We start from the raw sequence: 54,330 nt of genomic DNA on the forward strand, positions 1-54,330 counted from the left end.
GGGCCTCTCCAGAGGCCTCGGGAAAGTCGACTCGGGGGGTGGCAACCCGTTCCAGTTTTATCCCCGTGCGGTCACTGCGCGGGAATGATGGAGATCTTCCCGTTGCGCTCGACGATGGCGTAGCGGATCTGTTCCAGCCGCTCCAGGCCGTGCTTCTCGCGGGCGGCTTCGAGGATGTCCGCCTCGCGCAGGCGCGCCGCGTCCAACCGGCTCTTCAGGACCGCGCCGTGCTCCACCACGATCACCGGCGAGCCCTCCAGCCAGAGGTCGAGGCGCGGCCAGCGCCACTGCAGGCGGGTAAGCACCAGGTCGATGCTGATCAGCGTGACGATCACCAGCACCGCATTGGTGACCGAGAAATCGTCCCCCAGCAGCGCCTGCTGGGTGGCCTCGCCGATGATCAGCAGCAGCACGAAGTCGAAGATCGTGATCTCCGACAGGGAACGGCGGCCGGAGAACTTGAAGATCACCAGCAGGGCGAAGTAGATGGCGGCAGCGCGGAATACGGCATCCATGGCGGGCTCCTCAGGGGTAGATGAACTGGCTGACCGGCACCTGCCGGTCACCCACGCGGACCTGGCTGCGGAACAGCCCCACGCCGTCGGCGCGCAGGGACAGGAACAGCCGCACCCGCCCCTGCTCGTCCGCCGTCACGTCCAGGGCCAGGCCGTTGCCCCCGGCGGTGCGGCTTGCCGCCGGCTGCGGCTGCTGGCCTTCCAGGGTGGAGCCCTCCAGCAGCTCGCCGAGCAGTTCCACCCGGGCCTTGGGGCCCACTCCATGCACGTCCACCACCAGGGTGGAGGTGGCCCCGTTGCGCAGGAAACGTTGCCAGGTCACCTGCAAGCGCCCGTCCTCGGAGGCCGCCTCGGCATGGCTCAGCGGGCCCTTGGCGAACAGCCCGGCCACCGTGAGCGCCACCAGCGCCCCCAGTATCCAGATGCCCACCCGCTCCAGCGCCCACTGGCGCCGCTGCACGTGGAGGTTCTCCTGCACCGGGTAGTGGCGCTCCTGTTCATCGGACGGATCGAGGCGGGGCAGCATGACGGCGCTCCTGGGTGATGGGCCTTGCTTCACAGACCCCGTGCCGTGCCGCCCGGTTCGAGTGATCGACGGCACCGCCCGGTCAGGAAACCGGAACCTCCGCCGCCGGCCCCTGCCAACCGCAGACACCCAGGCAACCGGAGACCACCATGCATATCCATCACCTCGACTGCGGCTGCATGTGCCCCCTGGGCGGGGCCCTCTACGACGGGTTCAGCACCGGCCTGCGTGCGCACCTGGTGTGCCACTGCCTGCTGCTGGAGACCGCCCACGACGGCCTGGTACTGGTGGACACCGGCTTCGGCCTGCGCGACATGCGCCAGCGCGGCGCCCGGCTCAGCGCGTTCTTCCGCCGGCTCAACAACATCCGCTACGACACCAGCCTCACCGCCGTGGCCCAGGTCCGCCGGCTCGGCTACCAGCCCGACGACGTGCGCCACATCGTCCTCACCCACCTGGACTTCGACCACGCCGGCGGCCTGGAGGACTTCCCCCGGGCCACCGTGCACCTGATGGAGCGCGAGCTGAAGAGCGCCGAGGCCAGCACCGGTTTCTTCGGCCGCCGGCGCTTCGTGCCCGAACAGTGGAAGCGCGTGAAGCGCTGGCAGATCTACCGCGAGCAGGGCGAGCAGTGGAACGGCTTCAATGCCGTGCGGACCCTGCGCGGGCTGGAAAGCGAGCCCCTGTGCCTGCTGCCGCTGGCCGGGCACACCCTGGGCCATGCCGGGGTTGCGGTGCAGGGGCCCAACGGCTGGCTGCTGCACGCCGGCGACGCCTACTTCCACCGCGCCGAGGTGCGCCACGCCCAGCGGCATTGCCCGCCAGGCCTGCGCTTCTACCAGTGGATGATGGACACCGACGGCAGCGCCCGGCGGCGCAACCAGCAGCGCCTGCGCCACCTCTCCCTCAGCCGCCCGGACATCGAGCTGTTCTGCAGCCACGACGCCCTGGAGCTGAAGCGCCTGAAGCAACCGGCCTGACCCTCGGGCCAGGCCGGCACGGCACTACTTGCTGTGCTCCGGGGACGACGGGCCGCGGCCCAGGCCCCGGGGCCCGGCGATGCCCCAGTAGACCAGCCCGAGCACCGGGAACAACGAGATGCCCAGCGCCCACAGCGCCTTGGTTTCAACCGACTTGCTGCTGCGGAAGACGCTGATGATCGCCCACAGGTCGAGCAGGACCAGGATGCCGGCGACGGCGATCCAGAAGTACGTGACGGGATCGGACATGGGATGACCCTCCTCTGCTGAGTCCTGGTGTTTCGGGTCGCACGGGGCGGCCCGGGTTCAGACTTTCCGCCCCGGCGGCCTAGCCGTTGACCACCGTCCCGCCGTTCACGTGCAGCACCTGGCCGCTGACGTAGGAGGCATCCTCGCTGGCCAGATACACGTAGGCCGGCGCCACCTCGGCCGGCTGCCCGGGGCGTCCCATGGGGGTGTCGGCGCCGAAGCGCGCCACCTGCTCGGCGGTGAAGGTGGAGGGGATCAGCGGCGTCCAGATCGGCCCCGGCGCCACCCCGTTCACGCGGATGCCCCGGCTCGCCAGGTTCAGCGCCAGGGAGCGGGTGAAGGCGGTGATCGCCCCCTTGGTGGAGGAGTAGTCCAGCAGCGACGGGTTGCCCTTGTAGGCCGTGATGGAGGTGGTGTTGATGATGCTCGCCCCCTGCCCCATGTGCGGCAGCGCCGCCTTGGTGAGCTGGAACATGCCGAGGATGTTGGTGCGGAAGGTGCGCTCCCAGGTGGCTTCCTCCAGGGCCTCCAGGCCCTCGCAGGGATGCTGCTCGCCGGCGTTGTTCACCAGCACGTCGAGGCGCCCCCAGGTGTCCAGCACGTCCGCCACCACCTGCCGGCAGAACTCGCCATCGGCCACGTCGCCGGCCCGGGTGATGACCTGGCCGCCCTGGCGCGCCACCGCCTCGGCAGTCTCGCGGGCGTCGTCCTCCTCGTCGAGGTAGACCAGCGCCACCTGGGCGCCCTCGGCAGCGAAATGCACCGCCACGGCGCGGCCGATGCCGCTGTCGCCACCGGTTATCAGTGCCACCTTGCCGGCCAGCTTGCCGGCGGCCTTGTAGCGTTCGGAGAAGTACTCCGGCAGCGGGTGCATGGCGCCCTCGCGGCCGGGCTGTTTGTCCTGGTGCTGGGGGGGAAGGGTCTGCTCGCTCATGGGGTTCTCCCTGTGGCCTGTGGTTGCTTCCGGCGGTCGCCGGGCGTTCACAGGGTGGGAAACCCCTCCCCGGCTTAGGTTCGACCTGTCTGGACGAACCGCCCGGGACATTCCCTTGAACTTGTCCGCGCCTGCCCGCTTCTACCGACCGTCATCACCCACCACGGAGACACCGCCATGACCCATCCCCTGAGACACCTGATGTTCGCCCTGCTCGCTGCCTTCGTCGCCTTCGGCGGCACCGCCCGCGCCGCCAACACCGTCGACCCGCAGGACTTCGTCGACCGCGCCTCCGAGTCCGGCATCGCCGAGGTGGAGGCCGGCAAGCTCGCCGAGAAGAAGGCCCAGCACCCGGAGGTCAAGGCCTTCGCCGAGATGATGGTCAAGGACCACACCGCCGCGAATGCCGAACTCAAGCAACTGGCCGCCACGCTGAAGCTGAAGACCGCCGATGACGCCAGCCTGATGGAGCAGGCCAAGGCCAAGCTGCTGGAGATGCGTGACGACTCCTTCGACAAGGCCTACGCCGAGAACCAGGTCAAGGCCCACCAGGAAGCCGTCGAGCTGTACCGCCAGGCCGCCCAGTCCGACCAGGCCCAGCTGCGCGACTTCGCCCAGAAGATCCTGCCCAAGCTGCAGGCCCACCTTGAGAAGGCCGAGAGCCTGGCCAAGGAGCTGGACGCCAAGCGCTGATTGCAGACCCCGGGCGCCCGTGCGGTTGCGACGGGCGCCACTCGCGCAAGAGGACCCCGCCATGAACGACCCCTACCGCTTCCAGACCTGCATCTCCGCCTGCAACGCCTGCGCCGCCGCCTGTGAAACCTGCGCCTCGGCCTGCCTCAGCGAGGAACATGCCCAGCAGATGACCCGCTGCATCCAGCTCTGCCGGGACTGCGCCGACCTCTGCCACCTGTGCGCCACGCTGATGATCCGTGGCAGCGAGTTCGCCCCTGGCCTGTGCCAGGTGTGCCACGCCGCCTGCACCGCCTGCGCCGAGGAGTGCCAGCAGCACAACAGCCAGCACTGCCAGGAGTGCGCCCAGGCCTGCCAGCGCTGCGCCGACGAGTGCGAACGCATGGCCGCCTGAAGCCCACCTGCAAGGAGTTCCCCATGAGTGCCCAGCAACCGCATGCCCCGAGCACCGAAGAACCGATCCTCGACGACCCCGGCAACGAAGACCCGGGCTCCCAGCTCGACCGTGGCGACCCGCCGGTCAAACCGACGCCGCGCCAGGCCCCGCCCGAGGACGCGCCGCGTTGAGCCGCGCCCTCAGGCCTTGCGCCGGCGCGGCCGGATGGCGTCGTCCTTCGCCGCCTTGGCCGGGGCACGCTTGCGCGGTGCCTTGGCCGGCGCGGCCTTCTCGGTCTTTTCCGGCTTCGCCCCCTTGCCGCCCAGGCTGCGTCGCAGCAGCTCGGTGAGGTCGATGATGTCCGCGCCCTGGGGCGCCTCCTCGTCCGGCCGCTCGACCCGCTCCACGTGGCCCTCCTGGGCCTTCTGTTCCACCAGGTCCATCACCTTCTCGGTGAAGGTGTCGCGGTAGTCGTCCGGCTGCCAGTCCTGGGTCATGTCCTCGATCAGCCGCTTGGCCATCGCCAGCTCGCCCTTGGCCAGGGTCGGCTCGGTCACCTCGCTGCCCAGGTCGAGGATGCCCAGGCCCTTCACATCCGCCGGCCAGCGCAGCGTCACCAATACCAGCGCCGACTCCTGGGGCATCACCGCCGCCAGGTACTGGCGGGTGCGCAACACCACCTCCGCCAGGGCCACCTTGCCGCTGGCCACCAGGGACTCGCGCAGCAGCGCATAGACCTTGCCACTGCGCCGGTCGGGGCTCAGGTAGTAGGGCGTGTCGATGTTCTGCAACGGGATCTGCCCGGCATCCACGAAGGCGAAGATGTCGATGGTCCGCGTCGCACGCGGGTGCGCCTGCTGGATCTCCTCCTCGCTCAGCACCACGTACTCGCCGGGGGCGTGCTCCACCCCCTTGACGATGTGCTCGCGGGGCACCTCCTTGCCGGTGACCTTGTTCACCCGGCGGTAGCCCACCGGCTCCATGGAGCGGTCGTCCAGCCAGTCGAAATCCACCCCGCCGGAGCTGCTGGCGGACACCAGGTCCACCGGGATGTGCACCAGCCCGAAGCTGATCGCCCCTTTCCAGATCGCGCGTGCCATGGGCTTCTCCTTCGTCATGCCGTCTTTCGATGACCGGCCCGCACGGCAGAAAGTTTCCCCTGGCGCAGGCGCCCGTGCCGCCCATCAAACACCCTGAACTCCCGGCGCGTACCGCTGCTCACAACCCAGGTACGGACGCCAAGGAGACACCGCCATGCGCCGCCTTCCCCTGCTCCTGCTGCTCGGCTGCCTGCCCGCCGGGCTCGCCCTCGCCGAGGGCTGCCACGTCAACAGCCGCACCTCCAGCGCAGCGGTCACCGGCATCGAGACCGAGAGCTGCTACGAATTCGTCGGCATGCCGGCAGAGGCGCTGGACTGGTCCTGCAGCAACGAGAGCAAGGACATGACCAGCACCCGCAAGCAGCGGGTCGCCCAGTGCCCCGGCGGCGAGCAGGCCCGCTGCGACGCCCCGCTGGACCAGGAGAGCCTGGCCAACCCACGTGCCAGTGCCCGTAGGCCGGACACGGCACGCCCGGCGGTGCCGAACGATGCCCGCGTGCTCACCCGCTACTACCAGATGACCGACCTCGGCCAGGTGCGCACCGATTGCGAGAAGAGCGGCGGCCGCTGGCAGGAGCAATGACATGGCCTGCCCTGCCGACGTGCGCCTGCTGCGCAGTGGTACCCCCCTGGCCGAGCACGAAGCCTGCGTGCACCGTCTGCTCGGCGGACGCCTGGCGCGCCTGCTGGGCTGCCCCTTCGACCCCGCGCCCATCACCCAGGTCGAGGAGCCCGGGCGGCACTACCTGCTGCCCGACGACACCCTGGTGGGCCCGACCCAGCGTCACGGTCTGAGCCACATCGGGCAGCTCTTCGGCGGCTGGGTCGCCGAGCCCTTCATGGCTACCAAGGCCATCGGCCATCCCCTCGCGGGCCCTGGCGCTCAGGCGCCACGGGGCTGGTCCGACGCCTTCGCCGAACAGGCCGGGGATGCCGTGCTGGAGGGCTTCAGCGTGTTCAGCCCGGAGGACGCCCGGCGCGCCGGGCAGCGCCTGCTGGAACGCGGCCCGCTGCGGGCCAAACCGGTGCGCGCCAAGGCCGGTCGCGGCCAGCAGGTGATCCGCCAGCTGGCGGAACTGGACGCCCTGGTGGCGCAGCTGCCGACCGATGAACTGGCCACCTGGGGCCTGGTGCTGGAAGAGCAACTGGAGGACGTGGCGACCTACAGCGTCGGTCAGGTGGAGGTGAACGGCCTGCTGGCCAGCTACCACGGCGTGCAGCACCTGACCCGTGACGGCGCCGGCGAGCCGGTCTACGGCGGCTCCGACCTGTACCTGGTGCGCGGCGGCTACGACGCGCTGCTGGCCGAGCCGCTGCCGGCCTCGATACGCCTGGCGGTGCAACAGGCCCGGCGCTACGAAGAGGCCGCCCTGCACAGCTACCCCGACCTGCTCGCCTCGCGCCGCAACTATGACGTGGCGCGCGGGCGCAATGCCACCGGCCAGTGGCGCTCCGGGGTGCTGGAGCAATCCTGGCGGGTGGGCGGAGCCAGTGCGGCGGAGGTCTTCGCCCTGGAACTGTTCGACGCGGAGCCGGCGTGCCGGCGGGTCCACGCCCGCACCCGGGAAACCTATGGCGAGCCCCGAGTGCCGGCCGACGCCTGGGTGCTTTCCGACGGCGAGGTGCCCGGGCTGGGGCGCCTGTGCAAATACGTGGAGGTAATCGCTGATGACCGCCCATAGCCAGGCCCTGGAAATCATCGTCGAGGGCCAGCCCCTGTGCGGCACCCTGCTCTCCCCCGAAGCCCGTGTGCCGGGCATCCTCTTCGTCCACGGCTGGGGCGGCAGCCAGCAACGCGACCTGGCGCGGGCCAAGGGCATCGCCGGGCTCGGCTGCGTGTGCCTGACCTTCGACCTGCGCGGCCACGAGCGCACCGCCGAGGCCAAGGCCAGCGTCACCCGTGAACAGAACCTGGCCGACATCCTCGCGGCCTATGACCGGCTGGCGGCACACCCGGCGGTCAACCCCGAGGCCATCGCGGTGATCGGCAGCAGCTACGGCGGCTACCTCGCCACCTTCCTCACCACCCGGCGCCCGGTGAAGTGGCTGGCCCTGCGGGTGCCGGCCCTGTACTGGGACGAGGAATGGGACCGCCCCAAGCAGTCCCTCGACGTGGCCCGCCTGGCGCGCTACCGGCGCCAGCCCTGGAACCCCGATGAAAACCTCGCGCTGAAGGCCTGCGCCGCCTTCACCGGCGACGTGCTGCTGGTGGAGTCGGAGCACGACAGCTACGTCCCGCACATGACGCTGATGAGCTACCGCGCTGCCTTCGAGCAGGCCCACTCCCTCACCCATCGCATCCTCGATGGCGCCGACCACGCCCTCAGCGAGGACCATCACCAGCAGGCCTACACGCGCATCCTCACCAACTGGATCAGCGAGATGGTCATCGGCGCCCGGGTCGGCGCCTACCCCCATCACTCTTCCCGCTACTCCTGAGCATGGTCGGCACCGCCTGCGTCTCACGAAAGCCACGATCCGCCCTTGCGGAGACTCCAGGGTGAGCTTCCAGCAGTGGCTGCTGGTCCTGGGCGGCCTGCTGCTGATCCTCGGGCTGGCCTCTGCCTACGTGCGCCTGCTGCCGATCACCACCTCGGCCCTGTACCTGGGCTTCGGGCTGCTGATCGGTCCCCTGGGACTCGGCCTCTGGCAGCAGGACCTGCCCCAGGTTCGCACCTGGCTCGGGCACCTGGTGGAGGTGGCCGTGCTGGTGTCGCTGTTCCTCGCCGGGTTGCGCCTGCGCCTGCCGTTGAATGCCCGCCAGTGGCGCCCGGCCTGGCTGCTGGCCGGGCCGGTGCTGGTGGCCACCGTACTGGTGTTCGCAACGCTGTTGCAGGCGCTGCTGGGCCTGGACTTCGGCTTCTGCCTGCTGCTGGCGGCGATCCTCTCGCCCACTGACCCGGTGCTGGCCAACCTGATCCAGGTGAACCACGCCAGCGACACCGATCCGATGCGCTTCGCCCTCACCGGCGAGGCCGGGCTGAACGACGGCATCGCCTTCCCCTTCGTGATGCTGGGCCTGTTGTTCCTCCAGGGCTCCGGCCTGCCCGGGCAGGCCACCTGGCTGCACTGGCTGGCCAACGACGTGCTCTGGGCGGTGCCGGTGGGGCTGCTGGTGGGGTTCGGCTTCGGCCGCGCGGTGGGGCGCGGAGTGATCCGCCTGCGCGCCCGCCACACCGAGACCGCCGTGTCGCCGAACGATTTCATCGCCCTGGCGGTGATCGCCCTGTCCTACGTGCTGGCCGAGGCGTTGGGCGGCTGGGGCTTTCTCAGCACCTTCGCCGCCGGGCTCGGCATGCGCCACGCCGAGGCCCGCGCCAGCGGCCCGGTGCCGGCCGAGGAGTCGGCGCGCCAGGGCGAGCTGCGCGAGGACAGCCACACCCAGGCGCTGATCGAGTTCGGCGAGGACCCGGCGCGCCACCCGCAGATCGCCGCCAGCGCGTTGATGGTGGACATCCAGGCCTTCGGCAACCTGCTCGAACGCATCCTCGAAGTGCTGCTGGTGACGGTGCTCGGTGCCCTGCTCGCCCAGCACTGGCGCTGGGAAGCGGTGCCGGTGGCGTTGCTGCTGTTCGTCGGCGTGCGCCCGCTGATGGTGGCGCTGCTGCTGGGTCGCCACGGCATTCCCCGGTCCCAGCGGTACCTGGTGGGCTGGTTCGGCATACGCGGCATCGGCAGCCTGTACTACCTGTGCTTCGCCCTGGCCCATGCGCCCCGGGCGCTGGACCAGGACCGCCTCGGCGACCTGGTGCTGAGCGTGGTGGCGCTGAGCATCCTGCTCCACGGGTTGTCGATCCAGCCGCTGCTCAAGCGCTTCCACCCCGATCCCTGACCGCTCGCGAAGCGACCTGAACCTTCCGCCCCGCCGGCCACTCCCCTGCACAGGAGGACCTGCCATGAGCGACGCCCTGAACGACTACGCCCGCAAGCGCGATTTCGACGCCACCCCCGAGCCCGGCACCTCCGCGCGCCGGCGCGGCAAGAAGGCGGCCGGGCACGCCCTGCGCTACTGCATCCAGAAGCACGATGCGACGCGCCTGCACTACGACTTCCGCCTGGAGCTGGAGGGCACCCTGAAGAGCTGGGCGGTGCCCAAGGGCCCGAGCCTGGACCCGGCCGCCCGGCGCCTGGCCATCCACGTGGAGGATCACCCGCTGGACTACGCCGACTTCGAAGGCCACATCCCCGAGGGTCACTACGGCGCGGGCGATGTGATCGTCTGGGACCGGGGCGTGTGGATTCCCCAGGGCGACCCGGTGGCCGGCTACCGTGCCGGGCGCCTGCGCTTCGAGCTGCAGGGCGAGAAGCTCGCCGGCCAGTGGAACCTGGTGCGCACCCAGCTGCCGGGCAAGCAGGAGCAATGGTTCCTGATCAAGCACCGGGACGCGGCGGCCCACCCCGAGAGCGAGCTGAGCATCACCGAATCACGCCCGGACAGCGTGCTCAGCGAGCGCCGCCTGGTGCCCCGCGAGGCCAGGACCCAGGCCCCGCGCACCCGGCGCAAGGCGGCCAAGCCCAAGGCCGCCGCCCTGCCCGCGCAGCTCAAGCCGCAGCTGGCCACCCTGGTGGACCGTCCACCGGCCGGGGACTGGCACTACGAGGTGAAGTTCGACGGCTACCGCCTGCTGGCCCGCCTCGATCACGGCCAGGTGCAGCTGTTCACCCGCAACGGCCATGACTGGACCGCCCGCCTGCCGGCCCAGGCCCGGGCCCTGTCACGCCTGCCGGTGGACGAGGCCTGGCTGGACGGCGAAGTGGTGGTGATGGATGAGGACGGCCAGCCCGACTTCCAGGCCCTGCAGAACGCCTTCGAGGTGGGCCGCAGCGAGGCGGCGCTGTACTACCTCTTCGACCTGCTGCACCTCAACGGCAGGGACCTGCGCGAGACCCCGCTGGAGCAGCGCCGGGAAGCCCTGGCGCAGCTGCTGGAACCGCTCGACGACGACGGACTGCTGCGCTATTCCCAGTCCTTCACGGAACCTGCCGAGGCGGTGCTCGACAGCGCCTGCCGGCTGGGCCTGGAGGGCCTGATCGGCAAGCGCGCCGGCAGCCTCTACGCGGGCCGACGCAGCAGCGACTGGATCAAGCTCAAGTGCAAGCGGCGGCAGGAATTCGTCATCGTCGGCTACACCGAGCCCAAGGGCAGCCGCTCGCATTTCGGCGCCCTGCTGCTGGCGCTGCACGATGCCCACGGCGAACTGCGCTACGCCGGCAAGGTGGGCACCGGCTTCGACCAGGCCGTGCTCGCCCGCGTGCATGCCCGGCTCAAGACCCTGGAGACGCGCCAGCCGGCCTGCACCCAGCCGCCGCGCGGGGCCGAGGCGCGCGGCGTGCACTGGCTGCGTCCGGAGGCGCTGGCGGAAGTGGCCTTCGCCGAGATGACCCGTGAAGGCATCGTGCGCCAGGCGGTGTTCAAGGGCCTGCGGGAGGACAAGCCGGCCCGCGCCATCACCCGCGACGAGCCCGTCGCCGCCCAGCGCCTGCAGGGCGAGGAGACGGCCAATTCGGCGGCCGTGCGCATCACCCATCCGCAGCGGGTGATCGACCCGGCCAGCGGCCTGACCAAGGGCGATGTGGCCCGGTACTACGAAACCATCGCCCCCTGGCTGCTGCCGCACCTGGCCCAGCGCCCGGTGGCGCTGCTGCGGGTGCCGGAAGGCATCGAGGGCGAGCAGTTCTTCCAGAAGAACCCGGGCAGCCTGGGCACGCAGGCCATCGGCGTGCTGGACAAGGCCCGCGCCGGCCAGCCGGGCCTGCTGCTGGACAGCCCCGAGGCGCTGCTCGGTGCCGTGCAGATGGGCACCCTGGAGCTGCACACCTGGAATGCCACCACCGCCGACCTGGCGCACCCCGACCGCTTCGTGCTGGACCTCGACCCGGACCCGGCCTTGCCCTGGAAGACCATGCTGGAGGCCACCGAGCTGACCCTGGCGGTGCTCGACGAACTGGGCCTGCGGGCCTTCCTCAAGACCAGCGGCGGCAAGGGCGTGCACCTGATCGTGCCCCTGGCTCCGAAGCACGACTGGGACACGGTGAAAGCCTTCAGCCAGGGCATCACCCAGCACATGGCGCGCAACCTGCCCCAGCGCTTCGCGGCCAAGTCCGGCCCGCGCAACCGGGTCGGGCGCATCTTCATCGACTACCTGCGCAATGGCGCCGGCGCCACCACCGTCTGCGCCTACTCCCTGCGGGCGCGGGAGGGGCTGCCGGTCTCGGTGCCGGTGAGCTTCGAGGAGCTGGCGACGCTCAGGAATGCCCAGGCCTGGTCCCTGCGCACCCTGCACAAGCGCCTGGACGACCTGGGCGAAGACCCCTGGCAGGACCTGCCCGGTACCCGCCAGCGCCTGACCGTGGCGATGCGCCGCAAGCTGGGCCTGGCGTAGCCGGGCTCAGCTGTGCACGCACCAGTTGACCGCCTCGGTGGGCATGCCGAGGCAGTCCACCTCGTGGATCAGCCCGGCGGCCAGGGCCTCGTCGACGTTGAAGATCTTCGGCGCGGCGGTCAGGCAGGCCAGCACGTCGATGGGCACCCGGGCGCCGTCGGTACGTGCCTGGACGATGGCGTCGTACAGGTGCAGGTCGTAGTCCAGGCTCATGGCGTACTCGGACATGCGCGCATGGTCCACCGCGCCGTTGAGGGTCCAGTGGAAGGGATGGAACAGGAACTTGCTGTACGGGCAGGCCGTGCGCCGCTCGCCGGCCAGGAAGATGATGTTGCCCATGGATTCCACCGTGCCCAGGTTGTGGGTCTTCACCGGCACCGGCAGCGAGACAAGGAAGTTGTACAGGGAGAACCCGTAGCTGCATTCCCCACCCATGGTGGCGATCTTGATGATCAGTTCGTCCGCCCCCTGCTGGATCGCCTGGGAGCATTTGTCGATCAGCTGGCCGCACGTGTGCGAGTTGATCGGCGCCGTGAAGTGCACCACATGGCTTCTCATCCCGTCCTCCTCCGCAGTCGCCCCGCATCCACGCGGGTTCGCTGCCGTCCCGGCCCGGACCGCGCGTCCGGGCCCCTTCTGGATGGAGTGACGCGGGTCGCCCAGGGTTCCCCCCAATTGGCCGCCGGGCCGGGGCAACGTGCGCAGGTGGCTGGCGGAAGCGGCGCGATGCACGCAAAATGCATAGCGCTATTAACTAATTCTGCCGAGTGAGACCCCATGGCCCGACGTGCCGCCACCCCCGCCGACGCTGCAATCGAAACCGCAGAGCCCGCCGTGCTCGACACTTCCCTGGATGAACTGATTGGCTACGCCATGCGCCGCGCCCAGTTGAAGGTCTTCCAGCACCTGGTGAACAAGCTGGCGGTGCATGACCTGCGCCCGGCGCAATTCTCGGCGATGGCGATCATCGACCAGAACCCGGGGCTGATGCAGGCGGACCTGGCCCGCGCCCTGGCCATCGAGCCGCCGCAACTGGTGCCCTTGCTGAACAAGCTGGAGGCCCGTGCGCTGGCGGTGCGGGTGCGCTGCAAGCCGGACAAGCGCTCCTACGGGATCTTCCTCAGCAAGACCGGCGAGCAACTGCTGAAGGACCTCAAGCAGGTCGCGGCGGAAAGCGACATCGAGTCCACCAGCGCCCTGAGCGACGCCGAGCGGGACACCCTCCTGCAGCTGCTGCGCAAGGTCTATCGCGGCAGCTGATGCAGCGCCGGCCTCAGGCGCTGAGGCGCTCCCGCAGCCGGCCGAGCATGCCCAGCAGGCTCCCTACACGTTCCTTCTCCCGCGCCTCGCGCGGCAGTTCGGCCTGCCGCGCCGGCACCTGGGCCGGCTGCTCGCGCCAGTTGCGCGCCTGCTCGGCAGCCGCCTTCAGGCCCTTCTCGAACAGCCCCCGGCGAATCGGCTTGGGCAGGTAGCGGAAGATCTGCGCCTCGTTCACCAGTTGCAGCAGCGCCTGGGTGTCGCGGAACGGCGTCACCACCAGGCTGAGCAGGCGCGGGTGGGCCTGGGCCAGCGACTTGAGCAGCGGCGCGGTGTCTTCGCCGCCGCAACGCAGGTCGCTCACCAGCAGGTCGGCGCCCTCCTCGTTCAGCAGGCCGATGGCCTCGGTGAGGCTGCGGGCCCGCAGCAGGCGGTGGCCGCCGGCCATGCAGAAGTCGGCCACGCTGGCCAGGGTCTCCGGGTCTTCGTCCAGCAGCAGCACGCTCAGGCCACGGGGTTCGGCGTTGGGCGCACCGGCCGAGGCGGCCTGCGGGCGGGCGGCGATCTCCGCCGCCTGGCGCAGGGTGAAGGCCATTTCCTGCGGGTCCCAGGGTTTGGTCAGGTAGCGGAAGATGCCGCCGCTGTTCAGCGCCTCCACCGCCGCATCCAGGTCGGAGTAGCCGGTGAGCAGGATGCGCAGGCAGTCCGGGGCGATCTCGCGGGCCTGGGTCAGCAGCTCGGCGCCGTTCATCTGCGGCATGCGCTGGTCGCTGACCACGATGTGGAAGGTCTCCCGCGCCAGGCGCTCCAGGGCACGCAGCGGGTCGCTCTCGGTGACCACCTGGTAGTCCCGGCGGAACTGCATGGCCAGGCTGCGCAGGATGCGCTCCTCGTCGTCGACGAACAGGATGCGGATGGCGGATGTCATGGCTCAGGCACTCCGTTTCAGGGCGCGGGCCTGCGCAGTCGGCAGGCGGATGAGGAAGCGCGTGCCGCGCCCCAGTTCAGAGGCCACGCGGATGCTGCCGCCGTGGTCCTGGATGATCTTGTAGCTGATGGACAGGCCCAGGCCGGTGCCCTCGCCCACCGGCTTGGTGGTGAAGAACGGGTCGAAGATGCGCCGGGCCACTTCGGGTGCCATGCCGCAGCCGCTGTCTTGCACCGAGACGCACACCCAGTCGCCTTCGGCCCAGCTGCGGATCTGGATGCGGCCGTGGCCGACCATGGCCTGGGCGGCGTTGGTCAGCAGGTTGAGCAGCACCTGGTTGATCTGCGAGGGCGCGGCGCTGACGGCGGGCAGTTCGCCCAGGCCCAGCACCACCTCGGCCTTGTCCTTGATGTGGTTGCGGGCGATCAGCAAGGCGCTGCGCACGCAGTCGTTGAGGTCCACGGCCTCGTCCATGGCGCGGTCGAGCCGGGCGAAGTCCTTCAGCCCCACCACCAGCTCGCCGATCTGGCCGAGGCCGTAGAGGGTGTCGTCGAGCAGTTGCCGCAGGTCGTCCGCCAGTTGCTCGGGAGCGGCCTGCTCGCGCATGGCGGCGGCAGCCTCGAAGGCCTGGGCCAGGCGTGCTTCGTCACAGGCCGGGTCGGCCAGGCAATCGGCCAGCGCGGCCTGGCTGCGGGCCAGCTCCACCAGCGGGGCGCTGAGCTGGTCGAGCAGCTGCACGTTGTTGCGCACGTAGCCCAGCGGGGTGTTCAGCTCATGGGCGACGCCGGCGACCATCTGCCCGAGGGAAGCCATCTTCTCCGACTGCACCAACTGCGCCTGGGACTCCTTGAGGTCCACCAGGGCCTGGCGCAGCACCCGGTTGCGCTGGGCGATGCGCAGCTCCATGGCCTTGAGCAGGTCGAGCACGGTGCCGAGGCCGCGGTACAGGCCGTCGCCGTCCACCAGGATGAAGTCCTCGGTGATGGGGTACTGCAGGCCGGCGGTGACCTGCTTGGCGGCCTGCTCCAGGTTGCTGTCCAGGCTCAGCACCAGGGGCTCGGCGTTCATCACGTCGGCCACCGGGCGGCGGCCCCAGAGGTCGCGGCCGAAGCGCTGCATGAAGATGTCCTGCAGGGTGTAGCGGCTCACCAGGCCGATGGGCCGGCCGCCTTCCACCACCGGGAGGGACAGGAAGCGGCGGTGCTCGGGAGCCAGCAGCTGGTCCGCCACGTCGCTGATGCTCAGGCTCGGCGGCAGCGCCGCCACCGGTCTGAGCAGGCGTTCCAGCGCGTTTTCGGCTGCCATTGGCGACTCCCCCGAGCCCGTTGAATGGCGGCCATTGAAGCAATATCAGGTTGCCATCCTGTGACAGCTGTCTCATTCGCGTTACAGGCCGCTGCGCGGCACGCGCCAACAGGCTGGCCAGTCGACAGGCATTGACCTGCGCGACCAGGCAGTCAGAATGGCGCCCCTTCATTTTCCGAGGACTGCCCCGTGCGTACCCTGACCACCCTCGGCCTTGCCCTGCTGCTGGCCCAACCCGCCGTGGCCGCCCAGGCCGTCCTGCCGCAACTGCAGCCCTACACCGCCCCGGCCGCCTGGCTGACCCCGGTGGCACCGCTGCGCATCGCCGACAACACCTGGCACATCGGCACCGCCAGCATCACCGCGCTGCTGGTGAAGACGCCGGAAGGCGCCGTGCTGCTGGACGGCGGCATGCCCCAGGTGGCCGACCACCTGCTGGCCAACATGCGCGAGCTGGGTGTGGCGCCGGGCGACCTCAAGCTGATCCTGCACAGCCACGCCCACATCGATCACGTGGGCCCGCTGGCCGCCATCAAGAAGGCCACCGGCGCGCAACTGGTGAGCAACGCCGAATCGGCCGTGCTGCTGCAGCGCGGCGACAGCCAGGACATCCACTTCGGCGACGACATGGTCTTCGCCCCGGTGCAGGTGGACCGCCTGGTGCAGGACGGCGAAACCGTGGAGCTAGGTGGTATGACCTTCACTGCCCACTTCACCCCCGGGCACACCCCCGGCAGCCTGAGCTGGACCTGGACCGACCGCCGCGACGGCAAGCCCCTGCGTATCGCCTACAGCGACAGCCTGAGCGCCCCCGGCTACAGCCTGTGGATGAACCCGCGCTTCCCGAAGATCGCCGAGGCCTTCCGCAGCGGCTTCGCCGCCGTCCGCGCCCTGCCCTGCGACCTGCTGATCACCCCCCACGCCGAGGCCAGCGGCTGGGACTACACCAACGCCGAACACCCCAACCCGTCGCCCATGAGCTGCAAGGCCTACGCCGACAAGGCCGAGGCCGCCTTCGACGCGCAACTGAAGAAGCAGCGCGGCGGCTGAGCCACATCGGCTCGCCGACGGTGACCGGGCCTTTCTTCAGTCCATCGACCGCACCTGCCGTGCCGCGCCGGGTGAATGGCCGAACCAGCGGCGGAAGGCCCGGTGGAAGGTGCTCACGTCCTTGAACCCCAGCGCCTCGCTGATCGCCTGCACGGGAACGCCCTCGCGGGCCTGCTGCAAAGCGACACGGCTGCGCTCCTCCTCCAGCAGCTCGGCGAAGCCGGTGCCCTGCTCCCGCAGGCGCCGGTAGAGCGTCGGCCGGCTGAGGTGCAAGCGGGCACAGAGCGCGTCCACGCCCGGACCGCTGGCCAGGTCGGCCCGGATCAGCAGGCGGACCCGCTCGACCAGGTCGGTTTCCGCCCGGAGCTGCTCCTGAGCCTCCTGGACGCGGGCCTCCAGCAACGCCTTGAGGTAGGGGTTGGCGCTGCGGATCGGGCTGGCCACCTGCCCGGCGGAGAGGTACACGCGGTTGGCGGCGCACCCGAACTGCGGGGCAATGCCGAACGCATCGGCGAAGCGCTCCGCATAGGCCGGGCGCGGGCAGGCGAACTCCACCCGATCCGGTACGAAGCCGTCCCCCGCCAGTTCGCGCCCCCAGCGCACCAGTGCCACCAGGCTGCGCTCCACCGCGGCCTGGGGATAGCCGCGCCCGGCGGCGAACGCCAGCTCCAGGCACAAGCCGTCGCCAGTGTCATGGGCCCGCCATTGCTCGGAGGGGTTCATCAGCGCGCCATGGCGCAGGAAGGTCGACAGCGCCTCGCCCACCGATGCGCACTGGAACAGCAGGCTGGCCAGCAGGCCGCGCCGCTCCGGGTTGAACGCCAGCCCCACCAGCAGCCCGACGTGGGGCAGCGCCGAATGGCTCGCGGCCTGTTGCCACAGGCCCAGCAGCAGCGACTCGTCCAGGCGCTGCTCCGGCAGGGGCCGTAGCGGGTCGCAGCCCGCCAGCAGCCCCTCGCGGGAGAGGCCGGCGGCTTGCAGCTGGGCGGCGTCGACCGCGCCCAGTTGCAGCAGCAGGTCATGCAGATCGAGTACCGCGAGGGCGGAAACGCGGGTTGGGCTCATGGCAGGCAGTCCTTTTTCCTGGGCGGACAGTAACGCCCCGCAGCGACCTCCGCCAGGGATCGCTCCTTCAGGTCGGCGCATGAATGCAACCGAACGCCATGTGGATTGAAACCCGCTGCCATGCCCCTGCCGGCAGGCTGCTCCTAGCATCGGGACACCCGTTCACGAGGAGTCGCCCCATGCCCCGCCACCGCATCGAATCCCTCGGCGCCCTGCGCACGCTGATCGCCGAACCGCCCGCCCTGATGAAGAAGCGCCTGCAACCGGCGATCGACGACCACTGCCTGACCGTCATCCGCAACGCCAGCGTCTGCGTCGTCGGCCTGGCCGGCAGCGACAGCCCCATCGCCTTCCTCGACCTGTGCGCCACACCGGTGATCCACGCCGAGGGCACCCGCATCCGCATGGCCTGGCCGGCCCTGCTGCCAGCGGTGGCCAGCCAGGCACCCAGGGCGTGCAGCCTGCTCTTCATCATGCCGGGCATCGGCTTTGCCCTGCGTGCCAACGGGCGCTGCCACACCCAGCAGGAAGACGCCGGCCTGCTGCTGGAGTTCTGCGCCGACGCGCTGTTCCTGCACTGCTCGCGGGCCATGGTGCGGGCCGACTTCTGGACCCCACGGGAGAGTCGGTCGGCGTGGCCGATGGGCCGGGGCGAAGGGGTGCTCTCGGAGGCGGCACAGGCCTTCATCGCCCGCTCGCCGTACCTGCTGATGCTGACCCGCAACGCCGAGGGCGCCACCGAGCTGTCCCCACGCGGCGATCCCGACGGTTTCGTTGGTGTGCTGGACGGGCACCGGTTGCTGATCCCGGAGCGGCCGGGCAACAAGGTGGCGGTGTCACTGAGCAACATCCTCAGCTGCGGCGAGGTGAAACTGGCCTTCCTGCTACCGGGTGCGTCCACCGTGCTCAGTGTCACCGGGCGCGCCCAGGTGAGCGCCGACCCGGGGTTGCTAGGCCCGCTGTCGGTGAACGGCAAGGCGCCGGTGCTGGGCATCTTGCTGGAGGTGGAGCGCTTCGCCTTCGTCGAGGCTCCGGAGCTGGTGGCCGCCGGGCTGTGGCGCACGGAAACCCACCTGTCGCCTGCGGCCATCCCGTCCTTCCCGAAGATGCTGGCCGAGCACATGAACGGCACCGGTCTCCTGGGCAAGGCCACCACCCTGGTGGTGGACGCCGTGGTCCGCCACGACCTCAAGCACCTCTATTGAGGACGCCTCAGGCCCGTACCCAGCGCTGGCGCATGCGGTCGCTGAGGGCGTCCACCAGCAGCACCAGGGCCAGCATGGCGAGGATCACGGTGCTGGCCTGGCGTTCCTGGAACAGGCTGAGGGTGGTGTAGAGCATCTGCCCCAGCCCGCCGGCGCCGACGAAGCCGAGCACGCTGGCCATGCGGATGTTGTTCTCCCAGCGGTACAGCATGTAGGCCAGCAACTGTGGCCAGAGGTTGGGCAGCGTGCCGTAGCAGAAGGCCGCCAGGTGGCTGCCGCCCTCCAGGCGTATCGCGTCGGCAGGCTCCGGCGGGGCGTTCTCCAGGGCCTCGGCGAACAGCCGGCCGAGCACCCCGGCGGTGTGCGCCGCCAGGGCCAGGGCCCCGGCGTTGGGGCCGAGGCCGGCCGCCAGCACCATCAGCGCCGCCCACACCAGCTCCGGAATGGCCCGCAGGGCATTGAGTAGCAGTCGCGCCAGGGCCTTGCCCGGCCAGCCGAAGCGCCCGGCGGCGGGCAGTGCCAGGAGCAGGCCGAGCAGCGCGGCCAGGAGCGTGCCCAGGCCGGACATGGCCAGGGTTTCCAGCGCCCCCCGGCCTACCGCCTGGAGGTGCTCCAGGCCCAGGTCCGGCCGCAGGAAGCGCAGGGCATAGTCGGCCATCTGCCCGCCCACGCCCTCCCCCAGCAAGACCTTGAGGTCGAGCCCGAGGTAGCGGAACGACCCCACCACGGCCGCCAGCAGGGCGAGGACGATGGCCAGGTCGATCACCCGCTTCATGCCAGCCTCCCGCGCAGCAGGCGGCTCAACTGGTCCGCCAGCCACACCAGCAGCAGGAAGGTCAGCAGCATGCTGGCCACCTCGGCACCGGCGAACATGCGCATCGACAGGTCGATCTGCTGGCCGAGCCCGCCGGCACCGACGAAGCCCATCACCACCGAGGCACGCACGGCGCACTCCCATCGGTACACGGTGTAGGACACCAGCTCGCCGGCGGCGCTGGGCAGGATGCCGTAGAAGAACGCCGACAGGCGCCCGGCACCGGCCTGCATCAGCGCATGGGCAGGCCGCTGGCCGACCGATTCGAAGATTTCCGCGTAGACCTTGCCGAGCATGCCGCTGTAGGTGATGGCGATGGCCAGTACCCCGGCGGTCGGCCCCAGGCCCACGGCGCGGACGAACAGCAGCGCCCAGACGATCTCCGGCACGCTGCGCAGGAACACCAGCAAGGCCCGCACCGGCCAGCGCAGCACCAGCCCGAGGGTGCTGGGTCGACCGCTGCGGGAGGCGGCCGACAGCGACAGCGCGCGGCTGGCCAGCAGGCTCATGGGCACCGCCAGCAGCAGCGCCAGTGCCATGCCGGCGGTGGCCACGGCGAGGGTCTGCAGGGTGGCGTCCAGCAGCAGCTCAAGGAACTCGGCGCCATGGGCCGGCGGCCAGAACCCGGCCAGGAAGCCGCCCATGGCCTGGCGGCTGTCGGCCTGGAACAGCACGCGCGGGTCCAGTTCGGCCAGGCGGATGCCCGGCCACAGCACCAGTACCGCCAGCAACCCCAGCAGCAGGCGCGGCAGGAAGGCCGGATCGCGGGTGTCGCGGCTCAGCATCGGGGGATCTGCACCGGGGCGGGCGCGGCGCCGGCGGCCTGTGGCGAGGCGATGCCGGCGTTGGCGTAGAGCGCGTCCAGGCGTTCAGGGGTGACCTGGGCGGCCGGCAGGTCGAAGGCCAGGCGGCCGTCGCGCACGCCGATCACCCGGGGGAAGTGCGCCAGGGCCAGCTCCACGGCGTGCAGGCTGGCCACCAGGGTGACGCCACGCTCGCCGGCATGGCGGCAGAGGGTCTCCAGGGTGTGGTCGGCCAGCACCGGGTCCATGGCCGAGACCGGCTCGTCCGCCAGCAGCAGTTCGGGTTGCTGGTACAGCACGCGGGCGATGCCGACGCGCTGCAACTGGCCACCGGACAGCTGGCCACACTGGGCGAAGAGCTTGTCCGCCAGGCCGAGGGTGGCCAGGGCCGCACGGGCACCGGGTACATCCCGTGGGTGCAACAGGCTGGCCAGCCCGCGCAGGGTGCCCCAGCGCCCCAGGCGCCCGGCGAGCACGGTGGTGACCACGCGCTGGCGCGAGGGAAGCGGCGGCGCCTGGTGGATCAGCCCGATGCGCGTGCGCAGGCGCTGGCGGGCGCGGCCCGAGAGGCGCCAGGGCGCCTCGCCGAGCAGCTCCACCGTGCCGCTGTCGGGCTGCAGAGCGGTGGCCAGGAGATTGAGCAGGCTGGACTTGCCGGCCCCGGAGGGGCCGATGACCGCCACCCGCTCTCCGGCCTCGATGTGCAGGTCGATGCCGTCCAGGGCGCGGACCTGGCCGAGGCGCAGGCCCACGCCGGTGAGGCGGACGGTCATTTCAGCAGTTCGGCGGCCCGGGCGGCCTCCTCGATGCCCTTGTAGTTCTCGGGCTGGGTCTCGATGAAGCGGCTGGCGGCCTGCAGGTCGAGGATCGCCTTGTGCTCCGGGTTGGCCGGATCGAGGGCGAGGAAGGCGGCCTTGATCTTCTCGGCCAGCGCCGGGTCGAGGGTGCCGCGCACGGTCCAGTTGTAGTCGTAGTAGGTCGGCGTGGTGGAGAGCACGCGCACCTTGGTGGTGTCCACCTTGCCGGCGGCCACCAGCTTCTCCCAGACGCTGGCGTTGAGCACGCCGCCATCCACCTTGCCGGCCTGGACCCAGGCCACGGTGGCGTCATGGGCGCCGGAATAGGCCACGCGGCTGAAGTAGGTCTCGGGCTTGATGCCGTCTTTGAGCATGAAGAAGCGCGGCATCAGGCTGCCGGAGGTGGAGGACACCGAACCGAAGGCGAAGCTCTTGCCCTTGAGGTCGGCCAGGCTCTTCACCTCCGGGTTGGCGGTGATGAACTTGCTGGTGAACTGGGCGTCCTGCTCGCGCTGGACCAGGGGGATGGCATTGCCGGTCTTCAGGCGCACCTGGACGAAGGTGAAGCCGCCGAGCCAGGCCAGGTCTAGGCGGTCGGTGGCCAGCGCCTCGACCACCGCCGGGTAGTCGGCCACCGGCACGAACTGCACCTTCATGCCCAGTTGCTGCTCCAGGTAGGCGCCGAGCGGCTTGAACTTGCGCAGCAGCTCGGTGGGCGCTTCATCGGGGATGGCACTGACCCGCAGGGTTTCGGTGGCCTGCACTGCCAGGGCGGAACAGGACAGGGCAAGGCCGGCAACGAGGGCCAGGGTGCGCTTGAGCATGCTGATTCTCCGGTTCAATAGCGGAAGGATCGGGGGAGATGGGCGGCCACTGCGGGCGCCGCGGCGGAATTATAGGAATCGCGGGCGCAAAGGCCAGTGTTGCAGGGGCTTTCTATCTCGACTTTCAAAGCCCTTGGAGCCCCTTCCCGCCTCTCTTTCCGAAAGGAAGAAGACACGGGCGTACGCTGGACTTCTGCTTGGAGAGGAAGGTGAGGCAGGGAAAATGCCCCTTCAGGAGGCCGAGCGCAGTCGTTGCGCAGGGGGACGAGCGGCATGGATGCCGCGAGAGGCGCGCCAGGCCATGGATGGCCCATCGCGCCGGCCCCCGGAGCAACGATGGAGCGAGGGAAGTCCCGCGAAGCGGGACCCGGATGCAGGGGCGAGCCCTTTTGGTTACTTTCTCTGGGCGATTGAGAAAAGTGACTCGCCTGGGAAGGCGAAACAGGTGACATCAACAGAACTGGTTAAGCAGCATGAGCACACGGCTCGTTACAGGGACCTAACCCAATGGACATCCAGAGGATGTCTATTGCCGCAGCGGCAACCCGGTGAGTTTCCCAGCGGCCTGATAGAATCCGCCGCCACGATTTCAGTGAGGTGCGACATGAGCGAACCCATCCGCCTGACCCAGTACAGCCACGGCGCCGGCTGCGGCTGCAAGATCTCCCCCAAGGTGCTGGAAGTGATCCTCGCCGGCAGCGGCGCGCAGAACCTGGACCCGCGCCTGTGGGTGGGCAACGCCTCCCGCGACGACGCGGCGGTCTACGCCCTGGACGAGGAACGCGGGGTGGTCTCCACCACCGACTTCTTCATGCCCATCGTCGACGATCCCTTCGACTTCGGCCGCATCGCCGCGACCAACGCCATCAGCGACATCTACGCCATGGGCGGCGACCCGCTGATGGCCATCGCCATCCTCGGCTGGCCGGTCAACGTGCTGCCGCCGGAGGTCGCCCGCGAGGTCATCCGTGGCGGCCGCGCGGTGTGCGACGAGGCCGGCATCCCCCTGGCCGGTGGCCATTCCATCGACGCCCCCGAGCCGATCTTCGGCCTGGCCGTCACCGGCGTGGTGGACAAGCGCCACATGAAGCGCAACGACACCGCCACCGCCGGCTGCCGCCTGTACCTGACCAAGCCGCTGGGCATCGGCATCCTCACCACGGCGGAGAAGAAGTCCAGGCTGCGCGAGCAGGACCGCCACCTGGCCCGCGACTGGATGTGCACCCTGAACCGCCCGGGCAGCCGCTTCGGCAAGCTGGCCGGCGTCCACGCCATGACCGACGTCACCGGCTTCGGCCTGCTCGGCCACCTGGTGGAAATGGCCGACGGCAGCGGCTTGACCGCGCGCATCCGCTACGACGCGGTGCCGCGCCTGCCCGGCGTGGAGCATTACCTGGCCGAGGGCTGCATCCCCGGCGGCACCCTGCGCAACTTCGACAGCTACGGCGAGCGCATCGCCCCGCTGGACGAGGCCCGTCGCCACCTGCTCTGCGACCCGCAGACCAGCGGCGGCCTGCTGGTGGCAGTGGCGCCGGAGGGCGAGGCGGAGTTCCTCGCCGTGGCCCGCGAACTGGGCCTGGACCTGGCGCCCATCGGCGAACTGGCCGAGCGACAGAGCCACGCGGTAGAGGTGGAGTGATGCGCGAAAACACCACCGACTACCGCCGCCTGTTCCTCGAGGGCGTGCCGATGATGGACGCCCGTGCACCGGTGGAATTCGCCAAGGGCGCGTTCCCCGGTGTGGTCAACCTGCCGCTGATGACCGACATCGAGCGGCAGAAGGTCGGCACCTGCTACAAGCAGCAGGGCCAGCAAGCCGCCATCGCCCTCGGCCACCAGCTGGTCAGCGGCGCCACCAAGGCGGCCCGTATCGAAGCCTGGGCCGCCTTCGCCCAGGCCCACCCCGATGGCTTCCTCTATTGCTTCCGTGGCGGGCTGCGCTCGCAGATCGTCCAGCAGTGGCTGAAGGACGAGGCCGGCATCCAGTACCCGCGCGTCACCGGTGGCTACAAGGCGATGCGGACCTTCCTCATCGAGACCCTCCAGGCCGCCGTGCACGAGTGCGACTTCGTGCTGGTGGGCGGCCTCACCGGCACCGGCAAGACCGACGTCATCCAGGCCCTCGGCAACGCCCTGGACCTGGAAGGCCACGCCAACCACCGGGGCTCCAGCTTCGGTCGCCGCGCTACCGCCCAGCCGGCGCAGATCGATTTCGAGAACGGCCTGGCCATCGACCTGCTGCGCAAGCGCGACAGCGGCATCGGTCAGTTCGTGCTGGAGGACGAGGGCCGCGTGGTGGGCAGCTGCAACCTGCCCCTGGAGCTGTACCAGGGCATGCAGCAGTACCCGCTGGTGTGGCTGGACGACAGTTTCGAGAACCGCGTGGAGCGCATCCTGCGGGACTACGTGATCGGCCTGTGCGCCGAGTTCGTCGCCCTGCACGGCGAGGAAGCCGGTTTCGAGCAGTTCGCCGCGCGCCTGCGCCAGGGCATGGCCAACATCCTCAAGCGCCTGGGTGGCGAGCGCCACAAGCGCATGACGGCGATCCTCGACGAGGCGCTGCAACGCCAGCAGGCCAGCGGCGAGGTGGACCTGCACCGGGGCTGGATCGATGGCCTGCTGCGGGAATACTACGACCCGATGTACGCCTTCCAGCGCGAAGGCAAGGCCGCGCGCATCGAGTTCGCCGGCGACCAGGCCGCCGTGCTCGACTACCTCCGCCAGCGCCCGTCCCGGCGCTGACCCCCTGCCCCGCGCCCGGCAACTTCGGGCGCGAGGCTCACTTCAGGCGAACGCGGTAGACGCAGCGATTGGCATCGCTCAGCAGGTGCTGCTCGCGCTCCACCTCGGCGTCGGCGCCGATCACCTCGCGGAACAGCTGCAGCTCCGAGCGGCAGAACCCCTGGCAGACCGTGGCCGCTGCGCAGATCGGACAGTGGTCCTCGATCAGCAGCCAGTCCGCGCCATCGGCTTCCACCCGCGCCATGTAGCCCTCGCGGGAGCGCACCTCGGCGAGCTGCTGCAGACGCCCGACCACGCTGTCGGCCTGGCAGGCCTGGCGGTAGAGCGCACGGGTCTCGCACTCGCGCTGTCCGATCAGGCGGTCCATGCCCTCCTCCCCGAACAGCTGCCGCACCGAGGCGATCAACTGCACGGTGAGCTGCGCGTGGGCATCGGGGAAGCGCCGGTGGCCGGCCTCGGTGAGCGCCCAGCGCCGGCGCGGACGCCCGGCCCCGCTGATGGGCGCCTGCTGGCCCTCCAGCAAGCCGCCCTGGGCCAGCTTCTGTACCTGCTGGCGGGCAGCCTCGGGGGTCAGCTCCAGTTCCTCGGCCAGTTCGGCGGTGGCCAGCGGGCCCCGGGTCTTCACCAGCATCAGGATGCGGTCGGCCGTGGAGGTGGCGGAGTCGTCGGTCATCGGCGGGGCTTTAGGCAAGAAGGGGCTTGCATATTAGAAGGGCATTCCGGCCAGTGTCGAGCGCATTCCCCGTGTCGGCGAACGGCCTTTCCGCAGATTTCCTGACCGTTCGTCCAGCTTCACGGCCACGGACGCTTTTCGGCCCTTTCAACGAATCCGCTCTGGAACGCAGGTTTCACGCGCTCCTACGCCAAAGCGCCGACTGGCCGGTCGCAAATCGCACACAGGGTGCTGAATTTTATGTATACAACCATCTGGAAACATTGAGACAAAAAGCACTACAGTGCGCGCACAACGACAAGAAGTGAGTGCACCTCCATGAAAAACACCGCTACGACCGCGCCCGCAGCACAACGGCCGGAAGATGAAAAACTCAGCGTCGGCGCCAACCTTGCGTACGGCATGCAGCACGTCCTGACCATGTACGGCGGCATCGTTGCCGTACCGCTGATCCTCGGTCAGGCCGCCGGCCTCTCCCCCGCCGAGATCGGCCTGCTGATCGCCGCCTCGCTCTTCGCCGGTGGCCTCGCCACCCTCCTCCAGACCCTCGGTGTTCCCTTCTTCGGCAGCCAGATGCCCCTGGTCCAGGGCGTGTCCTTTGCCGGCGTGGCGACCATGATCGCCATCCTCCAGAGCGGCGAAGGCGGCGGCATCCAGTCGGTGCTCGGCGCGGTGATGGCAGCCTCGCTCATCGGCCTGCTGATCACCCCGGTGTTTTCCCGCATCACCAAGTTCTTCCCCCCGCTGGTCACCGGCGTGGTCATCACCACCATCGGCCTGACGCTGATGCCGGTGGCCGCGCGCTGGGCCATGGGCGGCAACAGCCAGTCGCCGGAGTTCGGCAGCATGGCCAACATCGGCCTCGCCGGGCTCACTCTCGCGGTGGTCCTGTTGCTGAGCAAGGTGGGCAGCGCCACCATCTCGCGCCTGTCGATCCTGCTGGCCATGGTGATCGGCACCCTGGTGGCCATGTCCCTGGGCATGGCGGACTTCTCCAAGGTGTCCGAAGGCCCGCTGGTGGCCTTCCCCTCGATCTTCCACTTCGGCATGCCGACCTTCCATGTGGCCGCCATCATCTCCATGTGCATCGTCATCATGGTGACACTGGTGGAAACCTCCGCCGACATCCTTGCCGTGGGCGAGATCATCGGCACCAAGGTGGACTCCCGCCGCCTGGGCGACGGCCTGCGTGCCGACATGCTGTCCAGCATCCTGGCGCCGGTGTTCGGCTCCTTCACCCAGAGCGCCTTCGCCCAGAACGTCGGCCTGGTGGCCGTCACCGGGGTGAAGAGCCGCTACGTGGTGGCCACCGGCGGCCTGATCCTGGTGACCCTCGGCCTGCTGCCGGTGATGGGGCGCATCATCGCGGCGGTGCCCACCTCCGTGCTGGGCGGCGCCGGCATCGTGCTGTTCGGCACCGTGGCCGCCAGCGGCATCCGCACCCTGGCCAAGGTGGAATACCGCAACAACATGAACCTGATCATCGTCGCCACCTCCATCGGCTTCGGCATGATCCCCATCGCCGCGCCGACCTTCTACCACCAGTTCCCCGGCTGGTTCGAAACCATCTTCCACTCCGGCATCAGCTCCGCCGCGATCATGGCCATCGTGCTCAACCTGGTGTTCAACCACTTCACCGCCGGCACGCCCGACCAGCCTTCGGTGATCGCTGCCGGCCGCGAGCGCCAGTTGCGCTACACCGACATCGCCTGCCTGAACGAGGGTGACTACTTCCAGAACGGCAAGCTGTACGACGCCGCCGGCAATGAAGTGCCCCTGTGCGAGGACGACGACCACCACCCCGCGCCACGCAGTGCCGGGCGCAGCAGCAAGGCGGCGGAACCCAGTAGTGCGTGACGGCTTGCCTGCTCTGAAGAACCCCGTCCTTTGACGGGGTTTTTCATTGGGCGGCAGGGCCCAGCGGGTTACCGGGCCTGCTGGAAACGCCTGTTCATTTCCGTTCGCTGACCGCCCACTGCCCACCCCGCCTGATTGGTCAGACCCCGGGTGCCTCCATAGAATATGGAACCTCGTTCCACATTCAGGAATATCCCATGCCCATACCCGCTTCCCCTCCCCTCGAATGCGACCTGCTGGTCATCGGTTCCGGTGCTGCCGGGCTGGCGGCGGCGGTTACGGCGGCTCACCACGGCAAGCGGGTGGTGCTGGTGGAGAAGGACCCGGTACTGGGCGGGGCGACGGCCTGGTCGGGGGGCTGGATGTGGGTGCCGCGCAACCCGCTGGCGCGCCGGGCCGGGATCGACGAGGCGCCCGGGCAGGCCCGCACCTACCTGCGTCACGTGCTGGGTGAGCACTACCGCGCCGAGCTGGTGGATGCCTTCCTCGACCACGGCCCCGAGATGGTGGCCTTCTTCGAGCAGCACACCGCCCTGCAGTTCGCCGATGGCAACGGCATTCCCGACATGCATGGCGACGCCCCCGGTGCGGCCACCGGCGGACACCAGCTGATCGCCGCGCCCTACGACGGCCACGCGGTGCTGGACCTGCTGCCCCACCTGCGCACGACGATGCGGGAAACCTCGTTCCTCGGCATGCCGATCATGGCCGGCACCGACCTCGCCGCCTTCCTCAACCTCACCCGCTCGTCCCGTGCCTTCCTCCACGTGGCATGGCGTGTGAGCCGCCACCTGTGGCACCTGGCCCGTCATGGTCGTGCCCTGCAGCTGGTCAACGGTGTGGCGCTGGTGGCGCGCCTGGCCCGTTCCGCCGAAGACCTGGGGGTCACCCTGCTGACCCAGGCCCCGGCCCGGCGCCTGCTGCTGCAGGCAGACCGCGTCAGCGGCGCGGTGATCGAGCAGGACGGCGTCGAACACAGCATCCGCGCCCGTGCCGTGCTGCTGGCCACCGGCGGCTTCGCCCATGACGCCGAGCGACGGCGCGAGCTGGTGCCGCACGAGCGCAACGGCCAGGCCACCCTGGCCCTGCCGCCGCCCGGTTGCAGCGGCGACGGCCTGCGCCTGGGCGAGTCCGCCGGGGGCGTGGTGGCCCGCGACCTGCGCGCACCGCTGGCCTGGGCGCCGGTGTCCGAGGTGCCGCACGGGGACGGCAGCACCGGGCACTTCCCGCACATCATCGAGCGCGGCAAGCCCGGGGTGATCGCCGTGCTGCCCAGCGGCCAGCGCTTCGTCAACGAAGCCCACGGCTACTACGACTACGTCGACGCCCTGCTGCGCGCCACGCCGGAAGGCGAACCGGTGGTGTCCTGGCTGGTGTGCGACCACCGTTTCCTCCGCCGCTACGGCCTGGGCCACGTACGCCCGGCACCGCTGCCGATCGGCGCGCACCTGCGCAGCGGCTACCTGAAGCGCGGGGCCACGCCCGAGGCGCTGGCCGCCGCCTGCGGCATCGACCCCGCCGGCCTGGCCGCCACCCTCACCGCCTACAACCGCCACGCACGCGACGGCCAGGACCCGGCCTTCGGACGCGGCAGCACCGCCTTCAACCGCCGCAGCGGCGACGCCAACCATCCCGGCCCCAACCCCTGCGTGGCCCCCATCGAGCACGGTCCGTTCTATGCGGTGAAGGTACTGCCCGGCTGCTTCGGCAGCTTCGCCGGGCTGCGCACCGACGGCCACGCACGGGTGCTGGATGCCCAGGGCCAGCCCATCGCCGGGCTCTACGCCGCCGGCACCGACATGGCCAGCGTGATGGGCGGGCACTACCCCTCCGGCGGCATCAACCTCGGCCCGGCCATGACCTTCGGCTACATCGCCGGGCGCCACGCTGCCGGGCTCGATGCCCCGGCCCGCAGCCCGCGCGCGGTCACTGAACCAACTGGTTGATCTCGATGATGGGCAGCAGCACGGCCATCACGATGGTCAGCACCACGCCACCCATCACCACGATCATCAGCGGCTCCAGCAGCGCCGTCATGCCCAGGGCGCGCCGCTCGATGTCCCGCGACAGGGTCTGGGCCGCGCGCTCCAGCATCGGCGGCAACGCGCCGGTCTTCTCCCCGCTGGCGATCAGGTGGATGAGGATCGGCGGGAACACCCGCCCCGCCTTCAGCGCCACTGCCAGCCCCACACCCTCGCGCACCGCCAGGGAAGCCTGGGCCACGCAGGCCGCCAGGCGCGCGTTGGAAAGCGTCTCCCGCGCCGCATCCAGCGCCCGCAGCAACGGCACCCCGGCGCCACCGAGGATGGCCAGGGTCGAGGCGAAGCGGGCCGTGTCCACCCCCAGCACGAAGCGCCCCACCAGCGGCAGGCGCAGCACCCGCGTGTGCCAGGCCAGGCGTGCCGCCGGGTTCTGCAGGTAGCGCCGCCAGCCCCAGCCGGCGGCCACCAGGGCCGCCGCGCAGGCCAGCCCCCAGGCACGCACGAAATCGCTGGCCTGGAGCATGGCGCGGGTCAGGCCCGGCAGGTCCTGGCGCGCCTGGGAGAAGGCGCTGACCACCTGGGGCACCACGAAGCCGAGCAGGAAGACCACGATGCCGATGGACACCACCCCCACCACCGCCGGGTAGATGAACGCCGTCAGCACCTTGCCGCGCAGGGCGTTGCGCTCCTCCACGTAGTCCGCCAGGCGCTCCATCACCTGGGCCAGGTCGCCGGACTCCTCGCCCGCCGCCACCAGCGCGCGGTAGATGGCGGGAAAGTCCCGTGGCCGCGCGCCCAGGGCATCGGCCAGGCGCACGCCGCTGCGCACATCCCCCCGCACCGCCTCCAGGGCCTCCGCCACGTGGCGCCGCTCGGCCTGTTCCAGCGCCGCGCTGAGCGCCGCCTCCAGGGGCATGCCGGCGCCCAGCAGGCTGGCCAGCTGGCGGGTGGTGCCGGCCAGTTCGGTTTCCGACAGACGCGGCGCCAGCCAGCCCGCCGAAGCGGCCGGCGCCGCCGGGGCCACCTCCAGCGGCACCAGGCCACGCCCGCGCAGGGCCGCCAGGGCCCCGCGCTCGCTGTCGGCCTCCAGCACGCCGGTCTCGATGCGCCCGCCGGCGTCGGCGGCCTCGTAGCGGTAGCGCTGCACGTCCATGTTCAGGTGTCCCGGGTCACGCGCAGGATCTCCTCCCGCGTGGTGGTGCCGTCGAGCACCCAGCGCTCGCCGTCGTCGCGCATGCTGGCCATCCCCGCTGCCCGCACGGCCTGGCGCAGCACCTGCTCGGCGGCACCCTCGTGGACCAGCGCCCGGGCGCCGTCGTCCATCACGAACAGCTCGTGGATGCCGGTGCGCCCGCTGTAGCCGGTGTGGTTGCAGGCCGTGCAGCCCACCGCGCGCCAGCCGCCGGGTTGCAGCGGGTCGGGCGCCTTGCACTGCGGGCAGAGCCGCCGCACCAGGCGCTGGGCCAGCACCCCCAGCAGGCTGGAGGCCAGCAGGAAGGGCTCCACGCCCATGTCCACCAGGCGGGTCACGGCGGAAACCGCGTCGTTGGTGTGCAGCGTGGCCAGCACCAAATGCCCGGTGAGGGACGCCTGCACGGCGATCTGCGCCGTCTCCAGGTCGCGGATCTCGCCGATCATGATGATGTCCGGGTCCTGCCGCAGCAGCGCCCGCAGGGCCAGGGCGAAGGTCATGTCGATGCGCGCGTTGACCTGGACCTGGCCGATCCCCGGCAGGTCGTACTCCACCGGGTCCTCCACGGTGAGGATGTTGTGCACGCTGGCATCCAGCCGGGCCAGGGCGGCGTACAGCGTGGTGGTCTTGCCCGAGCCGGTGGGCCCGGTGACCAGCACGATGCCGTGGGGCTGGCGGATCAGCCCGTCCAGCCGCGCCAGCAGCCCCGGCGCCATGCCCAGGCGCTCCAGGCTGAGGCGCCCGGCCTGCTTGTCCAGCAGGCGCATCACCACCCGCTCGCCGTGGCCGGTGGGCACCGTGGAGACGCGCACGTCGATGGGCCGGCCAGCCACCCGCAGGGCGATGCGGCCGTCCTGGGGCAGGCGTTTCTCGGCGATGTCCAGCTGCGCCATGATCTTGATCCGCGACACCAGCGCCGGGTGCAGCGCCTTGCGCGGCGCCACCACGTCGCGCAGGGTGCCGTCCACCCGGTAGCGCACCACGGCGTGGCTCTCGAAGGGCTCGATGTGGATGTCGCTGGCGCCGTCCCGCGCGGCCTGGGTCAGCAGCGCGTTGATCATGCGGATCACCGGCGCACCGTCTTCCGCCTCCAGCAGGTCGGTCACCTCGGGGATGTCCTGCAGCAGGCGGTCCAGGTCCACCTCGCTCTCCACCGCGCCCACCACCGCCGCCGCACTGCCGGTGTCGGCGTAGGCCCGTGCCAGGGCCTGTTCCAGCTCGGCATCGCTGACCGGCTGCAGCCGCGCCCCGGCGAACCGCCGCAGCGCCTCGCCGATGGCCCAGCCGGGGGTGGCCTCGCTGATCAGCAGCACCGGCTCGTCCGTGCCGCCCTCCAGCAGCACCCGCTGGGCCCGCGCCCAGGCATAGGGCAGGCCGCTCACGGCTGCTCCCCCGGGGCCAGCGGCACGGCACGCATCGGCCTGGGCTGTGCCGATGGCATGGCCTGGGCGGCCGGTGGCAGCTGCGGCGCCTGCATGTCGTCGAGGGACCAGCGCCGCACCGGTTGCAGCGCGCCCTGGGCGCGGCGGATGTAGTCGTAGCGGTTGAGGGTGATGCCCTGGCCGGTGGCGGCATCGCGGACGATGTAGGGCCGCAGGAACACCATCAGGTTGGTCTTGCTGCGGGTACGCCGGTCACTGCGGAACAGCGCCCCCACGCCCGGCAGAGCCGAGAGCCCGGGGATGGCGTTGCTGGTCTCGGTGTAGCCGTCCTGCAGCAGGCCGCCGAGCACCATGATCTGGCCGTCGTCGAGGAGGATGCTGGTGTCGATGGCGCGCTTCTGGGTCACCGTGCCGGCGTCGCTGGTGGCGCGCTCGTCCACGCTGCTGACCTCCTGGTAGATGTCCAGCTTCACCGTGCCGCCCTCGGATATCTGCGGGCGCACGTTCAGCCGCAGCCCCACCTCCTCGCGCTCGATGGTCTGGAACGGATTGTTGCTGTTGCCGCCGCCGTTGGTGACGTAGTTGCCGGTGACGAAGGGGATGGTCTGGCCGACGAAGATGCTCGCCACCTCGTTGTCCAGGGTCAGCAGGTTCGGCGTCGACAGCACGTTGGTGCCGCCCTTGGCCTTCAGCGCCCGGGCCAGCACCTTGAGGTCCAGCACCCGGCCGACACCGGGGATGTCCACCCCGCCGGAGGCCTTGCCGATGTTCAGCCCGCCGGGCAGCACGTCCAGGCTGTTGCGCGCGGTGGTGGTGAGGCCGGAGCCGCCCAGCCTGGCGCCGCCGAACCAGCCGTTGGCGAGGTCGCCGGCCTGCCACTGGATGCCGAACTCGCTGGCGTCGTCCTCGCTGACCTCGACGATCAGGCTCTCGATCACCACCTGGGCGCGGCGCTGGTCCAGCAGGTCGATCACCTCCCGCAGGCTTCGGTAAAGCGGCTCGGGCGCGGAGATCAGCAGGGTGTTGGTGGTGGTGTCGGCCTGCACCGTGGCGCCCCCGGCGGAAAACGCCACCGGCGCTTCCACCCCATGGGCCTGGCCGCTGGCGGTCGGGGTGGTGGCGGTTGCCGCCTGGCTGCCGCTGCGGGACGGGGTGCCCGTGCCGGCGGTCTGCCGGGTGCTGCCGGCCTGGCCCTGGCCGCCCAGTTCGCCGCCGTTGAGCCGCTCGCGGGTGCCGTCGCCCTGCCCGCCGCCGGCCTCCGCCTCGCCGGTGAGCAGCCCGCGCAGGGCCTGGGCCAGCTTGTTGGCCTGGGCGTTGCGCAAGTACACCACGTGGAGGTTGCTGGGGTTGCCCTGGGCGCTGTCCAGGCGGTCGATCAGCTGCCGCGCCAGGGCCGTGCGCTCCGGGCTGCCGGTGCGCAGGATGACGCTGTTGGAGCGCGGGTCGCCCACCGCCCAGACCTTCTGCCCGGCATCGCCGCCGGGGGTGTCCATCAGTTCGCCGAGCATCGCGGCGATGTCGGTGGCGATGCCGTTGCGCACCGGCACCACGTCGGTGTCCACCGAGCCCGGCACGTCAATGTTGGCGATGATCGCCGCCACCCGGTCGAGGTTCTCCGCGTAGTCGGTGACCACCACGGTGTTGTTGCCGGGGTAGGCGTTGATCGGGTTGTTCGGCGAGACGATGGGCCGCAGCACCGGGATCAGGTTCACCGCGTTCTCGTACTGCAGGCGGTAGGTGCGGGTGATCATGCCGTTGCCCGCCGCGCGGTCGCCGTCGCCCACCGGCCCGCCCAGCAGCTTGGCGTCCGCCTCGGGCACCACCTGGCTGACCTCGCCCGCCTCCACCACCGAGTAGCCCTGCATGCGCAGCGCCGCCAGCAGCATCCCGTAGGCGGTCCGCGCCGGCACCGGCCCTTCCGAGACCAGGGTCAGCTGGCCCTTGACCCGGGGATCGGCGAGGAACTGCCGGCCGGTGGCGCGGGACAGCGCCCGCAACACCGCCGGGATGTCCGCCTCGACGAAGTTCAGCTGCACCGGCTGCTCCCCCAGGCCGGACGCCCCGCTGCCCGTTGCCGGGTGCGGCGCCGATGGCCCCGGTGCGTGGACCTGGCGCGCCCGTGCCTCGCGTTGCTGCTGTTCCAGCTGGGCCTGGCGCCGCTGGCGCTCGGCCAGGGTGTCCACCGCCGGCCCCGCCGCCACCAGCGGGCGCCCCAGTTCGCTGGGGGCCGGCAGCACCGGCGGCACCTGTGCACCGCCCTGGCTGCAGGCGGCCAGGGCCGCCAGCAGGCCGAGCAGCGCCGGGCCCTGCCAGCCGCGCCCATTACGTTTCGTCATGATCCTTCCCCTGTGCCTGGCGCCCTGTCCAATTCGATGACACCCGTGAGCCGGCCTTCCGCCGCCTCTCCATCGCGTTCGCCATCCCGCCGCAGGCGGACTTCGCGCACCCGCACCGGCACGCTGGGCAAGCCGCCCAGCAGCCACTCCATCAGGGCCGGCGCCGGGGCGCCGTCCAGTTGCACCTGCCAACGCCCCGGTTCGCCGCCGAGGCGCACGTGTTCCGTCAGCCCGCCCCGCTCCAGGGTCTCGCGCAGGCGGGCGTCGGCCTCTCCGGGGGGCAGCGCCTGACCCACGCCCGCCTCCGCCAGCACGGTTTCCAGGGTCTGCGCCTGGGCCCGCAGGCGTGGCAGCTCCGCCTGCCAGTGGTCGATGCGCTGCAACGCCGGGTCCACCAGGGCGAACCACAGCAGCAACGGCGGCAGCACCAAGGCCGCCAGGCGCAGCACGCGGCGCTCGCGGGGGGCCAGCCGCTGCCAGGCCTGGCGCGCCTCGTCGTAGCGCTGCTGCAGGGCTTCACGGTTCATCGCGGCGGGCCTCCGGGGCCGGTGCACGACGCAGGGTCCAGCCATCGGCCACGGCCTCGCCCTCCAGGCCGACGGGGGCCAGGGTCGCCTGCCAGTCGGCCGGCAAGGGGCTGGCGCTGCGCACCGGGCGGATCAGGTGCAAGGCGCCATCGGCGTAGTCCAGCCCCTCCAGGCTGCCGGCCGGCAGCGCCAGGGCCAGGCCGGCCTGGCGCAGCAGGCTGTCGAAGCCGTCCGCCCCCGGCGCCTGCCCGGCCAGGCGGGCGTCGCGCTGCTGGCGAGCCTGCTGCAACGGGTTGAGCACCACAGGCAGTTGCGGGAAGGCCTGGCGCACGCGCTCGTTCATCTGCCGGCGCAGGGTCTGGCCCTGCTCGGCGAGCTGCGCCGCGTAGAGGTTCAGGCCCAGGGTCCAGACCAGCGCCGCCAGGGCGCAGCAGCCCAGGGCCCGCCCCCAACGCGCCGTGCCTTCGTGGCGCGGGGCGGCACCGGCTGCCAGGTCGAGGGTGCCGGCCGGCCCCTGCCAGGCAGCTTCGACGGGCAGCGCGGCGACACCCTCGGGGCCGCCTGGCCCCAGCCAGTGCCAGCGGGTGGGGTCGGGCTGCTCGGCCAGGGCCAGCGCCGGCAGCGGGTGCACCCAGCCGTGGTCCGGCCCGCTGCGCGCCACCAGGTGGCCGTCCAGGCACTGGGCGCTGACCTGGCCGGGCGGCGGCAGCGGCAGGAAGAACGGCGCCGGCACCAGGCGGAAGCGAACCCCTGCCAGCAGGCGTTGCAGCCGTGCCAGGGCCGGGCGTGTCAGCCAGGCCAGTTGCACCTGCCCGTCGGCCTCGCGCGGGCCATGGGCCAGGTGCAGGGCATCGCGCCCTTCCAGGGCCAGGCCGTCCAGGGCACAGGCGGCCGCAGCGGCCAGGCGCGGGGCCGGCAAGGGCGGCAGCGCCACCCGCGCCAGCAGGCTGTCTTCGGGGTGCAGGCGCAGTTCCAGGGGCGCGCCGCGCAACGTGGCGGCCAGCGCCGGGAGCGCCACCGAGCAGGGCAAGGCCTGCCCGCGTGCCTCCAGCCAGAGGCCCTCCAGCACGCTGCCCGGCTCCAGCAGGCGCAGGGGCGGCAGGGCCAGGCGCAGGCGGCGCTTCATGCGCCCACCCGCGACCAGACCACCCGCGCCGCGCCGTCCTCGGGGCGGAACAGCAAGGCCTCCAGCGGCCACTGGCGGCTGCCGACGCGAACCTGGCCCTGCAGGCGGAACCATTCGCTGGTGATGCCCAGGCGCACCTGCTCGGTGTCCAGCTGTGGCAGGCGCAGGCGATTGAGCAGGTCACCGCTGTTGATGAAGCCCTGGCCTCGGTCGCGCTCTGCCACAAGGGCGCGTGCCCGCTCCAGGCCGAGTCCGGGCACCCGCGCGGCGATCACTTCGGCCGGCGCGGTGTTGCCGTTCACCMAGCCAGGCAGTGGCAGCACGGTGACGAAGGGCGCCAGCCGCGCCAGGGCGCGGGGCTCCACCCCCGGCGCGCCGGCCAGGTCCTCCAGGCTGCGCGGGCGCGGCAGGCGGGCCTCGCCGTAGGCAGCCAGCAAACGCTGCTCCAGGGCGGCGAGGGTCGCCGGGGCGACGCCGAGGCTGGCCCCCAGGCGCTGGAAGGCAGCCTGCTCCAGCGGGTCGAGCTGGCCCTCGTGCACCAGGCTGGCGAGGTTGAACAGGCCCTGCTCGTCCAGCAGGCGCCCATCGAAGGCGGCGCTGTCGGTCACCGGCAGCTGCCAGCCACGGGCCCAGCCCTGGTCCAGGCGCGTGGCCGGGTCCTGCTGCCAGGCCTGGCGCAAGCGCTGCAGGCCGAAGGCCGTGGCGCTGCGGGCCACCCACTGGGCTGCCTGGCGCTCGCCCTCACCTTCCGCCAGGCGCACCAGCCGCGCCTGGCGGGCCAGCAGGCCGGCGGCGATCACCGCCACCAGCGCCGCCACCAGCAGCGCGCTGATCACCGCCATGCCCCGTTGCCGGTCCACGTTCAGAGCTGCCAGGAGCCGATGTCGGCGTTCACGCCCTCGCCTTCGGGCTGGCCGTCGGCGCCCAGGGAGAACACGTCCACTTCGCCGTTGGCGCCCGGGTTGAGGTACTGGTAGGGCCGGCCCCAGGGGTCGTTGGGCAGGCGTTCGAGGTAGGCGCGCCAATTGCTGGTGGCGTCGGCAGGCTTTTCCACCAGCACCTTCAGGCCCTGGGCCTGGCTGGGGTAGCGGCCCTGGTCGAGGCGGTAGAGCTTGAGGGCCTGCATCAGCCCGGCGATGTCCTGGCGGGCGGCGGTGGCACGGGCCTGGTCCGGCCGGTCGAGCACCTTGGGCACCACCATCGCGGCAAGGATCCCGAGGATCACCACCACCACCATGATCTCGATGAGGGTGAAGCCTCGCTGGGAGGCCAGGCGCACGCCATCCATATCCGTTACTCCTCGCTGCAGTCCTTGCCGGGTGGGCTCTTGCCCGATCAGATGCAGCGGATTGTTCCAAGCGGATATGTCAGACCGATTGAAAATCCTCGGGAGCTTGGCGGCCCCGGCGGCCCTGGGATACGGCTCCCGGGGCTGTGCCTGGCGCCCGGGAGCGGCCTCCTCCTGAGCATTGGTCGCCGTTTCGTCAGCTGCCCCGGCTAGGGTCGCGGGCACAGCCTGGAGAACGCGCGATGACCCGATTCCCCCGCCGCCACGCGGCCGGCTTCACCCTGGTGGAAGTGCTGGTGGCCCTGGCCATCGTCGCCGTGGCCATGTCGGCGGCGGTGCGCGCCGCCGGGGTGGCGACCCAGGGCAGCGGCCTGCTGCGGGATCGTTCGCTGGCGCTGCTGGCGGCCCGCAGTGAACTGGCCGAGGCGCAGTTGCAGGGCCGCCTGCGCGGCGGCCGCGAGGTGCGCGACTGCGACCAGGGCCGGCTGCGCCTGGCGTGCGTGCGCGAGGTGACGCGGGACGGCGAGCTGTTCAACCTGCGCCTGGAGGTCCACCCCCGGGACGCGGACGGGCCGCCGTTGGCCCGCCTGAACGCCCGCCTGCCGGCGCAGGACGCCGGGGCGATGCGCCCATGAGGCGCTCAGCGCAGGTCCGGCAGCTCCGGCCCCTGGGCCAGGCGCGGAATGGCCAGGCGCTCGCGGCGCTCGCCCCGGCGGACGACCACGGCATCGGGCTCGATGGCCTCCAGCCACACCCCCTCGGCCAGCGGCTCGCCGACCAGGAACGGCTGCGGGCTGCTGCCGTCCACGGCGAGGATCGCCACTCGCCCGCGCGGGCCGGCGAACAGCCCGGTCACCTGCAGGGTGACGCTGTCGCTGCGCCGGGCGAACCAGCGGGCCGGCTGTTCCGGCACCACCACCTGCACGGCCGTGGCGCTGCTGGCGCGGGCCTCCAGTGGCGGCGGGTCGCTCAGCAGCAGGTACCAGGTGGCCAGCCCTGCGAGGGTGGCGAGGATGGCGGCGCCCTGCACCAGGGCGGCGGGGTCGGGTCGGCGGGTCCAGTGCATGGGGCGGTCCTCCCTGAGGTCAGGCAGCCGACCCTAGCAGGCGATCTTCACGGTTTTGTGTCACGGGCTCGGGGTTTCACCCTGGTGGAGTTGATGGTGGTGCTGGTGGTGATCGGCATCGCCAGTGCTGCCGTGGGGTTGAGCATCCGCCCCGACCCGGCGCGCCTGCTGCGGGACGAGGCGCGGCGCCTGGTGCTGTTGCTGCAGGTGGCCCAGGACGAGGCCCGCAGCAGCGGCGAGGTGATCGCCTGGGAAGCGGACGAGCGCGGCTACCGCTTCCGCCGCCTGGGTGCGTCGGCTGGCAGTGCCCTGGACGGCGATGCCACGCTGCGCCCGCGCCCCTGGCAACTGGCCGGCGCGCGGGTGCGGGCGACCCCGCCCCGACTGCTGCTGGACGCCGAGTGGCTGGGCAGCCCGGCACGGGTGGAACTCTCCGACGGGCTGAACCGGGTCGCCCTGGTGCGCGGCGCCGACGGCCGCCTGGAGCTGGAGTGATGGCGCGCCAGCGGGGCTTCACCCTGATCGAGGTGATGGTGGCGATCCTGCTGATGGCGGTGGTGGCGCTGATTGCCTGGCGCGGCCTGGACAGCGTCAGCCGCGCCGACGAGCACCTGCGCCTGGCCACCGAGCGGGACGACGCCCTGCTGCGTGCGCTGAACCAGCTGCAGCGGGACCTGGACCAGCGCGCCGGGGTGGAGCTGGAACCCCCGCGCCGGGCCGACGACCCGCCGCCCTCCGCCGAGCGCCTGGTGGCGGTGCAGGTGCGCGGCGGCGGCCGGCTGCCCACCCGCCTGGAGCTGGTACGCCGCGCCCCCGGCCAGCCCGGCGCCCTGCAACGGGTGCGCTGGTGGGTGGAAGGCGGCGTGCTGCGGCGCGCCACCTCCGCCCCGGCGCAGCGCTACCCGCTGCCGCCCCTGGGGCGCGCGGTGACGGTGCTGGAGGGCGTCGGCGACTTCCAGCTGCGCACCTGGGCCGAGGGCAGCGGCTGGCACGCCCTGGCCGGTACGCCGGTGCGCAATCCCCGGGGCCTGGAGCTGCGCTTCAGCCGCGAATCGCCCCAGGGACGCGAGCGCTACCGCCAGGTGTTCGGCCCGCTGGACTGAGCCGCCCGCCCGGGCAGAAAACCTGAACCCCACCGCCCTGCCCCAGTCGGACTCATCAGGTGGCCGGGGGCACGACCCCGGCCGGTCCCGGAGCCAGACAGGAGCAGCCAGCATGAAGGCCGTGGTTTTCCATGACGTGGGCGACATCCGCCTGGAGGATGTGCCCGAACCCACCTTGCAGGCCCCGACCGACGCCATCATCCGCCTCACGGCCTCGGCCATCTGCGGCACCGACCTGCACTTCGTGCGCGGCAGCGTCAGCGGCATGGTCAAGGGCACCATCCTCGGCCACGAGGGCGTCGGCATCGTCGAGGCCCTGGGGGACGACGTGCGCAACCTGCAGGTGGGCGACCGGGTGGTGGTGCCCTCCACCATCGCCTGCGGCAACTGCAGCTACTGCCGGGCCGGCTACTACGCCCAGTGCGACATCGCCAACCCCAACGGCAAGGAGGCCGGCACCGCCTTCTACGGTGGCCCCGCCGCCACCGGCCCGTTCCACGGGCTGCAGGCGGAGAAGGCGCGCATCCCCCACGCCAACATCGGCCTGGTGCGCCTGCCCAGCGAGATCAGCGACGACCAGGCCATCCTGCTGTCCGACATCTTCCCCACCGGCTACTTCGGCGCAGAGATGGCCGAGATCACCCCCGGCGACACCGTGGCGGTGTTCGGCTGCGGGCCGGTGGGCCAGTTCGCCATCGCCAGCGCGTTCCTCTTCGGCGCGGCGCGGGTGTTCGCCGTGGACCACCGGCCCGACCGCCTGCGCATGGCCCGTCAGCAAGGTGCCGAGGTGATCGACTTCGACCGGGAAGACCCGGTGCAGGTGCTGCGCCGGCTCACCGACGGCATCGGCGTGGACCGCGCCATCGACGCCGTGGGCGTGGACGCCGAGCACGGGTGCGCCAGCGGCAGTGCGCAGCGCCAGGAAATGGCCGAGCTGACCCCGCGCACCCACCCGGACGGCGCCAACTGGCACCCCGGCGACGCCCCCAGCCAGGCCCTGCAATGGGCCGTGGAGGGCCTGGCCAAGGCCGGCACGCTGTCCATCATCGGCGTCTACCCGCCCCAGGCGCGGCACTTCCCCATCGGCCTGGCGATGAACAAGAACCTCACCCTGAACATGGGCAACTGCCACCACCGCAAGTACATCCCCCGGCTGATCGAACTGGTGCTGGCCAAGCGCATCGACCCGGCACGCATCCTCACCCAGGTCAAGCCCATGGGCGATGCCATCGAGGCGTTCAAGGCCTTCGACCGGCGCGAGGCCGGCTGGATCAAGGTGGAGCTGCATCCCCAGCGCCACGGCTCGGCCGGCACTGCCGGCGAGGAGCAGGTGAAGGACGCCGAACAGGTGGCCGGCGCCCTGCAGCGGGCCGCCGACGACCGCCAGCGCTGACGGGGGACGCCCATGGCTTGCGTACGCATCGGCATCTCCGGCTGGCGCTATGCCCCCTGGCGGGGCGACTTCTACCCCGAGGGGCTGGCGCAGAAGCGCGAGCTGGCCTTCGCCGCCCGCGCCGTCGGCAGCATCGAGATCAACGGCAGCTTCTACGCCCTGCAGACCCCGGAGCGCTATGCGGACTGGGCCGCCCAGACGCCGGAGGACTTCGTCTTCAGCGTCAAGGCACCGCGCTTCATCACCCATGTGCGGCGGTTGCGCGACATCGAGGCACCGCTGGCCAACTTCATGGCCTCGGGCCTGTTGCGCCTGGGGCCCCGGCTGGGCGCCCTGCTCTGGCAGTTCCCGCCCAGCTTCCGCTTCGATGCCGAGCGCTTCGAGGCCTTCCTGGCGCAGTTGCCCCACGACGGCGAGCAGGCCCTGGCGCTGGCCCGCCAGTGCGAGCCGCGCATGCACCGCGAGGGCTACCTGGACCTGGCGCTGGGCACCCGCCTGCGCCATGCGGTGGAGATCCGCCACGAGAGCTTCCGCAGCCCGGCCTTCATCGAGCTGCTGCGCCGCCACGGGGTGGCGCTGGTGGTGGCGGACACCGCCGGCAAGTGGCCGCTGCTGGAGGACCTGACCGCCGACTTCGTCTACCTGCGCCTGCACGGTGACAAGGCGCTCTACGCCAGCGGCTACAGCGAGAAGGCCCTGGAAGCCTGGCAACGGCGCATCGAGGCCTGGCAGCAGGGCCGGCAGGTACCCGACGCACGCCTGGCCGAGCCCGACCAACTCGCCGAGGGCGGCTCCCGGGACGTCTATTGCTACTTCGACAACGACCTGAAGGTGCGCGCGCCCTACGACGCCCGCCGCCTGCTGGAGCGCCTGGGGCTGGACCGGGACCTGGCGGTGCGCCCGGGCCAACCGCCGGCCGAGGGGGTGCTGCCATGAGCCTGGCCCCCGGTCGCCCGTTGCCCGGGCTCGACGGCGCCGAGGTGGTGCGGCGCCTGCGGATCATCACGGTGAACACCCACAAGGGCTTCACCGCGCTGAACCGGCGCTTCATCCTCCCGGAGCTGCGCGATGCGGTGCGCACCCTGGGGGCGGACCTGGTGTTCCTGCAGGAAGTGCTCGGCACCCACCGCCGCCACTCCCGGCGTTACCAGGACTGGCCACCCACGCCGCAATACGAGTTCCTCGCCGACAGCATGTGGGGCGCCTACGCCTATGGCCGCAACGCGGTCTATCCGGACGGCGACCACGGCAACGCGCTGCTCTCCAAGTTCCCGATCCTCCGTCACGAGAACCTCGACGTGTCCATCGCCGGCAACGAGGAGCGCGGCCTGTTGCATTCGGTGCTGGAGGTGCCCGGGCACGACGAGGTGCACGCCATCTGCGTGCACCTCGGGCTGCGCGAGGCCCATCGCCAGCAGCAGCTGGCCCTGCTCCGCGATCGGGTGGCGGGCCTGCCTTCAGAGGCGCCGGTGATCGTGGCCGGTGACTTCAACGACTGGCGCCAGCGCGCCGACCCGGTGCTGGCCGCCTGCGGCCTGCGCGAGGCCTTCGTCGAGGCCCATGGCGCGCCGGCGCGCAGCTTTCCCGCGCGCTGGCCGCTGTTGCCGCTGGACCGCGTGTACCTGCGCAATGCCAGCGCCCATTCCCCCCAAGTCTTGCGGCAGCGGCCGTGGTCGCACCTGTCCGATCACGCTCCGCTGCTGGTGGAGGTGCACCTGTGAGTTACCCATGGCGCGACGGCAACCAGGTGGAGTTGCTGATCAATGGCGAGGCCTTCTTCCCCCGCGTGTTCGAGGCCATCGAACAGGCCCGCCACGAGGTCCTGCTGGAGACCTTCATCATCTTCGAGGACAAGGTCGGCCAGCGCCTCAAGGAGGCCCTGCTGGCCGCCGCGGCCCGGGGCGTGCGGGTGGAGGCCACGGTGGACGGCTACGGCACCGCCGACCTCGGCGAGCGCTACGTGGCCGAGCTGGCGGCCGCCGGGGTGAACCTGCGCATGTTCGACCCGCAGCCCCGGCGCCTGGGCCTGCGCACCAACCTGTTCCGCCGGCTGCACCGCAAGCTGGTGGTGGTGGACGGCGAGCTGGGCTTCATCGGCGGCATCAATTTCGGCGCCGACCACCTGGCCGACTACGGCGAGATGGCCAAGCAGGACTACGCGGTGGCCTTGCGCGGCCCCATCGTCGCCGACCTGCACCGGGCCTGCCGCGACCTGCTGACCCATGCGCCGGAGCCGCCCAGCCCCGTGCCGCCGCCAACGCCGCGCCAGGTGGGGCGCTCGCGCCTGCGCTTGGTGCTGCGGGACAACGCGGCCCACCGCAACGACATCGAGGAGCAGTACCTGGAGGCGCTGCGCAGCGCCCGCCAGCGCCTGGTGGTGGCCAATGCCTATTTCTTCCCCGGCTATCGCCTGCTGCGCGAGCTGCGCAACGCTGCGCGCCGAGGGGTGAAGGTGACGCTGATCATGCAGGGCATGCCGGACATGCCCATCGTCCGCCTGTGCTCGCGGCTGCTCTACAACTACCTGCTGCGCGACGGCGTGGTGATCCACGAATACTGCCGCCGCCCGCTGCACGGCAAGGTGGCGCTGGTGGACAGCGAGTGGGCGACGGTGGGCTCCAGCAACCTCGATCCGCTGAGCCTGTCGCTGAACCTGGAGGCGAACGTGGTGATCCGCGATGCAGCGTTCAACCGCCAGTTGCACGACCACCTCACCCAGCTGGCCCAGCAGCACTGCAAGGCGGTGACCCTGCAGCGCATCACCCGGGGTCACTGGTGGCGCGCGCCGCTGATCTTCCTGTGCTTCCACTTCCTGCGGCACTTCCCCGCCCTCGCCGGGCTGTTGCCGGCGCATTCGCCGCGGGTCGAACCGGTGACACCGGTGGAGCCCAAGGACGCGGTGCTGGAACAGGAGCAGGCCCGATGAATCGCCAACGCTGGTTCACCTGGGGCAAGCGGGCGCTGACGATGTTCTTTTTCTGCCTGGTTCCGGTGCTGCTGTTCCTGCTGGTGAAGAACATGGACTGGGACGAGGTCGTCCGCGCCCTCTCCGCCTACAGCGCCGGGACCCTGGCCCTGGGCCTGGCCGCGTGCGTGGCGAGTTACGCCACCTATTGCTGCTTCGACCTGGTGGGCCGCCACTACACGGACCACAAGCTGCCGGCGTGGCAGACCTTCCCGGTGACCTTCGTCTGCTACGCCTTCAACCTCAACCTGAGTTCGTGGGTGGGCGGCATCGCCATGCGCTACCGGCTCTATTCGCGCCTGGGGCTCGACGTGCCGACCATCACCCAGGTGCTGAGCCTGAGCCTGATGACCAACTGGCTGGGCTACATGTTGCTGGCCGGTTGCGTGTTCGCCCTGCGCCTGGTGGAACTGCCGGAGAACTGGAAGATCGGCGAGACCGGTCTGCAGGTGATCGGCGTCGTGCTGGTGGCGCTGTCCCTCGGCTACCTGGCCGCCTGCCGCTTCGCCAGGCGCCGCACCTGGCGCATCCGCCAGCAGGAGCTGACGTTGCCGAGCCTGCGCATGGCTTTGGTGCAGGTCGGCCTGGGAATGTTGAACTGGGCGCTGATGGCGCTGCTGATCTACGTGCTGCTGCCGCCCCAGGCGTTCTACCCGACGGTGCTCGGCATCCTGCTGATCAGCAGCATCGCTGGCGTGGTCACCCATATCCCCGCCGGCCTGGGGGTGCTGGAAGCGGTGTTCATCACGCTGATGCAGCACCAGTTCGCCAAGGGCACCCTGCTGGCAGCGCTGATCGGCTACCGGGCCATTTACTTCCTGCTGCCGCTGGCGGTGGCCTGCGTGGTCTACCTGGTGCTGGAGCGCCGGGCACGCCGGCTGCGCCGCGTGGACTGGCGCGAGGACAAGGGCGAGCCGGCCCAGGCGAAAGGCTGAGCGGCGGGCCGTAGCCCGCCGCCCGGCCCCTTCAGCGCGCCTCGCCGTCCCAGGGCTTGCCGTCCAGGGGGTAGGCGCGGCCCTCTTCGGCTTCGTCCAGACCGTCTCCGGCACCGATCTCGTCAGCGCCCACCACGCTCAGCTCCTTGTCTGCCGGCAGGCTGCCAGTGGTGCCCCGACCCAGGCGCTCGCCGTTCTCGTCGATCAGCGTCTCGGGGCTCAGGTCGTCATCGGAGACGCCGTCCTCATGCAGGCTCTGCCCCAGGGTCTCGCCGCCGGTCATGCCGGCCTCGCGCACGCGTTCGTCCGGGAACTCCCGCTCCAGCTCCTCTTCGGATCGCAGGTCGCCGACCCGGCCCTGGCGTTCATCCTTGCGCTCGCTGAAGTCCAGCTGCTCCATCGACCCCATGCGGTCCTCGATGTCGTCGATCTCGTGGATGCGGGCGCTCGGCTTGTTCGATTTCATGGTGATTTCCTCCGGTTGTCCTCTAGGTGGACCGGGACCCGGCGGCAAGATTCAGGTTGAGCGAGGAACGGCCAGCGGGAACGTCGGGGGTGGGGCAGGCACTGGCATCGCCGATTCTTAAATCAAGATAAATAGTGTTATTTATCAGCTATTTAAGATTCTTTAGTAATGTAAAACATCACATGGAATCACCATAACCCAGCGAAACACTCGGAATAGAGAGAGCCGATCGAGGCATACAGGCTGATTTACTGCATTTCTTGAGATTTAAATCTTTATTTTTCAATGATTTACGATGCATTAATAACCTGATTTATCAGAAATCCAGCCAGCCGCTGGCGCATCGAGCCCGAACTTCCTCCGCAGCACCGGACTCACACCCCTTACGGCCCCGCCGCGCATCCAACAGTCCTGCCCACAGCACTGAGAGAACCGCGATGAACAGCACCCCGTACCTCGAGCGCTACCGGCACGTCCGCCGCCAGAGCGAAAACCTGGTGGCCCCCCTTGGCGAAGAGGACATGGTGGTGCAGTCCATGCCGGACGCCAGTCCGAGCAAGTGGCACCTGGGCCATACCAGCTGGTTCTTCGAAACCTTTCTGCTGCCGCGCCTGGCGGGTTACCGGGTGTTCGACCCGGCCTTCGCCTACCTCTTCAACTCCTACTACGAGGCGGTCGGCCCCCGGCAGCCACGCCCCGAGCGCGGCCTGCTGACCCGGCCGCCCCTGCATGAGGTGCTGGCCTACCGGGCCCACGTGGATGCGCACATGGAGCGGCTCATCCCGGACCTCACCGAACCCGACCTGGCCCTGCTGGAGCTGGGTCTGGCACACGAGGAGCAGCACCAGGAACTGCTGCTGATGGACGTGCTGCACCTGTTCAGCCGCTCGCCGCTGTCGCCGGCCTACGATCCGCGCTGGCAGGAGCCGGAGGGCGACCGGCCCGGGCGCTTCGTCTCGCTGCCGGGCGGGCTGGTGGAGCTGGGGCACGATGGCGACGGCTTCGCGTTCGACAACGAGGGCCCACGGCACACCACCTACCTGCAACCCTTCCAGATCTGTGATCGCCTGGTGACCAACGGCGACTGGCAGGCCTTCATCGACGACGGCGGCTACCAGCGCCCCGACCTCTGGCTGGCCGATGGCTGGGCGCGGGTCCAGGCCGAGGGCTGGCGGGCGCCGCTGTACTGGCAGCGCCGGGGGGATGGCTGGCAGGAGCTGGGCCTGGGTGGCCTGCGCCCGTTGGTGCCTGACGCGCCGGTGCGCCACATCAGCTACTACGAGGCCTGCGCCTATGCGCTGTGGGCCGAGGCGCGGCTGCCCAGCGAAGCGGAATGGGAAGTGGCCGCCCGCAGCGGCGTGCTGGGCCAGGTGGAAGACAGCGCCTGGCAATGGACGGCGAGCGCCTACGCGCCCTACCCCGGCTTCCGCCCCTCCGCAGGCGCGGTGGGCGAATACAACGGCAAGTTCATGGTCAGCCAGATGGTGCTGCGCGGCGGCGCCAGCATCACCCCGGCCGGTCACGCCCGGGTGAGCTACCGCAACTTCTTCTACCCGCACCAGCGCTGGATGTTCGCCGGCCTGCGCCTGGCCCGCGATCCGGCCGGCGCACAGCGGGAGGCCGGCTCGGACACCTCCTTCGCCGAGGACGTGCGCGCCGGGCTGGGCGCCCCGGACAAGAGCCTGCCGCCCAAGTACTTCTACGACGCCACCGGCTCGGAGCTGTTCGAAGCCATCTGCCGCACCCGCGAGTACTACCCGACGCGCATGGAAACGGCGCTGCTGGAGGCAATCGCCGGGGAGCTGTCGAGCGTCATCCCACGGGGGGCCGCCCTGGTGGAGTTCGGCAGCGGTGCCAGCCTGAAGACCCGCCTGCTGCTGGACGCCGCCCCGCAGGTGGGCGTCTACCTGCCCATCGACATCTCGGAATCAGCCCTGCGCAAGGCCACCGCCATGCTGGAGGCGGCCTACCCGAGGCTGCGGGTCCTGCCCCAGGTCGGCGACTTCAGCCACCTGCCCCACCTGCCCGCCGCCGTCGCCTCGCGCCCTCGCGTGGCGTTCTTCCCCGGCTCCACCCTGGGCAACTTCAGCCCGCCGGAGGCCCTGCGCTTCCTGCGCTCGGTGCGCCGCTACCTGGGCCGCGACTCACGGCTGATCCTCGGGCTGGACATGCAGAAGGACGTGGCCACTCTGGAGGCGGCCTACGACGACGGGGACGGCATCACCGCCCAGTTCAACAAGAACCTGCTGACCCGCATCAACCGCGAACTGGGCGGCACCTTCGACCTCGACGCCTTCCAGCACCTGGCCCGCTGGAATCCGCAGGCGCAGTGCATGGAGATGTTCCTGGTCAGCCAGCGGGACCAAGTGGTGAACGCCGCCGGACAGCGCTTCCACTTCGCCGCCGGCGAGCGACTGCACACCGAGTGCTCGCACAAGTACAGCCTGGAAGGCATCGCCGACATGGCCGCCCAATCCGGCTGGCGCCTCGCCCGCCACTGGCTGAGCCCGGCGCCGCAGGTGGGGATGTTTGTGTTGGAGAGCGGGTGAGGCTGCCGAAAGGCAGCCATGACGACGACAAAATGCCCTGTTGGACCAGGCTTTGCCTACCTCAGCGGCATGGCCACCCCTTCATTTCGCCTATCAGCGTGAAGGATCCGGCCGGACTCTGATGTGCCAGCTGGCAATCTGCCAGTCGGATTCCTTTACGCATTTCCCGCGACGCCTTGCGTAGCAAGCACTTGCCCCAAGCCTGCAGCAAAAGTCCCTGATAAACCCTTTGGATGGCGATCCACAGTGTCGCCCTAGCATCTGCGCTCACCCTTCAACAGAGACAAGGATGAACCTGATGCCACCCCTCAAGACCACGCTCCACGCCCCACAGCTTCTGCTGCTGGCCATGCTTGGAGCCCATGCTTCCAACTCGCTGGCCGATACCCCCAAGCTCCCCTCGGGCAGCACCCTCACTGCCGAGTCACATGCTGCCCCACCCGCCGTGCTGCGACAGGTGCCATTGCCCGGCAACCTGCCCGTCACTCCCCCGGTCTCGTCAGTACCGAAACAGGAAGCGCCTGATCAGTCAGCGGCAGCGACCAAACCTCCCATGAGCAGAAGCAGCGGCCTGCAAGCACGCAGCAATGCTTACACCCCGCTTTGCACCTCGCTTTCGGTCAACCAGCTGTACACCCTTTCCGGTGTGCAGCAAGGCGGCAGCTACTGCTACCACTTCGAAATCGGCCAGCATTCCAAGACCGAAGCCGTCGTCACCGAGCAGAGCGCTGGTACTGACTTCGAGCTGTTCCTGCTGAGAGACGACGGTAACGGCAACCTCCAGCTGGTCGGGCATTCCAACCAACCCGGCAATGCGGACGAGTCGATCCTGGCCGTCACGCCTCCCGGCCATTACTACTGGCTGATGAACGCCCATGCCTCGGACGGCTCGCCCGTCGGCTTCGGCGCACTGGTCGCCGCCCCGATCGATGCCTATGAACCCAACGACAGCCCCGAGTCGGCTACCGTCCTGCCCGACACCCTGAACGTCATCACGGGTAACTCGGACAGCGCCTGGGACTACGACTATTACGAATTCACCAGTGTTCGCGGGCAGGCGCTGCGGCTCATGTTGACGGGAGCGGAAGCTGGGACGAGTAATCGCTGGTTGTTGGAGACTTATGAAAATGGCACTTGGAAGGCGGAGAAAAAAGACACGCCATTGAATATCAAAGGACGCGCAGCCAACTATCGCTTGCAAGTTAGAGTCCGTCCAAACCCGGCTGTGGCATGGAGCCCCTCTCCTCGCTATCGACTCACAATTGGCTCAACGCCATTTATGCGCAAACATTATCTGGAGGGAGAGTCGAACGTCCTGCGGATTCCGGCTTCAGCTCAGTCAACGAATCAGCACCAATACCTGACAACACAAGCCTATCGTCAACTGAACTGGTCAATGTATTTAACAGATAGCACCGGGAGCCCATTAAAAGGACTTACCCCTGTGCTCTACTTGATAAAGCAGTTGCGATACGGCCAAGCAACTTATATCCCACATCCAATCAAAACCGAAGCCAATGGATGGGCACGCGGTACTGTAGATTTAGGATCTTGCTACGGTGACTGGAGCGCAACCTTTATAGATTACGCTGGCAATTACAAAAATACCTGGCGCACAAATTATAACTACGGACAATGGTTTATAAAATTGTATGAAGACCCAAATATAGGCGTTGGCAGCCTCGAAAACTACATCACCCTGGGGCACATATGCCAACAGACATTAATTAGCAGCGGACGCTAACTCGATACGTGCGGGCGAATAGCCCGCACAACTTTTTACCCTATGGATAAATCTTGCGCTCATTCCAGTGCCCATACCGAACAACACCGGAACTAGACAGATGGAGAAGAAGGCTATTGAACTCCATCGCCACGAATGCATCTGCGAAGTTGCTTTTTTCCAAGTGGTAGCGACCAAGCCCCTCCAGATCGACATTCATGTCTGATTCAACTCGCTCAATTGCCAGTTCTACGTAGCGATTGGCGTACCGCAGCAACTCCTCAGACGCATTCATCCGTGCCGACAGGCGTTGCGCCACATCATCCCGCAGCAGACCGTTGTGGTTACGCACAATGATCTTCCCCTCACCATCGACCGATATCCCCACCATGCCGTCAGGCATGACCGGCTCCCGCCCTGACAGCTCCCGCAGCATCTTGCCGTAGATATCCTGAAACCCTGCATGGGCCATATTGAGTTCTGCGTCGATCTGCTCCAGCGGACGGGCATTCTCCTTGAGTGGACGCTTAGCCTGCTCCAAGGCCCAGACCTCGTAGTCGCCGATTCCGCTCGGACCTGACGACAACTTCCCTAGCCGGTCATAGGTCCGTGCCTCGATAAAACTGTCCAGATCCTCCTGTGGCCGTTCCAGTGGTGTGGGCACCGTGCGCGTTGACTCTGCAGCCTTGGCGACTTCAGCGAGGCGGGTGTCCGAGCGGGTGGTCCAGAACGGCAGACTGCTGTTGATTTCCATGGCGTTCTCTCCTTTTAAGTACTAAAAGGAGTTCGGCCAGAGCAGGCTAAAACTGAGAGAGTACATTGCCACTTGATTGCTCATTTATAAGTAGGGCCCAGCATACAAGGCTGGGTTTCCGGAAGCCTCTCACTCCGGTCTATAGAGTTTTGGCTCCGTCCAATACCCGTAACGTATAACACCCCATGAAAGCAGATGACCTTGAAGGCTATTGAACTCCATAGCCGTTACGACACTCGAGAAATTTTCCTTGTCCAAGTGGTAACGACCCAAGCCATCAAAGTTCACGTTCATATCTGACTCAACGCGTTCAATGGCCAGCTCCACATATCGATTGGCGTACCGTAGCAACTCTTCAGAAGCATTCATCCGTGCCGACAGGCGTTGCGCCACATCATCGCGCAGCAGTCCGTTGTGGTTACGCACAATGATCTTCCCCTGACCATCCACCGATATCCCCACCATCCCGTCAGGCATAACCGGCTCCCGCCCTGACAGTTCCTGCAGCATCTTGCCGTAGAGTTCCTGAAAACCCGCATGTGTCGCATTGAGTTCTGCATTTATCTGCTCCAGCGGACGGGCATTCTCCTTGGGTGGGCGCTTCACCTGCTCCGATATCCAGATTTCAAAATCGCTTGCGATGTTCGGGCCTGAAGGCAATTGACCCAGCCGGTCATAGGTCCGCGCCTCGATAAAACTGTCCAGATCCTCCTGCGGCCGCTCCTGGGGTGTGGCCACCGTGCGCGTCGACTCTGCCGCCTTGGCGACTTCAGCGAGGCGGGTGTCCGAGCGGGTGGTCCAGAGCGGCAGGCTGCTGTTGATTTCCATGGCGACCTCTCCTTTTGGGTATTCCCATCAAGGTCGGCCGGGGCGGGTTGAAGATGAGGGACGATGTTCTGGATGGCGTCCTATTACCGCGTAGGAACGGGATGACGCCGGCCAGGGCCGTAAGTGCCGGGGCACGAACGGCCCCGGCGGATGTGCAACGACGGTCAGACCGCCTGGCGGGTCTCGGCCGGTTGTGCGTTGGCGAGCCGGGTGAGACGGCGGCCGCCGCAGCCGGCCTGCAGCAGCACCATGTCCTCGAACACCTGCTTGCCCAGGCGACGCAGCGCGCGGGAGTCGGGGTAGTCCTGCGGTTTCAGGGCGCTGACCTTGAAGGATTCCTGGGTGGCCGAGTTGTACATGAACAGGCTGAAGGTGCCATCGCCGTCGGCACGGCTTTCAACCCGGCACCCCGGAATGGACTGGGCCAGCCAGTGGTCGATCTGCTTGTGGGACAGGGTCTGGGTCATCGGGCATCTCCTTGTGCTCGGCCTGCCTGGAAGCAGGCATGGGGGAATCATTCACGGCATGCGTAGGGCCGGTCCGGGGCGCCGGCCATCGCTGTGCGTAACCGGGCGCGCGCCCCGTGCGCGGAGCAGGCCATAGCCAGTTCCATGCCAGTCCAGCTTTCCATGGCGTTAATCGATGCGAGTCCGATGCCAGTAGAAGGCCTGTCCACTTAATCAGTGGCACTTTGATGCCAAATCGATCTTCCGGGCCCACCGAGCACCCTCGCGAACCCTGCAAATTGCACGGGCAATGTGCACGATCCGGGCATTCTGCATGGCCGCCGGGCACCGCCTCGCTTCGCCAATCCACTTGACGTCCCGACGGCATCCTTCTGATGCCAAAGGATTTTGCCGGCAAAAAAAGCTGAACTCCCGTGCCCCGTCCCGGCTCTCAAGCCATGACTCACACGACTCCCTTCGAGCCCGGTCGCTGGCGGCATGCGCCGGGCTTCTTTCTGGAACAGGCGCCGATGAGCTACCAACCCACGGAAGAAGAACTCCAGCGACGCCTGGATGAACACCTGGACCACCACCTGTGCGTGGTCCGCATCCGCGACGACGACGTGGTGGTCTCGGCCCGGGACCTGCGCACCGGCCAGGTGTCCATCGTCGCCGGGCTGATTCCCCGGCGCTGGGCTGACCGGGCGCAGTTCGAAACCCTGGGCGCGCAGCTCATCGGCGAACTGGAGCGGATGCTGGAAGCCCCGCCGGACGATGGCAGCGGCGGGCCCGAAGAGTTCTGAACACCGGTGGATGCCGCGCCCACCCGCAGCGTGCGCGGCCACGACGAGCAGGAGCACACCCGATGGCGCTCAACCGGACCAACGAGCGGCTGCGCTGCGTCCTGAAGGACGCCTCGCTGAACAACCGCATGGCCTGCATCACCCTGGAAAGCGCCGCCCGGCAGCTGGAGGACCCGCAATTGGCCGAAGTGCTGGTGAAGACCGCCCGCACGCTATCGGCGGATGCACACCACCTGCACCGCCACGCCCGCGAAGTGGAACGCGGACGCATTCGCCGCAAGCGCTGAGTCGCATTGCGCATGGAACCCGGGAACTTCCGGCGACTCTTATGAGCGCCGGTAGTCAATGCCCAAGGAGGGGCGCGTAGTCCGGAAACACCAATACGAGCACCAGGAGAGTTGCATGGGCTGCTACCACATCACCCCAACGGACAAGGGCTGGGAGCTGCGCAAGGAAGGCGCGACCCGCCCGTCGAAGACCGCTGCCGAACGGGAGCGGCTGCTGGAGGCCATTGAGGCCTTCATGGAAAAGCGCGCCGGCACGGTGCTGATCCACAGCGAGGACGGCACCGTCGAGCAGGAGCTGAGCTACCCCCCGCCCCGTCGTCCGTCACGCGCCTGAACCCGCTCCTTGCCTCGGCACGCCGGGGCAAGGGGCGTCCGTGTGGCCCGCCACCACCTGCTAGCGAGCCGCGATCCCCGTGATGGTCACGCCATAGCGCTTGAGCAAACGCATCGCCGGCTCCCGGCTCGGCGCCTCGCTGCCGGCGTATACCCCTGCCGGCAGGTGATCCTCCGCCCAATCCAGCACCGCCGCGCACGCCTGCTCCGGCGTCGGCCGCTCGGGCGCCTCCAGCTCAAGCGTCGAGGTGTTGTTGTCCTTGTGGTAGCTGATGATCCAGAGCGTCATGGCCGGTTCTCCCCTCTCGATTGGTCTCCCCAGAGCTGACTGACCCAGCCCGTCCCGAGTTCCCCCTCGAATACGCGCATCAACCGGCTTGCGAATTATTTAAATCAGGATTTAATTAAGCCCATTCGCCCCGGAGCCTGCCCCATGACCCGTAGCCGTACCCCTGGACGCCCCAGCGGAGACGCCCCCGACCTGCGCGAGCGCCTGCTCGACAGCGCCATCCAGTGCTTCGCCCAGGCGGGCGTGCAGGCCACCCGCCTGCGGGACATCGCCGAGCACGCGGGCGTGACCCCGGCGCTGCTCAACTACCACTTCGGCAACCGCGAGCGCCTGCTGGACGCGGTGGTGGAAGAGCGCCTGCAGCCCCTGCTGATGGGCATGGTGCAACGCCTGGCGACGCCCGGGAACGAGCCCCGCGAGCTGGTCCGGGCCTTCGTTCGCGGGCTCAGCGCGACCCTCTCGCAGCATCCCTGGCTGCCGCCGTTGTGGGTGCGCGAGGTGCTCTGCGAAGGCGGCGCCCTGCGCGGGGTGGTGCTGACCCGCTTCGCCCCGCTGCTGCCGGTGCAACTGGCCCGGCGCTTCGCCGAAGCCCGCAGCGAAGGCCACCTCAACCCGGACCTGGACCCCCGCCTGCTGGTGGTCTCGCTGCTCGGCCTGGTGATGCTGCCCTACGCCGCCGGCTCGCTCTGGCGCGGCATCTTCGCCAGTGACGACCTCGACGACGAGGCCCTGGTCAACCACGTACTGGCCCTGCTGGAACGGGGCCTGGAGATGCGCCCATGAACACCCGCCCGCTCCTCCTGCTCGGCCTGGCCCTGCTGGCCGCCTGCAAGCCCGCACCGCCGCAGCTGCTCGGCACCCTGGAATGGGACCGCATCGCCGTACCTGCCGAGGCCTCCGAGCCGATCCTCGACTGGCACGTGGCCGAAGGCGAACAGGTCAGCGCCGGCCAGGTGCTGCTGGAACTCGACCCGCGCCGCACCGATGCCCGCCTGGCCGAAGCGGAAGGCGACCTGGCCGCCGCCCGCGCCCGCCTCGACGAACTGCGCAACGGCTCCCGGGACGAAACCATCGACGCGGCCCGCGCCAGCCTGGCCCGCTACCAGGCCGAGCTGACCGACGCCGAGCGCAGCTTCACCCGCATCGCCGCCCTCTACGAGCGCCGCCAGGTGGCCATCGCCGACCTCGACCGTGCCCGCGCCGCCCGTGACCAGGCCCGCGCCAGTGTGAACAGCGCCAACGCCCAGTTGCGCGAGCTGCTCAACGGCACCCGCCCGGAACAGCTGCACCAGGCCGAAGCCCAGGTGCAGGCGGCGGAGGGCCGCGTCGCCCAGCTGCGCATCACCCGCGAGCGCCTGACCCTGCGCGCCCCGCGCGATGCCCGTGTGGACGCCCTGCCCTACAAGCCCGGCGACCAGCCCCCGGCCGGTGCCGAACTGGCCAGCCTGCTGGTGGGCGAGGCGCCCTACGCGCGGGTCTAC

General features: G+C 69.9%; 58 protein-coding genes (1 of these 58 only partly in view). 31 read left to right on the forward strand and 27 right to left on the reverse strand.

Going from position 1 to position 54,330, the window contains the following annotated elements; genetic code table 11:
- Positions 1-71: 71 nt before the first annotated feature.
- Positions 72-515, reverse strand: a complete 444-nt coding sequence (locus SZ55_RS06215) for a DUF421 domain-containing protein (protein ID WP_044402967.1) — start codon at positions 513-515, stop codon at positions 72-74.
- Positions 516-525: 10 nt separating this feature from the next.
- Positions 526-1,041: a hypothetical protein gene (locus tag SZ55_RS06220; RefSeq protein WP_044402970.1), complete on the reverse strand. Its 516-nt coding sequence runs from the start codon at positions 1,039-1,041 to the stop codon at positions 526-528.
- Positions 1,042-1,190: 149 nt separating this feature from the next.
- On the opposite strand from SZ55_RS06220, the gene SZ55_RS06225 reads away from it, so the two are divergent.
- Positions 1,191-2,021, forward strand: coding sequence for an MBL fold metallo-hydrolase (locus tag SZ55_RS06225; RefSeq protein WP_044402973.1), 831 nt, complete (start codon positions 1,191-1,193; stop codon positions 2,019-2,021).
- A 24-nt stretch (positions 2,022-2,045) separates the two neighbouring features.
- Here SZ55_RS06225 and SZ55_RS06230 read toward each other — a convergent pair whose 3' ends face one another.
- Positions 2,046-2,270 carry a PLD nuclease N-terminal domain-containing protein gene (locus SZ55_RS06230; RefSeq protein ID WP_044402976.1) on the reverse strand — a complete coding sequence of 75 codons (225 nt, stop codon included), beginning with the start codon at positions 2,268-2,270 and terminating at the stop codon, positions 2,046-2,048.
- 79 nt (positions 2,271-2,349) lie between these two features.
- Positions 2,350-3,204 (reverse strand): SDR family oxidoreductase, encoded by an 855-nt coding sequence (locus SZ55_RS06235; RefSeq protein WP_044402979.1) that lies wholly within the window; start codon positions 3,202-3,204, stop codon positions 2,350-2,352.
- Positions 3,205-3,381: 177 nt separating this feature from the next.
- On the opposite strand from SZ55_RS06235, the gene SZ55_RS06240 reads away from it, so the two are divergent.
- The 3 genes from SZ55_RS06240 to SZ55_RS28255 all read left to right on the forward strand — a co-directional run bounded on the left by SZ55_RS06240 (position 3,382) and on the right by SZ55_RS28255 (position 4,464).
- The gene (locus SZ55_RS06240; RefSeq protein ID WP_044402982.1) at positions 3,382-3,897 is read left to right on the forward strand and encodes a DUF4142 domain-containing protein; all 516 of its coding nucleotides are present in this window, start codon (positions 3,382-3,384) and stop codon (positions 3,895-3,897) included.
- Positions 3,898-3,958: 61 nt separating this feature from the next.
- Positions 3,959-4,291, forward strand: a complete 333-nt coding sequence (locus SZ55_RS06245) for a four-helix bundle copper-binding protein (protein ID WP_044402985.1) — start codon at positions 3,959-3,961, stop codon at positions 4,289-4,291.
- A gap of 23 nt (positions 4,292-4,314) precedes the next feature.
- Positions 4,315-4,464: a hypothetical protein gene (locus SZ55_RS28255; RefSeq protein ID WP_160298834.1), complete on the forward strand. Its 150-nt coding sequence runs from the start codon at positions 4,315-4,317 to the stop codon at positions 4,462-4,464.
- A gap of 9 nt (positions 4,465-4,473) precedes the next feature.
- Here the strand turns inward: SZ55_RS28255 and ku are convergent, their stop codons facing one another.
- Positions 4,474-5,373 (reverse strand): non-homologous end joining protein Ku, encoded by a 900-nt coding sequence (gene ku, locus SZ55_RS06250; RefSeq protein WP_044402988.1) that lies wholly within the window; start codon positions 5,371-5,373, stop codon positions 4,474-4,476.
- A gap of 154 nt (positions 5,374-5,527) precedes the next feature.
- On the opposite strand from ku, the gene SZ55_RS06255 reads away from it, so the two are divergent.
- The 5 genes from SZ55_RS06255 (at position 5,528) to ligD (ending at position 11,756) form a co-directional block, all read left to right on the forward strand.
- A complete protein-coding gene (locus tag SZ55_RS06255; protein ID WP_044402990.1) occupies positions 5,528-5,956 on the forward strand; it encodes a hypothetical protein in 429 nt (142 codons plus the stop codon).
- Position 5,957: 1 nt separating this feature from the next.
- Positions 5,958-7,055 (forward strand): DUF3182 family protein, encoded by a 1,098-nt coding sequence (locus tag SZ55_RS06260; protein WP_044402992.1) that lies wholly within the window; start codon positions 5,958-5,960, stop codon positions 7,053-7,055.
- On the forward strand, positions 7,042-7,812 hold the full coding sequence (locus SZ55_RS06265; protein WP_044402994.1) for an alpha/beta hydrolase family protein: 771 nt from the start codon (positions 7,042-7,044) through the stop codon (positions 7,810-7,812). Before SZ55_RS06260 ends, SZ55_RS06265 begins: the two co-directional genes overlap by 14 nt.
- Positions 7,813-7,873: 61 nt before the next feature.
- Positions 7,874-9,205, forward strand: coding sequence for a cation:proton antiporter (locus SZ55_RS06270; protein WP_044402997.1), 1,332 nt, complete (start codon positions 7,874-7,876; stop codon positions 9,203-9,205).
- A gap of 64 nt (positions 9,206-9,269) precedes the next feature.
- Positions 9,270-11,756, forward strand: coding sequence for a DNA ligase D (gene ligD / locus SZ55_RS06275; RefSeq protein ID WP_044402999.1), 2,487 nt, complete (start codon positions 9,270-9,272; stop codon positions 11,754-11,756).
- A 6-nt stretch (positions 11,757-11,762) separates the two neighbouring features.
- Here the strand turns inward: ligD and SZ55_RS06280 are convergent, their stop codons facing one another.
- Complete coding sequence (locus SZ55_RS06280; protein WP_044403002.1) at positions 11,763-12,314, reverse strand: ATP-dependent Clp protease proteolytic subunit; 552 nt, start codon at positions 12,312-12,314, stop codon at positions 11,763-11,765.
- 219 nt (positions 12,315-12,533) lie between these two features.
- On the opposite strand from SZ55_RS06280, the gene SZ55_RS06285 reads away from it, so the two are divergent.
- The gene (locus tag SZ55_RS06285; RefSeq protein ID WP_044403004.1) at positions 12,534-13,016 is read left to right on the forward strand and encodes a MarR family winged helix-turn-helix transcriptional regulator; all 483 of its coding nucleotides are present in this window, start codon (positions 12,534-12,536) and stop codon (positions 13,014-13,016) included.
- A gap of 13 nt (positions 13,017-13,029) precedes the next feature.
- On the opposite strand, the gene SZ55_RS06290 is transcribed toward SZ55_RS06285, so the two are convergent.
- Together SZ55_RS06290 and SZ55_RS06295 are read right to left on the reverse strand one after the other, a co-directional pair.
- Positions 13,030-13,941, reverse strand: coding sequence for a response regulator (locus SZ55_RS06290; protein ID WP_044403007.1), 912 nt, complete (start codon positions 13,939-13,941; stop codon positions 13,030-13,032).
- A 3-nt stretch (positions 13,942-13,944) separates the two neighbouring features.
- On the reverse strand, positions 13,945-15,246 hold the full coding sequence (locus tag SZ55_RS06295) for a sensor histidine kinase (protein WP_044403010.1): 1,302 nt from the start codon (positions 15,244-15,246) through the stop codon (positions 13,945-13,947).
- Between the two features lie 189 nt (positions 15,247-15,435).
- On the opposite strand from SZ55_RS06295, the gene SZ55_RS06300 reads away from it, so the two are divergent.
- Positions 15,436-16,296, forward strand: a complete 861-nt coding sequence (locus SZ55_RS06300; RefSeq protein ID WP_044403015.1) for a subclass B3 metallo-beta-lactamase POM-1 — start codon at positions 15,436-15,438, stop codon at positions 16,294-16,296.
- A 36-nt stretch (positions 16,297-16,332) separates the two neighbouring features.
- Here the strand turns inward: SZ55_RS06300 and SZ55_RS28785 are convergent, their stop codons facing one another.
- Entirely contained in the window at positions 16,333-17,361 is a 1,029-nt protein-coding gene (locus SZ55_RS28785) for an AraC family transcriptional regulator (protein WP_044403018.1), read from the reverse strand.
- 179 nt (positions 17,362-17,540) lie between these two features.
- Between SZ55_RS28785 and SZ55_RS06310 the strand changes: the two genes are divergently transcribed.
- A complete protein-coding gene (locus SZ55_RS06310) occupies positions 17,541-18,566 on the forward strand; it encodes a pyridoxamine 5'-phosphate oxidase family protein (RefSeq protein ID WP_044403020.1) in 1,026 nt (341 codons plus the stop codon).
- Between the two features lie 7 nt (positions 18,567-18,573).
- Here the strand turns inward: SZ55_RS06310 and phnE are convergent, their stop codons facing one another.
- Genes phnE through SZ55_RS06330 form a run of 4 tightly spaced genes read right to left on the reverse strand, consistent with a single transcriptional unit; the run spans position 18,574 to position 21,804 of the window.
- Positions 18,574-19,341: a phosphonate ABC transporter, permease protein PhnE gene (gene phnE / locus SZ55_RS06315; RefSeq protein ID WP_044403023.1), complete on the reverse strand. Its 768-nt coding sequence runs from the start codon at positions 19,339-19,341 to the stop codon at positions 18,574-18,576.
- Positions 19,338-20,165, reverse strand: coding sequence for a PhnE/PtxC family ABC transporter permease (locus SZ55_RS06320; protein WP_044403025.1), 828 nt, complete (start codon positions 20,163-20,165; stop codon positions 19,338-19,340). Before SZ55_RS06320 ends, phnE begins: the two co-directional genes overlap by 4 nt.
- Entirely contained in the window at positions 20,159-20,956 is a 798-nt protein-coding gene (locus tag SZ55_RS06325; protein WP_044403028.1) for a phosphonate ABC transporter ATP-binding protein, read from the reverse strand. The genes SZ55_RS06320 and SZ55_RS06325 overlap by 7 nt, the downstream gene beginning before the upstream one ends.
- The gene (locus SZ55_RS06330) at positions 20,953-21,804 is read right to left on the reverse strand and encodes a putative selenate ABC transporter substrate-binding protein (protein WP_044403031.1); all 852 of its coding nucleotides are present in this window, start codon (positions 21,802-21,804) and stop codon (positions 20,953-20,955) included. The genes SZ55_RS06325 and SZ55_RS06330 overlap by 4 nt, the downstream gene beginning before the upstream one ends.
- Positions 21,805-22,408: 604 nt before the next feature.
- On the opposite strand from SZ55_RS06330, the gene selD reads away from it, so the two are divergent.
- Positions 22,409-23,443: a selenide, water dikinase SelD gene (selD, locus tag SZ55_RS06335; RefSeq protein ID WP_044403034.1), complete on the forward strand. Its 1,035-nt coding sequence runs from the start codon at positions 22,409-22,411 to the stop codon at positions 23,441-23,443.
- Positions 23,443-24,546 carry a tRNA 2-selenouridine(34) synthase MnmH gene (gene mnmH / locus SZ55_RS06340; RefSeq protein WP_044403038.1) on the forward strand — a complete coding sequence of 368 codons (1,104 nt, stop codon included), beginning with the start codon at positions 23,443-23,445 and terminating at the stop codon, positions 24,544-24,546. The genes selD and mnmH overlap by 1 nt, the downstream gene beginning before the upstream one ends.
- Positions 24,547-24,583: 37 nt before the next feature.
- On the opposite strand, the gene SZ55_RS06345 is transcribed toward mnmH, so the two are convergent.
- Entirely contained in the window at positions 24,584-25,219 is a 636-nt protein-coding gene (locus tag SZ55_RS06345; protein ID WP_044403041.1) for a helix-turn-helix transcriptional regulator, read from the reverse strand.
- 318 nt (positions 25,220-25,537) lie between these two features.
- Here SZ55_RS06345 and SZ55_RS06350 point away from each other — a divergent pair, with 318 nt between their 5' ends.
- Together SZ55_RS06350 and SZ55_RS06355 are read left to right on the forward strand one after the other, a co-directional pair.
- Positions 25,538-27,076 carry a nucleobase:cation symporter-2 family protein gene (locus tag SZ55_RS06350; protein WP_044403046.1) on the forward strand — a complete coding sequence of 513 codons (1,539 nt, stop codon included), beginning with the start codon at positions 25,538-25,540 and terminating at the stop codon, positions 27,074-27,076.
- A gap of 197 nt (positions 27,077-27,273) precedes the next feature.
- Entirely contained in the window at positions 27,274-29,022 is a 1,749-nt protein-coding gene (locus SZ55_RS06355) for an FAD-dependent oxidoreductase (RefSeq protein ID WP_044403049.1), read from the forward strand.
- Here the strand turns inward: SZ55_RS06355 and gspF are convergent.
- From gspF to gspG, 7 genes are read right to left on the reverse strand one after another with little or no spacing between them, the layout of a single operon-like run.
- Positions 29,003-30,205, reverse strand: a complete 1,203-nt coding sequence (gspF, locus tag SZ55_RS06360; RefSeq protein ID WP_044403210.1) for a type II secretion system inner membrane protein GspF — start codon at positions 30,203-30,205, stop codon at positions 29,003-29,005. The genes SZ55_RS06355 and gspF overlap by 20 nt on opposite strands.
- Positions 30,206-30,213: 8 nt before the next feature.
- Positions 30,214-31,632, reverse strand: coding sequence for a type II secretion system ATPase GspE (gene gspE, locus SZ55_RS06365; RefSeq protein WP_044403052.1), 1,419 nt, complete (start codon positions 31,630-31,632; stop codon positions 30,214-30,216).
- Positions 31,629-33,968, reverse strand: a complete 2,340-nt coding sequence (gspD, locus tag SZ55_RS06370; protein ID WP_044403055.1) for a type II secretion system secretin GspD — start codon at positions 33,966-33,968, stop codon at positions 31,629-31,631. The genes gspE and gspD overlap by 4 nt, the downstream gene beginning before the upstream one ends.
- Positions 33,965-34,495, reverse strand: a complete 531-nt coding sequence (gene gspM, locus SZ55_RS06375; RefSeq protein WP_044403058.1) for a type II secretion system protein GspM — start codon at positions 34,493-34,495, stop codon at positions 33,965-33,967. The genes gspD and gspM overlap by 4 nt, the downstream gene beginning before the upstream one ends.
- Positions 34,485-35,621 (reverse strand): type II secretion system protein GspL, encoded by a 1,137-nt coding sequence (gene gspL / locus SZ55_RS06380; protein ID WP_044403060.1) that lies wholly within the window; start codon positions 35,619-35,621, stop codon positions 34,485-34,487. Before gspL ends, gspM begins: the two co-directional genes overlap by 11 nt.
- Positions 35,618-36,463 carry a type II secretion system minor pseudopilin GspK gene (gspK, locus tag SZ55_RS06385; protein WP_044403062.1) on the reverse strand — a complete coding sequence of 282 codons (846 nt, stop codon included), beginning with the start codon at positions 36,461-36,463 and terminating at the stop codon, positions 35,618-35,620. Before gspK ends, gspL begins: the two co-directional genes overlap by 4 nt.
- A gap of 20 nt (positions 36,464-36,483) precedes the next feature.
- Positions 36,484-36,909: a type II secretion system major pseudopilin GspG gene (gene gspG, locus SZ55_RS06390; protein ID WP_044403064.1), complete on the reverse strand. Its 426-nt coding sequence runs from the start codon at positions 36,907-36,909 to the stop codon at positions 36,484-36,486.
- Between the two features lie 242 nt (positions 36,910-37,151).
- Here gspG and gspI point away from each other — a divergent pair, with 242 nt between their 5' ends.
- Positions 37,152-37,544, forward strand: a complete 393-nt coding sequence (gene gspI / locus SZ55_RS06395) for a type II secretion system minor pseudopilin GspI (protein WP_044403067.1) — start codon at positions 37,152-37,154, stop codon at positions 37,542-37,544.
- 5 nt (positions 37,545-37,549) lie between these two features.
- On the opposite strand, the gene SZ55_RS06400 is transcribed toward gspI, so the two are convergent.
- Entirely contained in the window at positions 37,550-37,975 is a 426-nt protein-coding gene (locus SZ55_RS06400) for a type II secretion system protein N (protein WP_044403070.1), read from the reverse strand.
- A gap of 57 nt (positions 37,976-38,032) precedes the next feature.
- Between SZ55_RS06400 and SZ55_RS06405 the strand changes: the two genes are divergently transcribed.
- From SZ55_RS06405 to SZ55_RS06435, 7 genes are all read left to right on the forward strand, one after another.
- Positions 38,033-38,470 (forward strand): GspH/FimT family pseudopilin, encoded by a 438-nt coding sequence (locus SZ55_RS06405; protein ID WP_044403072.1) that lies wholly within the window; start codon positions 38,033-38,035, stop codon positions 38,468-38,470.
- On the forward strand, positions 38,470-39,078 hold the full coding sequence (locus SZ55_RS06410; protein WP_044403075.1) for a prepilin-type N-terminal cleavage/methylation domain-containing protein: 609 nt from the start codon (positions 38,470-38,472) through the stop codon (positions 39,076-39,078). The genes SZ55_RS06405 and SZ55_RS06410 overlap by 1 nt, the downstream gene beginning before the upstream one ends.
- Before the next feature lie 112 nt (positions 39,079-39,190).
- Positions 39,191-40,471, forward strand: coding sequence for a zinc-dependent alcohol dehydrogenase (locus SZ55_RS06415; RefSeq protein WP_044403078.1), 1,281 nt, complete (start codon positions 39,191-39,193; stop codon positions 40,469-40,471).
- Between the two features lie 12 nt (positions 40,472-40,483).
- Positions 40,484-41,407: a DUF72 domain-containing protein gene (locus tag SZ55_RS06420; protein WP_044403081.1), complete on the forward strand. Its 924-nt coding sequence runs from the start codon at positions 40,484-40,486 to the stop codon at positions 41,405-41,407.
- Positions 41,404-42,192 carry an endonuclease/exonuclease/phosphatase family protein gene (locus SZ55_RS06425; protein WP_044403084.1) on the forward strand — a complete coding sequence of 263 codons (789 nt, stop codon included), beginning with the start codon at positions 41,404-41,406 and terminating at the stop codon, positions 42,190-42,192. The genes SZ55_RS06420 and SZ55_RS06425 overlap by 4 nt, the downstream gene beginning before the upstream one ends.
- Positions 42,189-43,397: a cardiolipin synthase ClsB gene (clsB, locus tag SZ55_RS06430; RefSeq protein ID WP_044403086.1), complete on the forward strand. Its 1,209-nt coding sequence runs from the start codon at positions 42,189-42,191 to the stop codon at positions 43,395-43,397. Before SZ55_RS06425 ends, clsB begins: the two co-directional genes overlap by 4 nt.
- Complete coding sequence (locus tag SZ55_RS06435; protein ID WP_044403089.1) at positions 43,394-44,371, forward strand: lysylphosphatidylglycerol synthase domain-containing protein; 978 nt, start codon at positions 43,394-43,396, stop codon at positions 44,369-44,371. Before clsB ends, SZ55_RS06435 begins: the two co-directional genes overlap by 4 nt.
- 31 nt (positions 44,372-44,402) lie before the next feature.
- Here the strand turns inward: SZ55_RS06435 and SZ55_RS06440 are convergent, their stop codons facing one another.
- Positions 44,403-44,837 (reverse strand): hypothetical protein, encoded by a 435-nt coding sequence (locus SZ55_RS06440; protein ID WP_044403092.1) that lies wholly within the window; start codon positions 44,835-44,837, stop codon positions 44,403-44,405.
- A gap of 437 nt (positions 44,838-45,274) precedes the next feature.
- Between SZ55_RS06440 and egtB the strand changes: the two genes are divergently transcribed.
- Both egtB and SZ55_RS27905 read left to right on the forward strand, forming a co-directional pair.
- Complete coding sequence (egtB, locus tag SZ55_RS06445) at positions 45,275-47,386, forward strand: ergothioneine biosynthesis protein EgtB (RefSeq protein WP_044403095.1); 2,112 nt, start codon at positions 45,275-45,277, stop codon at positions 47,384-47,386.
- Between the two features lie 298 nt (positions 47,387-47,684).
- Positions 47,685-49,130: a hypothetical protein gene (locus SZ55_RS27905; RefSeq protein WP_152644445.1), complete on the forward strand. Its 1,446-nt coding sequence runs from the start codon at positions 47,685-47,687 to the stop codon at positions 49,128-49,130.
- Between the two features lie 40 nt (positions 49,131-49,170).
- Here the strand turns inward: SZ55_RS27905 and SZ55_RS06455 are convergent, their stop codons facing one another.
- From SZ55_RS06455 to SZ55_RS06465, 3 genes are all read right to left on the reverse strand, one after another.
- Entirely contained in the window at positions 49,171-49,863 is a 693-nt protein-coding gene (locus SZ55_RS06455) for a hypothetical protein (RefSeq protein ID WP_044403100.1), read from the reverse strand.
- Between the two features lie 129 nt (positions 49,864-49,992).
- Complete coding sequence (locus tag SZ55_RS06460) at positions 49,993-50,691, reverse strand: hypothetical protein (RefSeq protein ID WP_044403102.1); 699 nt, start codon at positions 50,689-50,691, stop codon at positions 49,993-49,995.
- Positions 50,692-50,855: 164 nt separating this feature from the next.
- A complete protein-coding gene (locus tag SZ55_RS06465) occupies positions 50,856-51,158 on the reverse strand; it encodes a hypothetical protein (protein ID WP_044403105.1) in 303 nt (100 codons plus the stop codon).
- Between the two features lie 509 nt (positions 51,159-51,667).
- On the opposite strand from SZ55_RS06465, the gene SZ55_RS06470 reads away from it, so the two are divergent.
- The 3 genes from SZ55_RS06470 to SZ55_RS06480 all read left to right on the forward strand — a co-directional run bounded on the left by SZ55_RS06470 (position 51,668) and on the right by SZ55_RS06480 (position 52,561).
- Positions 51,668-51,940, forward strand: coding sequence for a hypothetical protein (locus SZ55_RS06470; protein ID WP_044403107.1), 273 nt, complete (start codon positions 51,668-51,670; stop codon positions 51,938-51,940).
- Between the two features lie 62 nt (positions 51,941-52,002).
- Positions 52,003-52,227 carry a hypothetical protein gene (locus SZ55_RS06475; RefSeq protein ID WP_044403109.1) on the forward strand — a complete coding sequence of 75 codons (225 nt, stop codon included), beginning with the start codon at positions 52,003-52,005 and terminating at the stop codon, positions 52,225-52,227.
- Positions 52,228-52,342: 115 nt separating this feature from the next.
- Entirely contained in the window at positions 52,343-52,561 is a 219-nt protein-coding gene (locus SZ55_RS06480) for a DUF2188 domain-containing protein (RefSeq protein ID WP_044403112.1), read from the forward strand.
- A gap of 60 nt (positions 52,562-52,621) precedes the next feature.
- Here SZ55_RS06480 and SZ55_RS06485 read toward each other — a convergent pair whose 3' ends face one another.
- Positions 52,622-52,849 carry a hypothetical protein gene (locus tag SZ55_RS06485; RefSeq protein ID WP_044403114.1) on the reverse strand — a complete coding sequence of 76 codons (228 nt, stop codon included), beginning with the start codon at positions 52,847-52,849 and terminating at the stop codon, positions 52,622-52,624.
- A gap of 144 nt (positions 52,850-52,993) precedes the next feature.
- Between SZ55_RS06485 and SZ55_RS06490 the strand changes: the two genes are divergently transcribed.
- Together SZ55_RS06490 and SZ55_RS06495 are read left to right on the forward strand one after the other, a co-directional pair.
- The gene (locus SZ55_RS06490) at positions 52,994-53,632 is read left to right on the forward strand and encodes a TetR/AcrR family transcriptional regulator (protein ID WP_044403117.1); all 639 of its coding nucleotides are present in this window, start codon (positions 52,994-52,996) and stop codon (positions 53,630-53,632) included.
- Positions 53,629-54,330: the 5' portion of an HlyD family secretion protein gene (locus SZ55_RS06495; RefSeq protein ID WP_044403119.1), read on the forward strand. It continues 249 nt past the right edge of the window; the window shows 702 of its 951 coding nt (coding positions 1-702); it begins with the start codon at positions 53,629-53,631; its stop codon lies beyond the right edge, outside the window. The genes SZ55_RS06490 and SZ55_RS06495 overlap by 4 nt, the downstream gene beginning before the upstream one ends.

The sequence above is a fragment of the Pseudomonas sp. FeS53a genome, assembly GCF_000931385.1.
GTDB lineage: Bacteria > Pseudomonadota > Gammaproteobacteria > Pseudomonadales > Pseudomonadaceae > Metapseudomonas > Metapseudomonas otitidis.

Coding starts and splice junctions, on each gene's coding strand:
- SZ55_RS06485 (WP_044403114.1), bottom strand. CDS start 52,849: ATGACGCTCTGGATCATCAGCTACCACAAGGACAACAACACCTCGACG.
- SZ55_RS28785 (WP_044403018.1), bottom strand. CDS start 17,361: ATGAGCCCAACCCGCGTTTCCGCCCTCGCGGTACTCGATCTGCATGAC.
- SZ55_RS06295 (WP_044403010.1), bottom strand. CDS start 15,246: ATGGCAGCCGAAAACGCGCTGGAACGCCTGCTCAGACCGGTGGCGGCG.
- SZ55_RS06350 (WP_044403046.1), top strand. CDS start 25,538: ATGAAAAACACCGCTACGACCGCGCCCGCAGCACAACGGCCGGAAGAT.
- ligD (WP_044402999.1), top strand. CDS start 9,270: ATGAGCGACGCCCTGAACGACTACGCCCGCAAGCGCGATTTCGACGCC.
- SZ55_RS06435 (WP_044403089.1), top strand. CDS start 43,394: ATGAATCGCCAACGCTGGTTCACCTGGGGCAAGCGGGCGCTGACGATG.
- SZ55_RS06410 (WP_044403075.1), top strand. CDS start 38,470: ATGGCGCGCCAGCGGGGCTTCACCCTGATCGAGGTGATGGTGGCGATC.
- ku (WP_044402988.1), bottom strand. CDS start 5,373: ATGGCACGCGCGATCTGGAAAGGGGCGATCAGCTTCGGGCTGGTGCAC.
- selD (WP_044403034.1), top strand. CDS start 22,409: ATGAGCGAACCCATCCGCCTGACCCAGTACAGCCACGGCGCCGGCTGC.
- SZ55_RS06310 (WP_044403020.1), top strand. CDS start 17,541: ATGCCCCGCCACCGCATCGAATCCCTCGGCGCCCTGCGCACGCTGATC.
- SZ55_RS06465 (WP_044403105.1), bottom strand. CDS start 51,158: ATGACCCAGACCCTGTCCCACAAGCAGATCGACCACTGGCTGGCCCAG.
- SZ55_RS06415 (WP_044403078.1), top strand. CDS start 39,191: ATGAAGGCCGTGGTTTTCCATGACGTGGGCGACATCCGCCTGGAGGAT.
- SZ55_RS06245 (WP_044402985.1), top strand. CDS start 3,959: ATGAACGACCCCTACCGCTTCCAGACCTGCATCTCCGCCTGCAACGCC.
- SZ55_RS06260 (WP_044402992.1), top strand. CDS start 5,958: ATGGCCTGCCCTGCCGACGTGCGCCTGCTGCGCAGTGGTACCCCCCTG.
- gspG (WP_044403064.1), bottom strand. CDS start 36,909: ATGGATGGCGTGCGCCTGGCCTCCCAGCGAGGCTTCACCCTCATCGAG.
- SZ55_RS06480 (WP_044403112.1), top strand. CDS start 52,343: ATGGGCTGCTACCACATCACCCCAACGGACAAGGGCTGGGAGCTGCGC.
- SZ55_RS06225 (WP_044402973.1), top strand. CDS start 1,191: ATGCATATCCATCACCTCGACTGCGGCTGCATGTGCCCCCTGGGCGGG.
- SZ55_RS06215 (WP_044402967.1), bottom strand. CDS start 515: ATGGATGCCGTATTCCGCGCTGCCGCCATCTACTTCGCCCTGCTGGTG.
- SZ55_RS06330 (WP_044403031.1), bottom strand. CDS start 21,804: ATGCTCAAGCGCACCCTGGCCCTCGTTGCCGGCCTTGCCCTGTCCTGT.
- SZ55_RS06285 (WP_044403004.1), top strand. CDS start 12,534: ATGGCCCGACGTGCCGCCACCCCCGCCGACGCTGCAATCGAAACCGCA.
- SZ55_RS06325 (WP_044403028.1), bottom strand. CDS start 20,956: ATGACCGTCCGCCTCACCGGCGTGGGCCTGCGCCTCGGCCAGGTCCGC.
- SZ55_RS06265 (WP_044402994.1), top strand. CDS start 7,042: ATGACCGCCCATAGCCAGGCCCTGGAAATCATCGTCGAGGGCCAGCCC.
- SZ55_RS06475 (WP_044403109.1), top strand. CDS start 52,003: ATGGCGCTCAACCGGACCAACGAGCGGCTGCGCTGCGTCCTGAAGGAC.
- SZ55_RS06400 (WP_044403070.1), bottom strand. CDS start 37,975: ATGCACTGGACCCGCCGACCCGACCCCGCCGCCCTGGTGCAGGGCGCC.
- SZ55_RS06460 (WP_044403102.1), bottom strand. CDS start 50,691: ATGGAAATCAACAGCAGCCTGCCGCTCTGGACCACCCGCTCGGACACC.
- SZ55_RS06235 (WP_044402979.1), bottom strand. CDS start 3,204: ATGAGCGAGCAGACCCTTCCCCCCCAGCACCAGGACAAACAGCCCGGC.
- mnmH (WP_044403038.1), top strand. CDS start 23,443: ATGCGCGAAAACACCACCGACTACCGCCGCCTGTTCCTCGAGGGCGTG.
- gspL (WP_044403060.1), bottom strand. CDS start 35,621: ATGAAGCGCCGCCTGCGCCTGGCCCTGCCGCCCCTGCGCCTGCTGGAG.
- SZ55_RS06230 (WP_044402976.1), bottom strand. CDS start 2,270: ATGTCCGATCCCGTCACGTACTTCTGGATCGCCGTCGCCGGCATCCTG.
- egtB (WP_044403095.1), top strand. CDS start 45,275: ATGAACAGCACCCCGTACCTCGAGCGCTACCGGCACGTCCGCCGCCAG.
- SZ55_RS06255 (WP_044402990.1), top strand. CDS start 5,528: ATGCGCCGCCTTCCCCTGCTCCTGCTGCTCGGCTGCCTGCCCGCCGGG.
- SZ55_RS06240 (WP_044402982.1), top strand. CDS start 3,382: ATGACCCATCCCCTGAGACACCTGATGTTCGCCCTGCTCGCTGCCTTC.
- SZ55_RS06425 (WP_044403084.1), top strand. CDS start 41,404: ATGAGCCTGGCCCCCGGTCGCCCGTTGCCCGGGCTCGACGGCGCCGAG.
- gspD (WP_044403055.1), bottom strand. CDS start 33,968: ATGACGAAACGTAATGGGCGCGGCTGGCAGGGCCCGGCGCTGCTCGGC.
- SZ55_RS28255 (WP_160298834.1), top strand. CDS start 4,315: ATGAGTGCCCAGCAACCGCATGCCCCGAGCACCGAAGAACCGATCCTC.
- phnE (WP_044403023.1), bottom strand. CDS start 19,341: ATGAAGCGGGTGATCGACCTGGCCATCGTCCTCGCCCTGCTGGCGGCC.
- SZ55_RS27905 (WP_152644445.1), top strand. CDS start 47,685: ATGCCACCCCTCAAGACCACGCTCCACGCCCCACAGCTTCTGCTGCTG.
- SZ55_RS06320 (WP_044403025.1), bottom strand. CDS start 20,165: ATGCTGAGCCGCGACACCCGCGATCCGGCCTTCCTGCCGCGCCTGCTG.
- SZ55_RS06490 (WP_044403117.1), top strand. CDS start 52,994: ATGACCCGTAGCCGTACCCCTGGACGCCCCAGCGGAGACGCCCCCGAC.
- SZ55_RS06290 (WP_044403007.1), bottom strand. CDS start 13,941: ATGACATCCGCCATCCGCATCCTGTTCGTCGACGACGAGGAGCGCATC.
- gspI (WP_044403067.1), top strand. CDS start 37,152: ATGACCCGATTCCCCCGCCGCCACGCGGCCGGCTTCACCCTGGTGGAA.
- SZ55_RS06420 (WP_044403081.1), top strand. CDS start 40,484: ATGGCTTGCGTACGCATCGGCATCTCCGGCTGGCGCTATGCCCCCTGG.
- SZ55_RS06355 (WP_044403049.1), top strand. CDS start 27,274: ATGCCCATACCCGCTTCCCCTCCCCTCGAATGCGACCTGCTGGTCATC.
- SZ55_RS06455 (WP_044403100.1), bottom strand. CDS start 49,863: ATGGAAATCAACAGCAGTCTGCCGTTCTGGACCACCCGCTCGGACACC.
- SZ55_RS06220 (WP_044402970.1), bottom strand. CDS start 1,041: ATGCTGCCCCGCCTCGATCCGTCCGATGAACAGGAGCGCCACTACCCG.
- SZ55_RS06440 (WP_044403092.1), bottom strand. CDS start 44,837: ATGAAATCGAACAAGCCGAGCGCCCGCATCCACGAGATCGACGACATC.
- SZ55_RS06470 (WP_044403107.1), top strand. CDS start 51,668: ATGAGCTACCAACCCACGGAAGAAGAACTCCAGCGACGCCTGGATGAA.
- gspM (WP_044403058.1), bottom strand. CDS start 34,495: ATGAACCGTGAAGCCCTGCAGCAGCGCTACGACGAGGCGCGCCAGGCC.
- SZ55_RS06345 (WP_044403041.1), bottom strand. CDS start 25,219: ATGACCGACGACTCCGCCACCTCCACGGCCGACCGCATCCTGATGCTG.
- SZ55_RS06280 (WP_044403002.1), bottom strand. CDS start 12,314: ATGAGAAGCCATGTGGTGCACTTCACGGCGCCGATCAACTCGCACACG.